This window comes from Photobacterium arenosum, from assembly GCF_014841115.1.
Lineage (GTDB): Bacteria > Pseudomonadota > Gammaproteobacteria > Enterobacterales > Vibrionaceae > Photobacterium > Photobacterium arenosum.
The window spans coordinates 1-57671 of record NZ_JACYTP010000014.1 but is presented as its reverse complement, the minus strand read 5'-3'; the positions used below and the strand labels follow the sequence as shown (position 1 = coordinate 57671).

Sequence of the window (57671 nt, the reverse complement as noted above, 5' to 3'; positions counted from 1 at the left end):
GACGACCATCGTAGGCAAAATCCAGTCGCCCATACAAACTGGGTGCTTTTTGTTTCCACGAGCTGGCAATCAGATCCCACATGTTTTCCGGGATCTGAAACTTTTTCAGTAAGGCTTCATCGCGGATGACTTTATCGACGGCTTCCAGGCTCATTTGATGGAGCTCGGCGGTAGGTGCTTCCAGTTCACTTTCAATCTGCTGCAAACTGAACTGAAAGTAGCGGTCTTCGACCCAATACGGTTCGCCTTCCAGGGTATGAAAACGAAATCCAAATTCATCTGCCAGCATTTTCCAGTTGGGGCGGGGGGTAATAGGAACCTGAATCATAGTGCTGCTCGAATGGTCAATCAGGCCGACATTATCATGGGGGACGGATGAGAAAGTAAAGATTCCCTGTGTATGAAAAGGCCGACTTGGATCATGATCGCATAACATTGATGGGAATATACGTTTCGTATACACTTCGCTTATTCAATGTATATCATTCAGGGCACCCTATGGGGATTGTAAAAATATCGGATGAACTTCATGAGGAAATCCGCAAAGCCAGCAGCACGATGTCGCGTTCCATTAATGCTCAGGCCGAGTTTTGGATAAAGATGGGTCTGCTGGCCGAAATGAACCCGACACTGACGTATAACGAACTGATTCGCAAACTGTTACTCAGTGACGCGGGATCAGTACAGGAATTAATGAGTGAACAAAATTAATATTAAAACCGCGCAAGAAATTGAATTGATGCGGGAATCTGGCCGTTTGTTAGCCTCGGTATTTTCGATGCTGGATAACTTCGTGGCTGCCGGTGTATCGACCATGGCGATTAACGATAAGGTCGACGCTTTTATTACCGACGTATTGTCTGCCCGGCCAGCCAGTAAAGGCCAGTATGATTATCCGTATGTCCTGAATGCGTCGATCAATGAAGTTATCTGTCACGGTATGCCGGATGAAAACCGTGTGCTGAAAGATGGCGATATTATCAATCTCGACATCACACTGGAGAAAAATGGCTTCATTGCCGATTCCAGTAAAATGTATTGCATAGGTAAAGTTCAGCTACGTGCGTCCCGGCTGGTAAAAGCAACCTACGAAGCCATGTGGCAGGGTATCGCGCAGGTGAAGCCAGGGGCGACACTGGGTGATATCGGTTATGCGATTCAAAAACATGCGGAAAGTCATGGCTATTCTGTGGTCCGGGAATATTGCGGTCATGGCATAGGCCGGGAAATGCATGAAGAACCCCAGGTGCTACACCATGGGCTGAAAGGACGCGGGTTGCGACTGCAGCCGGGCATGACATTCACCATTGAACCCATGATCAATGAAGGCACATACAAAACCAAAACCAAGAAAGACGGCTGGACCGTGGTGACGAAAGATAAAAAACTGTCGGCGCAATGGGAGCATACAATACTGGTGACAGAAACCGGTTATGAAGTACTGACGCTGAGAGAAGAAGAAAAGCACTGACGGGTATTGCCAACGCAATAGAGACCCCATTACGTCTGACTGGCTGTTTGATGGCATTGGAATCCTTGCCAGATAGCCGACTCTTCATGGTTACATCAATATCGGAATAACTAGCATGGTAGCAATCACCACGGAACGTCTGACGATCAGGCCGCTAACGGCGGCAGATGTCGATTTCATTTTTGAACTGTATAACACCCCGGGCTTTAAACGTTTTGTCGGCGATAAACAGCTCCATACTCGTGAGGATGCGTTGAATTATCTCGAAGCATCGCTTATCAGTATGTACCAGACAAAAGGGCTGGGACTCCAGCGCGTTGCATTGAAAAGCGATGATACACCTATTGGCATCTGCGGCCTGATCAAGCGTGATTCTCTGGAAGACATTGATTTAGGGTACGGCTATTTACCCGGTTTTGAGGGAAAGGGATATGCTTTTGAAGCCGCCCGGAGCACACTGTGCTTTGCTCGCGATGAGCTCTCTTTGACCCGCTTGGTTGCTATAACCGATTCAGAGAACCGCAGATGCATTGATTTGCTGACCAGGTTGGGTTTCCATTACGAGACGAACCATGAAACCTTGCCTGACGGCGGGTTGCTTGTGCTGTATGGCATTGAGCTGTGAATAAATAAAGGAGTACACAGTGTCTGAATCAATGACAGAGAAAGAAAAGATGCTCGCGGGTTTGGCATACAGTGGCAGAGATGCTGAGCTGGTCAATGACCGTAAAGAAGCCAAAGTCATGTGTCACCGTTTTAATCTGGCCGATCCGCGCGATTCGCAAGCCAGAATGGCGATTCTGGCAGAAAGGGTACAATTTTCCGGCGATGCCCATATGGAACCGTCTTTTTACTGCGACTATGGTTATAACATTGTGCTGGGCGCTAATTTTTATTCGAACCATAACCTGACCATACTGGATGTCTGCAAAGTGACTATCGGTGAGAATGCGTTTATTGGCCCTAACGTCATGATTTCCGCAGCCTCTCACCCTATCGATCCCGTTGAGCGGCTGCATGGGGAAGACGGTGCGCCAGTGTGGATAGGTGACAATGTCTGGCTGGGAGGCAATGTGGCCGTTTTGCCTGGCGTGCGTATTGGGCATAACTGTGTGATTGGCGCTGGCAGTGTTGTCACCAGAGATATTCCGGATAACAGCGTTGCAGTGGGTAACCCATGCCGTGTTGTCAGAGAGATCACACCGTCTGAGCCATCAGCTGTGATGGCCGGCGGCTAATCAGGGAGAAATATTGTGCCGCAAGCGATTCTGACTCATCTGATGTTTGAAGGGGATGCCGAAGAGGCGATGAATTTCTATATCAGCCTGTTTGCCGGATCTGAAATTCGTCACATTGAGCGTTACCCGGATGGCGAGTCGAAAGGCATGGTCAGGCAGGCCCGTTTTGTGCTTGCAGGCCGGGAATTCATCGCTATCGATTCGTTCATTTCGCACCATTTTACGTTTACGCCTGCGATGTCTGTCTTTGTTGACTGTGAATCGGCAACCGAGTTTGAGCGGGTTTACGCCTCGCTCACCGAAGGCGGTAATGCCCTGATGCCTGCCGATAATTACGGTTTCAGCCAGCGTTTCGGCTGGGTGACGGATCGTTTTGGGGTGTCCTGGCAGATTAACCTGCCTTGAGCCGGATGGAACCGGAAAATGGAAAAAGCCGCTGAATGTCAGCGGCTTTGCAGAATGAAACACAGAGTAGCCTGCGATTAAGGCGTGGCAATCTTAAACCAGAACGGGAATTCGTCCATCATGCCCATCAGCTGACCAAAGGCCTGAACATTGCCTTGGGTTGTGACCTTACCGTCTTGCAATAGTTGCTGGAAGCTTTGCTGTTTAATCAGCATGTTGTCCATATCGCTGCGGTTAATGGTGATGGTGACATCGGCGTTATCGCTTTGCTGGCCTTTGATGTTGTTCAGGTGGCTGTTTTCCAGCTCCAGCAGATAGCGTTCCTCACGATCCGGGAACACAAAGTTAAGTGTGAGTTTTTTCCCTTCCGCTTTTTCTGCGTTCAGGCGCACACCCAGATAGTCGAAAATCAGATCTGTACTCATTGCGCTGACAAAGTCGGGGCCAACACGGGTGGCCCGCGCATTGGTTGGCATACCATTACGTAATTCGTAAGCACCGACCAGATAGGTGTTTCGCCAGCCAGCTGATTCAGACTGGTAGCCCAGTTGCTCAAAAATATCAGCCTGAAGCAGGCGAGCCTGCTGGTTGTCAGGATCGGCATAAATAACCTTGTTCAGAACTTCTGCCGCCCAGCGGTATTCACCTTTATCAAAGCTGGCTTTTGCCCGTTGGATGATGGCATCGGCACCGCCCATCGCCTCGACATATTTGGGTGCAGAGTCAGCCGGACTGAGCGGGTTCAGGCTTGCCGGGTTCATGTCGAAGAAACCCAGATATTTGTTGATAACGGCCCGGACATTGTGTGAATACGAGCCGTGGTAGCCACGGTTGTACCATTCGTTGGCGAGAGAGTCCGGTACTTCAAATTCGTTATGGATCTCGTTGATGGTGACGCCTTTGTTGGCCAGGTTCAGGGCATGGTCATGAATGTAACCGTACATGTCACGTTGCTTTTTGAGTACGTGCATCAGGTAGCCATTGCCCCACCGCGGCCAGCTATGTGAAGCAAACATCACGTCTGCCTCTTTGGCCACACCATGGATCAGGCTGTTAATGTACTTACTCCAGCCTTGAGCATCCCGCACCTCGGCGCCACGCAGGGTATAGACATTGTGCATGGTGCCAATGACGTTTTCGGCTGTCCATAATGCTTTAAACTGCGGAAAATACGTGTTCATTTCCGATGGCGATTCAGTGTTCGGGGTGTTCATGAATACCATCTTAATGCCGTCTATGGTGACGGTTTCTGTGTCTTCAGTCACTTCCCGGGTTGGCTTGATCAGACCAATCACGCCCAGGGATGCCCCCTTACCAATGGCAGCATCAACGACACCTTTCGGGCCGATAGGCAGTGCGTTGGCATATTGGTAAGTTGCGCGGCGTGTCATGGCATTACCGGCCAGCACATTTTCTTTAATCGCGTGCTCCATGAAATGACGGGGGGCAATGATCTCGACTTCACCGCTGTCGACTTGCTCTTGAGAGACCACACCTTTCACCCCACCAAAATGATCAATGTGCGCATGGCTATAAACCACGGCATGAATTGGGTAGTTGCCGAGCTCTTTTGTTACCAGTTCGAATGCCGCTTTGGCTGTCGGTGGCGTCAGCAGCGGATCGAACACAATCCAGCCGGTATCGCCTTTAATGAAAGTAATGTTGGAAATATCGTAACCACGCACCTGATAAATACGATCCGTGACTTGATACAAGCCGTAGGCCATGTTCAGTTTGGCCTGACGCTCCAGGCTGGGGTTAATCGTGTCGATTGATTTATCACCCATCAGAAAATCATAGTTGCCCAATTCCCAGACAGCGGTGCCGTTCTCATCCTTGATGGTGACTGCCTCCGGGCGCTTTATCAGGCCTTTCTCAACCAGTTCAAAATCTTTGGTATCGGAAAAGGGCAGTCTGTCTCTCTGCTGCTTTTGATAAGCTTTTGTAAAGGGAGTGGCATCTTTCGCTTCTGTGTTGAGATCGGCGGCAAAAACGGATTGAGAAAAGACAGCCACAATCATACTGGCGACTAAAGTTCTATGGCGCATAGATCGTCCTTGTTAAATGTCGTAGAGGTAAGGCGTTCAGGGCGCGATTGTTTCTACCCTGACAGGCCATGCAGGCTCATTCAGTCAATTAGCTTATAGGACGACTGTCTTATCGAGTTCTCAGTTCACGCCATTTTATGTTGCGCGGGTGCTGGTTGTTAATAAAATGTGTCATTGATGTGGGGGGTGTCAAATGTCAGCTTCAGTGTGCGACTTTGTTCTTCGCTGGCTTTTGGCAATACCTGGGTTTGTCGGTGAAAGTGTGCGTCTGCCAGAAAAGCTGACTGAGTGGTCAGTCCACAATAGCAGCATTTTATGGCTAAATGACATGGCTTGTGACAGGACGCTTTCGATGTGAACAGTGAGGCGATATACGCATATGAATGCTTATTACTCAACCCTGAGTGGCTGGTTGATCCCTTTTAGCCGCATGATGGCTGCGAACCAGATAAACGAGCAACAGGCATTGTCGGCTTGCGGGATTTCACCCAGTGAAGTGTTGCATCAGGAAAGCCGCATTGGCATAGAAAAAATCACCAAGCTATTGCAGTACTGCAATCAGCGGTTACCACGCCAGGATGTCAGCGTGCAGGTGGCCCGCAATTTTCATCCCAGTGTGTTCTACGCGCTTGGCTACGCCATGATGTCATCCAGTACACTGAAAGACGCGCTGGAACGTATCGCCCGCTATAAAAGAGTGGTGTCCAATACCTGTTCGATTGAGTTGATTGAGTCTGCAGAGCAGGTCGTATTCCGAATGAATATCGTCTGCCACGCGGGTAGCCATACCCCGGTTATACCGGACATAGTTGCTGAAACCTTTTTAGCAACCATGGTGCAATTTGCCAGGGATATGGTTCCCGGCGATTTGCACCCGGTCAGAGTGTGTCTGATGGCGGCCGATCAGGGGCAGACTTTTCTGAGTGAATTCATGGGCTGTGAGATCCTCTACGGCCAGGCAATGAATGCGGTGGTTTTTGACAGTGAGCAGGCTTCACGGCGGCTCATTACCGGTAATTCCTTGCTGGCACAAACCCATGAAAAAATGCTGGACGAATTTCTGACGCGGATGGATAAAAATGATCTGATTCAGATTATTCGCAATAAGCTTTGCCAGTTATTACCTATGGGCGTTCCCACTCAAACCGAGATCGCGGAATCTATGGGGATCAGCCTGCGTAGTCTGCAACGAAAGTTACAGGATAAAGGGACATCGTTTACCGATATTCTGGAAAGTACCCGCAAAAAGCTGGCGCTGGAGTATATTGAGCAACCGCATCTGTCATTGGGTGAGATTGGTTATCTGGTGGGGTATTCCAGCGTGGGGAACTTTAACCGGGCCTTTAAGCGCTGGACGGAAGAAACGCCGGGCCGCTACCGCAATCAACTCTCTGAGCAAATCCGGTAGCGTATTCATCGCCTCGCTGCAGGAACAACCGGCTGAGTTTCGCAGCCGGTTTTTAAATGCGGATGTGTTGCGCATTAAGCAGTGATGCTGTCTGTTTGATGTTGCTGCTGGTGGCTGGCTGGTCTGTTGAGTATAAGCTCAGCGGCTTTTTCTGCAATCGCGATAGTCGGCGCATTGGTATTGCCGCTGATCAGGGTTGGCATCACAGAAGCGTCCACCACGCGCAAGCCTTTCACGCCATACACTTTGAGTTCGGTATCTACTATGGCCATCGCGTCATGACCCATTTTGCAGGTACCAACCGGGTGATAGACCAAACCTATGTGCTGTTTGATCTTGTCAAAGATTGCCTCATCGGTGTCTGCTTCAATGCCCGGATTCAGTTCTTCAGCCCGGTAGCCATCGAAAGCCGGCGCCGCCAGAATTTTACGTAACTGCCGAATGCCGTCGACCAGCACTTTTTTATCTTCCTCATGGGCGAAAAAGTTAAAATCAATGTCTGGTGCCATAGCAGGGTCTGCCGAACGGAGTTTTACCGTCCCGCTGCTTTTCGGGCGCAGTACACAGACGTGGCAGGAATAGCCATGCTGAGCCATTAGTTTCAAATCGCGGCCGCTGTCGTCAAACAGCAACGGCAACATATGCAGCTGGATATCAGGGCGATCCAAATCCTCCCGGGATTTGATAAATCCGCCCGCTTCAGTGATGGAATTGGACAGCTTGCCTTCCTTTTTCAGCACATATTTCAGTGTATCGGGAGTCATACGCAACAGGCCGCCGAGTGAAGCGGTGAAGCCGTCTTTTTTCTTACTTTTAACCAGTACGCAGGCATCGACATGCTCTTGCAGGTTTTCGCCGACGCCCGGTAAGTGGTGCTGGCAGTCAATGCCATGCGCTGCGAGGTGATCCTGGTTGCCGATACCCGACAGCATCAGCAGCTGTGGTGAATTGATGGCACCGCCACTGAGGATAACTTCCTGATCAGCATGGAAAGTGAGATCCTGCCCTTTATAGGCGAAGCTGACACCAATGGCCTTTTTATCTTCAATAACGACTTTTTTTACTGTCGCTTCCGTCAGTACGGTCAGGTTTTTCCGTTCCATGGCCGGGTGCAGATAACCACGGGCAGCACCGCAGCGCTGGCCATTTTTAATCGTGCATTGGTAATAACCCACGCCTTCCTGAGCAGCGCCGTTGAAATCTGGATTGAATTTGAATCCGGCCTGCTGGCTGGCCTGAATAAAAGCTTCTGTGAGCGGATACTGGGCCTGACGGTCACTGACATGCAGTGGGCCACTGTCACCATGAAAGGCATCGGCTCCGCGCTCATTGCATTCGGATTTCTTGAAGTAAGGCAGCAGATCATCAAAGCCCCAGCCGGAATTGCCCAGTGCAGACCAATGGTCGTAATCCTCTTTTTGACCACGGACATAGAGCATACCGTTCACGGAAGAACTGCCGCCCAGCACTTTGCCTCGCGGTACGAAAACCGGTTGTCCGTTACGCAGTGCAGGATTGGACGTTGCGTTGTAGGCCCAGTTATATTTCCTGGAAAACATGAAATACGCGAAGGCACCAGGGGTACTGACAACGGGCGTTTTGTCCGATGGACCGGCTTCCAGCACCAGCACTGAGTATTTTCCATTGGCTGTTAAGCGGTTTGCCAGTACGCAGCCAGCAGAACCGGCACCGACAACAATATAATCATAACGAGATTTCATAGTGCCTCCTTGCAAGCAACTGCTGATATTTTATCAAACTGTTAACATTTTGCTTTTTGCTGAGGACGCCAAATCATTATCATCTGGTCGTTTTTATAAATTATGTCAAATTAATGAAAATTTATTACTTAAAAATCATTACTTTATAAGCAATCGCTTGCCTCTGGTACAGGATCACATTTCATAACATTTCCTGGCAATCAAAAGTGCAACATAGTGCATTAGCGATTAGGATCTTACTATCTGGTAAGCGGATTACCCTGTGGATAAGGATGTCACTGTGCTGAAAGCTGTCTCTGGGCTGATTGCTCTTTCGATGTGGATAATGCTCGCTGTTACCCCTGCGATGTTTGGTTTGTTACTCGCCGGGCCGGTTTGTTTGGTGATGGGGGAAGTCAATGGGGCAGTGGTGATGAGTTTCACTGCCATTGGCTTGATTGTCGGTGCGGTATGGGCGGAGAGAATCCGTTCTGGTGAAGGCCTGTCAGTATTTTGGAGTAAGCTGGTGGCTAGCCCTGAGTTGGATAGGTATTAATGGGTTCGTCTATGACGGGGTTATCAGCCGGAATGGATTTTGGTTGTGTAGCGAGGGTGAGAAATTGCCATGACAGCTTGGTTCCAGGTTGGAATGGTTAGTGGGGCTGGATGTATAGAATGACAGTCATTTATTTTTAAAATTAGCCTTTGCATTAAATAATGCGATAGATCGCAATATAGCCGAGTTATTATAAAATCAGTTGCATATATTAATCGTCTTTGCGCATACTGACTTTGGTTTTAATCAAAAACCTGAATTTTAACAGTTGGTAATTATAAGGATTAATGATGTCTTACGATTATGAAATAATCACTATTACTAATACTGATAGTGGCGATAATACTAAAAATCCGGTTTATGTGAAACTTCAGTCAACATCAGAAACAGGGCCTGAGAAAAAGTTATCCAGCGAGAACTTTAATCAAGGTGAATTGTTTTCAATAGTTTTGAATGGGCTAACGACAGGGAATGCGCCGTTAACGAACGAAGTCTTTCGGTTAGATGGTAAAGATGCATGGTCATTAAACAGTACTTGGGTCACACGTATTAATGATGGTCAATGTTTTGCTGGAGGTGGCGCATGGTTGGACAATCATGCTTCTAAAACTGTCGGGCTTTCGCAGTATAATGGCGGGGATTCAACGCACCGGGATAAGGCAGATTCGAGTTTTATACTGACAATTAAAACTTCAAATGATGACCATGCAGGATCAAATAATGCTGTTTACATCAAGTTATTTGATTCTTATGGTAATGCATCGACATTTACACATATTGATCAGCCTTTAAATGACTGGCAAACAGGAAAAACGGACACAGTTGAAGTAAAAGTGTCTGTTCCTTTAATCGGGCCGATCACCAGACTGATGCTGAATAAACCGGGCACACAAGGATGGAAGCCAGAGTCTATTTCAGTGAGGTCGAAAATTTATTCAGAACTGAGTACACATTTCACGGTAAATTCTTGGTTGGATGGCGAGAAACGCTGGTGGTTTGGCGCTGCGGATTAAAAAACATTCACCTCCAGTATATTGATAACAAAGCGCCCGGTTGATAGCCGGGCGTTTGCGTCCACTGAGACAGGTTGCCGATTCAGAGTGAATTACGCCAATTTCGCCTCAAAGTGTTTCCCCAATAAGGCGTGGTAGAAGTCCTGATCGGACAGCACGCCCACCAATTTATTTTTGTTACCCTCATTCTGCTCGGTCAGTAGCACAGGTTGTCCGGTACGGTAGCGGATTTCCAGCGCATCGCGCATTGAGATATCCGGACTGGCAGTGACAATATCAGTCTGAGACAGGCGGTCGAGATCGTCACCCTGGTGCCAGCTTTGCAGCGCCAGATCCTGATCCTGACGACGTGCCGCCAGTACTTCACCATCATCATTGGTATTGAGCCGGGTGCCTTCGTGACGGTTGAGGATCAGCATGTCTTCCAGGTTTTCCAGCGCGCTGGCCGGTGTCATCAGCGAGCGGCCACGCAGTACGTTAAGCGGGTTAGTGTGGGCGACGAAATCTTTGACATACTGAGTGTTAGGCTTCAGAACAATCTCTTCCGGCTTGCCGTGCTGGATCAGTTCACCGGATTCCATGATCGCGATGTTATTGCCGATTTTCAGCGCTTCATCCAGATCGTGGCTGACAAAGACAATGGTCTTATTCAGTTTGCGTTGCAGATCGAGCAACTCGTCTTGCAACTGACTGCGGATCAGCGGGTCCAGCGCCGAAAACGGTTCGTCCATCAGCAGAATATCGCTGTCCATGGTAAAGGCACGGGCCAGGCCGACACGTTGCTGCATCCCGCCTGACAGTTCGTGCGGCAGCTTGTCTTTCCATTCAGCCAGCCCTACCATTTCCAGTTTTTCCATCGCCCGGCGGCGGCGTTCAGATTTACTGATGCCCTGCATTTCCAGACCAAATGCTGCGTTATCCAGCACAGATAACCAGGGCATCAGGGCAAATTTCTGAAACACCATGGAAATACGCTCGGTACGCATGTGGCGCAGGCTAGTGGCATCGCAGCTGGCCAGATCGACCATGCCATCGCCGTCCTGTACTTCCAGCTTACCGCGCGAAACCGGGTTCAGGCCGTTGATGGCCCGTAGCAGACTGGATTTACCTGAGCCGGACAGGCCCATCAGGACACAAATCTCGCCTTGCTGTACGTTAAGACTGACGTTATTCACGCCGACCACATCGCCGGTTTCATCAATAATTTCCTGACGGCTTTTGCCCTTATCCAGCAGTGCCAGTGACTGCTCGGTATTTTTACCGAAGATGACGTCTAAGTTTTCAATTCGAATGGCAGTCATGTTCAGCCCTCCTGATTTTTGCTGGCCGGGGTTTTACACAGGCGGTCGAGAATAATAGCGACCAGTACAATCGCCAGACCTGCTTCAAAGCCCTGCGAAATGTTCACGGTATTCAGTGCGCGGATCACGGGTTTACCCAGACCATCGGCACCCACCAGCGCGGCAATCACCACCATAGACAGAGACAGCATGATACATTGGGTAATACCCGCCATGATGTTTGGCATTGCCGCCGGCAGTTCTACTTTGAACAGCAGCTTGGAACGTGTCGCACCGAAGGCCTGACCTGCTTCGAGCAGTTCTTCCGGTACGCGGCTGATCCCCAGGTAGGTCAGTCGAATCGGAGCAGCAATGGCAAAAATAATGGTGGAAATTAAGCCCGGCACCACACCCAGACCGAACAGCACCAGGGTTGGGATCAGATATACAAAAGTCGGGATAGTCTGCATCAGATCAAGAATCGGCCGCATCAGGGTATAAAGCCACGGCCGGTGCGCTGCCATAATGCCGATGGGCACGCCAACCAGCACTGAAATTGAAGTGGCGGTCAGCACCAGTACAAAGGTTTCCAGCATTTCCTGCCAGTAGCCCAGATTGAGGATCAACAAGAGCGCGACCACCACAAAAGCGACCAGCGAAATACTGCGGTGCAGCGCCCAGGCCAGCAGCGCGGTGATCAGAATCGGCGCGGCAGGCGGCATCCATTTAAACACATCCACCAGCATCATGATCAGAGATTCCAGGCTGTAGGAGATGGCGTCGAAAAAGCCGGCCGCATTAAAAGTCAGCCAGTCGACCAGATTTGCCATCCATTCGCCCAGTGGGATCTTATGATCGGTAATAAAATTCACATTAACTCCTTAAAAGGGGTACAACAAAAGCGGCCGCAGGCGCCAGGTTCAGCACCTGCGGCAAATTATTAAATGTCCAGGTAATTCTTCACGGCGTCAGTGCCCTTGCTGCCGTCGAGAGCAGTCACGTCTTTCAGCCATTTATCCAGCACGGCCGGGTTGTCTTTCAGCCAGGCTTTCGCCGCTGCTGCTGGTTTTTTCTGATCGTTGAGAATGTCACCCATCAGGGTGTTTTCCATCTCCAGGCTGAATGTCAGGTTTTGCAGCAACTGGCCAACGTTCGGACAGGTTTGCAGGTAGTCTTTGCGAACATTGGTAAACACGCTGGCGCCGCCGTAGTTAGGGCCGAAGAAATCATCCCCGCCGTCCAGGTATTTCAGTTCGAAATTGTTGTTCATCGGGTGCGGCGCCCAGCCCAGGAAAACCACCCACTGATCACGGTTTACAGCACGTTTCACCTGAGAAACCATGCCCGCTTCACTGGATTCCACCAGACGGAAGTCTTCCAGACCAAAAGCGTTCTGGTCGATCATGTCCTGAATCAGGCGGTTGCCGTCGTTACCCGGTTCAATGCCGTAGATCCGGCCGCGGAATTTGTCTTCGAACTTCGCCAGATCGGCAAAGCTGTGCACGCCGGCATCGTAAACGTATTTCGGCACGGCCAGGGTGTATTTAGCGCCTTCGAGGTTGGCGCGAACAGTTTCAACGGTGCCATTGTCGCGGTATTTGGCAATGTCACCTTCCATGGTTGGCATCCAGTTGCCGAGGAAGATATCTATGTCACCATTGGCCATGGAAGAATATGTCACAGGTACAGACAGCAGCTGTGTTTTGGTGCTGTAACCCAGACCTTTCAGTACTTCGCTGGTCACGGCAGTGGTGGCAGTGATGTCGGTCCAGCCCACATCAGAGAAGCGCACCGTGTCGCACTGCGCAGCCATAACAGGCTGGGTACCGGCAGCAAAAAGTGTCGCAAATGCAGTGTACTTGATGGTTTTCTTGATTGTCGTCATGACGTGTCCTTTATCCATTTCGTTGCTGTTATTTAGCCTCGTGTTCGGCTGAGGCGTGAGTGGCAGGCCCGCCTGCTGACTGAAAACAGGCATGCAGTGGCCCTGTGGTGGTGGGTTTCACCACCACTAAAAGGTGCTGTTGTTCAACGTTGAGCGTCAGTTCGCGTCAGCAGCTTCAGGTTCTTTGCTGCGTTGCTGATCCTGCCAGTTGTCCGCAATCCAGACCGGCACATGCGCCGCGGGCAGGGCAGGTTTGCCCAGAATCTTATCGGCGGCTTTTTCTGCCACCATGATGGTTGGCGCGTTGAGGTTGCCGTTGGGAATAGTCGGGAAGACAGAGGAGTCGACCACTCGCAAACTGTCGATGCCACGCACCTGGCAGTCACTGTTCAATACCGCCATGGCATCCTCATCGCTGCCCATTTTGCAGGTGCAGGACGGGTGATAGGCACTTTCGACATTTTCACGAACCCAGGCATCAATGGCTTCATCACTCTGGATATTTTCGCCAGGCTGGATCTCCTGTCCTCGGTACGCCGACATTGCCGGTTGGGTCAGAATTTCACGGGTCAGGCGGATAGTATCGCGCCAGTCTTGCTTGTCCTGCTCGGTACTGATGTAGTTGAACTCAATACCCGGCTTGGCTTTCGGATCAGCAGACGTCACCCAGATTCGGCCGCGGCTCTGCGGTTTATTCGGGCCGACATGGACCTGAAAACCATGACCGTCGAAAGCGGCCTGACCGTCGTAACGCATCGCGGCTGGCAGGAAATGGTACTGCACATTGGGCCATTTCAGACCGGCACGCGAACGGATAAAAGCGCAGGACTCAAAGTGGTTAGTGGCACCCAGTCCGTCTTTGAACAGGATCCAGCGGGTACCGATCATGCCTTTGCTGATCAGGCCCAGCTTGCTGTTCAGGGTCACCGGCTCTTTACATGCGTACTGGAAATAGACTTCCAGGTGATCCTGCAGGTTTTCACCCACGCCCGGCAGGTCGTGTTTCACCTCAATACCTGCCTCTTCCAGCACGGCTTTCGGACCAATGCCCGACAGCTGCAGCAATTGCGGTGAGCCGACCGAACCGGCCGACAGAATCACTTCTTTTCTCGCCGTCGCTGTTTGCACCATACCGCTGCGTTCAAACTCAATACCGGTGGCTGTTTTGCCTTCCAGTACCACTTTGCGGCTTAACACACCCGTCAGTACGGTCAGATTGCCGCGTTTCATTGCCCGGCGCAGGTAAGCGTTTGAGGTAGAGGCCCGCACCCCCTGATCCACCGTCATGTGCATCGGGCCGAAACCTTCCTGCTGATAACCGTTGTAATCGTCCGTTGCCGGATAACCTGCTTGCTGACCGGCATCAATAAAGGCCTGATACAACGGATTGAGCGCCATATCATTACCGTTACAGGTGGCGACCGGGCCGTCTCCGCCGCGGTAGGCATCTTCACCGTCTTTCCATTTTTCAGCACGGCGGAAGTAGGGCAGACACTCACGGTAGCTCCAGCCTGCCGCGCCGTGTGCTTCCCATTCGTCGAAGTCGCAGGCGTGACCACGGACATACACCATGCCGTTGATCGATGAGCTGCCACCCAGCACTTTACCGCGCGGGCAGTGCAGCTGACGGCCATCCAGGCCAAATTCCGGCTGAGTCTCGAACTGCCAGGCATATTTATCGCTGTTCATCGGGTACGACAGCGCCGTTGGCATCTGAATAAAAATACTCTTGTCGCTGCCACCGGCTTCCAGCAGCAGCACCTGATACTTGCCGCTTTCGGTCAGGCGGTCTGCCAGCACACAACCTGCTGAACCGGCACCGACAATGATGTAATCAAATTCTTGCTTCATGGCGTTCCCTTTACGTCTGTTCACTTTGGCTTGGCGTGTTTTTTCCACATACGTGGTTACTGGTAAGGGCATTCAAGATCACCCAGTTCAATCAGCACACTCTTGGTCTGGGTGTAATGATTCAGGGTGTCCGGACCGTTTTCGCGCCCGACACCAGAGTGCTTGTAACCGCCGACCGGCATTTCTGCCGGAGAACCGCCCCAGGTGTTGATCCAGCAGATACCGGCTTCAATGCGAGCGATCAGACGATGAGCGCGCGACAGATTCTGGGTAAAAATACCGGCTGCCAGGCCATAATCTGTATCGTTGGCACGGCGAATCACTTCGTCTTCATCACTGAAACGCAGCACAGACATTACAGGGCCAAAAATTTCTTCTTTGACCTGGGGCATGTCGTCGGTGCAGTCGGCGAAGATCGTCGGTGCAACAAAGTGACCTTTGTCCAGACCATTTGCTGTGACGCGTTCACCCCCCGCCAGCAGGCGGGCGCCGGACTGCTTGCCAGCTTCAATAAAGCCCAGCACTTTTTCCAGATGATCAGCAGAAATCAGGGCGCCAATCTGGGTATTGATATCGCTCGGGTCGCCGACTTTCAGCTTGGCGGTGCGCGCTGCCAGACGAGTCAGGAACTCGTCGTAAACCGCATCGTGAACAAACACTCGGGTGCCGTGCGTACACACTTCGCCCTGGGTGTAGAAGTTCGCCATCATGGCGGCTGACACAGCGTTATCCAGTTGGGCATCGTCAAACACGATCAGCGGTGATTTACCGCCCAGTTCCATAGTGACGTCTTTCAGGGTGCCGGCGGCATCGGCCATGACTTTTTTGCCCGTGCCACATTCACCGGTGAAGGACACTTTGGCGATTTCCGGGTGGCGTGACAGCATCTGGCCGACGCGATAATCACCCTGAACCACGTTGAACACACCGTCAGGGACACCGGCCAGGGTATAGATTTCAGCCAGCTTGAGTGCCGTCAGCGGGGTTTCTTCAGACGGCTTGAAAATCATGGCGTTACCTGCCGCCAGCGCAGGGGCAGACTTCCACATAGCAATCTGGATAGGATAGTTCCAGGCACCGATACCGGCACAAATGCCCAGCGGTTCGCGCCGGGTATAGAAGAACTGGCCGTGACCGAGATCCTGCTGCTGTCCGGCTAAGCTGGCTGCCAGACCGGCGTAGTATTCGATCACATCGGCACCTGTCGCAATATCAACTTCCAGCGCTTCCTGCAACGGTTTACCTGTGTCCTGAACTTCCAGTGCCGCCAGTTCGTCGTTACGTTCACGCAGCAGCGCGACCGCTTTCATCAGAATACGACCCCGTTCGGCACCACTCATGGCAGACCACTTGGCAAAGCCAGCTTTGGCAGATTCAATTGCACGCGCCATATCGGCTTCAGAGGCCTGGCCGATTTCAGCGATCACTTCACCGGTGGCCGGATTTCGGGTTGTGAAGTGTTCACCAGAAGAGGCTTGAATGGCTTGGCCGTGAATGTACAGGGATGTCTTGGTCATACTGTTTCTCTGCTCCTGAGTCGTGGCTGATGGGGTGCATCAGTCCCGAACAATGATGAGTGTCTGCTTGCTGGCACACTGTGATTAAAGATACGGTGCCAGTTGCTTTTCGAGGTAATCGGTAATAATGGACTGCGCCTGAGTCGGGCTGATACCGCCCGGTGTTAATGCTCCCCGCAACCAGATACCGTCAATCAATGCTGCTGTGCCCTGGGCGACAAACAAGGCTTTGTCAGCAGGCAGCACTTGCTTTAATTCATGGCGAAGGTGAGACAGCAGGCGTTTTTCGTTAACCCGCTGCAGGCGGTGAAGTTGCGGGTCGTGCATGGCCTGCGCCCAGAAGGACAGCCAGGTTTTGACGACTTTGTTGTCGACCTGATAGCTGTCGAAATTACCGGCGACAATGGCTTTGATCCGGCCCGGGACATCTTTCTTGTCAACGCTCGCCAGGTGTTCCATCACGGTATGCGAAAGCTGGCGCAGTACCGAACGCATGGTTTCTTCCAGCAGACCGTGTTTACCGCCAAAGTAGTGGTTGATGATACCCGGTGACACACCGGCTTTTCTGCTGATCAGCGCCACACTGGCCCCTGCCAGCCCCACTTCATCTATGGCTGCCATAGTGGCTTCCACCAGTTGTGGTTTTCGGATTTCCGGCATTCCTACTTTGGGCATGATCAGTCACCAATATTTTTAATTGAACGATTAATTAAAAATAAAATGACACATCGAATGATCTAAGTCAAAAAAAATGTTTAGTGTTGTAATGTTTAGTTGTGTGATTGTTTTGAAGGGTTGCTTGCTAGCGGGTGACTGTAAGAATGAAGGTTTATGGCTGTTATGCAGTAAAGCGGACACTTAAAAGATTGTCCGTTTTGTTCTGTTTTAAGGGTGAAATATGAGCAGAAATCGCCTTAAATTATTAGACTTCTGAGTTATGTGGTTGCCATGGCAGCCTGCCAGAACTCAGCGGTTTTGAACCGCTGTGACGAGAAATTGAATATCATGCATTGGACACCTCCAGTAGCGAACCTTGGCCGATGAGCCAATGGTGGTGAAGACCGCAGATGTTGTTGAGAGGATTGTGGTGAATAATCCGCTGTATCTGGTTGGGGGGCACAGGCTGCGATGGTATTCAGGATTTTCTGTTCCATTTTTTCGCCAAGATGGGCGGTTGCTTCATCCAGGATCAGGATTGGCTTGCCTGTCCCGTCTGAGAAAGAAAAGCACTTGGACAGCATTGTCAAAAAAGTGATGTCTGACTGCAAAATACTTCAAGTACCGCAAAAACTACGGGACTTTGCGTCTTACTATTCAGAAACCCTTCTGCCACCTCAACTGCTACTGTTTTCATTAGGCGGGACCTACACCGCCAGATCCTCGATGAATAACAACAAATGCAGTGGTTAGGCAGAGGTGTAACCATGAAGTACTCACATGTCTTTTTGCTGGCTGTGGCAATAACAGCACTCGCGGGATGTAATGATGACGATGAACCGACAACAGGGGATAACTCACCCCCTGTTGTGGCTCCCGGTGACTCAGGCGGCGACGGTACACCTGGCAGTCCTGATGATGGCCCGGGCGATGGCCAGTCTCCGGGCGATGGTGATCCTGATCCGGAACCCAGGGTGGATATCGATGGACTGCCATTACCCGATACCCAGTCCAGTCCGGATTATGAAACGTATGTGGCTGGCCAGCCTGGTTACTACACCAGTTTGTCCAGTACCGAATTTAATAACATTCGCTTTACCAGCGTGGCGACGGAAGACAATACGCCCAATGATAACGAATTGAACAATCCGGTAGCGAAACTGGGTCGGATTCTGTTTTATGATGTCCGTTTATCGGCCAATAACACTGTCTCATGTGCTTCCTGCCATCAACAGGAGCATGGTTTCACCGACCCGGCGCAACTGAGCACAGGGTTTGATGGCGGGCACACAGGGCGCCATTCTATGGGGCTGACCAATTCCCGCTATTACGATCCCGGCCGTTTCTTCTGGGATGAACGGGCTGCAACGCTTGAGGAGCAGTCGGTAATGCCGATTCAGGATCCGGTAGAGATGGGCATGAACTTGTTTGATCTCGAAACCAAGCTGGGGCAGACCAGTTTTTATGGTCAGTTGTTTACCGAGGCTTTCGGCGATGAAGCCATCACCAGCCAGCGGATAGCCCTTGCGATGTCCCAGTTTATGCGGGCCATGGTGAGTTATGAGTCCAGGTTTGATCAGGCGGTTCAGGCAGAACTGAACAATGATCCAACGCCTGTGCTATCTGCTCAGGAACTCAGAGGGCTGGACTTGTTTGATTCTCTGAACTGCATTGATTGCCACACTACCACCGCCTTTGTGCTGGACAGAAATCACAACAATGGCTCAGTCAGCAATAATGACCCGGATCAGGGCGTAGGCGGCAATCTGGCCGGATTCTTCAAAACGGGTTCCCTGCGCAATATCTCTGTTGGTGCCCCCTACTTCCACGATGGGCACTTGCCTGATTTGATGTCTGTGATAGAGTTCTACAACAGTGGTATCAATAACCACGCTAACCTCAGCCCCGATTTGAGAGACCGCACCGGACGGCCCGTCAGAATGGGATTAAGCCAGGCGGACAAAGAAGCGTTGGTGGCTTTCCTTGAAACCCTGACCGATGACAGCTTCCTGAGTAATCCTATATTCAGTGATCCTTTCCCGCCAGAGGAAGCAGGGACGAGCGAATGAGCAGAGCCATAGGGTTATACTCTGTTGAATTATCTCCTCATACGACTTAATCGCTGTAAGTGGTATGGGTTAAGAGTAAGTAGATTCAGATCAAAAGGCCACATTGAGGTGTTTTAAGACACTCAAGTGGCCTTGGTGGGCAGTTCTGGCTCAGCGGTTACTCAGACTTGAAGCAGGGCAAGCCCTGCTCGGCGTACCAGCGCTTTAGTTCGGAAATAACTGCCTCTGGTGAGTCTTCGATGCCAATCATTGTGGGGTGCGTAAGAAGAGCACTGCCTTCAGGGTGTATAATCTCACTGTTGAAATAATACACAACCTCATCAAGCAGATTGTCATCTCGATTTTCAGCATAAATTTTATCCAACAGAATTTGAAATTCTGCCTCAGTATAATCAGTGAATTTATTTAACATTTGATGAGTACCACTTCCCGAACAGGTTCGATAAATATGTGGATCTGTGGCTTATACTGACACTCAGGGCGCGATCATACTTCGCTCAATTCTTGTTCAAGTGGTGAACGAGCTTAAAATCTAGGCCAATTTTTACGAAAATTGCCGAGAAGATGAAAAATTTTGAGTTCAACAAACACACGAAGTGTTCGTTGTCTGAGCGAGTAAGTTAGTATGCTCTCACCCTGTACTGACACTGAACTATGAACAGCTTCTTTGCTAACAGTACCAATAGATGGAAAGAACTATAAATCTCCTTGAAGGGATTTCTCCAGCTGTACTTGATCACAGCTAGGGAAGGACGTGTGATTTAACCAAGAACATTAGTATCGCGAATAAATCGAACAATCACCACCGCCATAGGCGGTGGTTTAGGGGTGACAATCAAAACTTTTAAAAATGCACCTTATGCATCATTTTGTGCATACTCGATGATTCTCTGTACCGTCAGATTCTTTGAGTCTTCAATGAGTTCCTGGACCAAAAAAACCTCCAAGAAATATTCAAACCCTTCCGGTACTTGCCCATTGCTAGGCTCCAAGCAAACAACCGCTTCAGCTTGCGGAATCCAAGCCCCTTTCACGTAAATAGTATGTTCAGGGTTAAAACTATTTATATTACGAATAACGTTTTCTAAGTTCATTTATTTTCCCCAAATTGAATAGCCGCCTTTATTATCAGGGTGTAGAACATTCCACTCTTCACTGCCAATAGTATGCTGGTTTCTTGGAACCAATACCATGTCACCCTCCCCTCGCTCATGATGCCATGTCCAATCTTTCGGTGGTCTGCGCGGAGCTAAGCCGGTAGTAGTTCGTGAAATTTTAATCCCTAGGCGATCCATATGCTGAGCAAATTGCGGGTCACTCTCAATTTTTTTCAACAAGTTCTCGTTGGCTTCTTGAAAATGTCGAGCACGAGACACTCCCGGGTATGATGTTGAAGACAGCTTTGTCTTGTACGCAATTGAATATGCCCTTTCACTGTAAACAAAATAAATTGGAGGAATCCCGGAATCTTTCGGGAACACAATTACTAAGTCTTTCCAAGTAACCTTTTCTGCTTCCGGAAAGATTTCAACCAACGGTATCGATATGTCTTCAGGTATGGGAGTGATATAAATGTCACTTTTTTCATATCCGTCGTCATGATCCGGTGTCAGTTGCCACTCTGGCTTGCCCTCTTCATTCGGCGTCCAGGTAATATGCGGGCCGTTTTCCTCCAGCGCAACGGAGTAGCTGTTGGTCTTTTTATCCAGTCCGACATAACGCACCGGAATGCGGGTGTCATCCATGTGATACGCACGAACCTGCGGATAAGATTCGCCCGGCGCCGGGTCGGTCAGGCGGATGCGGATCCGGCTTTGCACGCTTTCTAAGTTATGCAGCTCTTCTTCGGTGTGCTGGGTGTCGTCATCGTGCCAGATTTTTCGCTGCATCATCAGCACTGAGGTAATCCCGCCGGAGGTCATCAGCCGATAGTCGTCCAGCACACTGCCGAGTTTGCCGGTCAGCCTGGTGAGAGCGTTAGCGGCATCCTTATTGGCCGAACTGAGTGCCTTGTTGCCAACCGCGCCGCCAGCACTGCTCGCAAGTGCTGATTGGGTGGCTTGCTGTGCCTGAATAACTGCGATTGGATTGGCCTGAGCCGAGCTGAAAAACCACGAGAACGGCCCAAAGTTAGTGATCGGCTCTGGCGATGTACCGGCGTCTGTGCATCCTTGCTGGATATCACAGGACTTGGCAAACACCGGCGCTACCACCGACTTGATACGCACGACAGGAATGTCTGCCGCCAGCCCGCTGGGATACATCGGAATGATGCTGGTGTCTTCAATGCACGAACCGTCGTAGTGATAGCAAGTGTTGAGCGGCTGATTAACATCGGCTGGCGGCACCGGCGGCCGTTCTCTGACCGGCTCGGAGGCAGCCACAGCATCCGGTGATTGTACTGTCAGAATATGCCCCGCCTCCAGTAATAAGGGGTTTTCTTCATAGCCTGGATTCAAATCCAGCAGTTCTCGGGCGGTCAGGCCGTATTGCCGGGCAATATCAGACCATGACTCCCGCTGTCCGGTGGCCGGATCACGCTGTACCGTATGAGAGCTTGTTGACTCAGTCTGACGCTGCTCATTGCTACTGTTTTCCCGCACAACAACAGGCTCTTTGATGGCATCCAGCAGCGCACCGAGATCGATTTTGACGCCGTTTTGTACCAGCCAGTCTTCACTCAGATTATCCAGATGCAGGCGGGTGATCCGCTCGCGGCGGTAGACCAGATACTGATTGTCTGCCTGCTGGCCGCCCCGTTTCCACGGCAGCAAAATAGCACTCTGTACGCCATGGTGCAGATCATCGCAAAGCCGGTCGTGGGTTGAATACGTCGCCTGAAATGCCCAGCGTCTGTCTCCGAGGATCTGGTATTCCTGCACCAGCTTATCGTCACAAAAATGGTAGAAGTAACCCTGTGTGGGGTGGCCCAGACGCCCGTCAATTTCCACCGCAGGCATAACAGCCACGAAGGCGTCCTGCGCCTGACCGGCTCCTTTGGGATGAACGGTCACCGGCTCAACCGGAGTCACACCCAGTGATGAGCTGGCGCGGATCACGTACAAATGTTTCGGCTCTTCAACCCTGACCTCTGTGGTGTGGCGATAGCCCTGTTCAATCGGTTTGATTTGCCAGTTTGCCCGCCAGTCTTCTGCTTCGGTGTTGCCTAACGCAAATTCGCAAGTGCTGTGCTGGTGCAATGACTCTGCCGAACAGGACAGATCAAAACTGTACTCGAACTGTGCCACTGGCTCCGGGTCTTCCCCTGCCGACGGCGGAGGTGCAAGGGTGGAGTAATCCTCAAGGGGCGCATAAGACGCCCTGGGATATCTTTTTTTCACTGAATCGTCATCAGCACTCACAATGCCCCCTTAACAAAAAAGCAGCTATATCAAACATTTTGCGCAAGATTTTATCACTGGGAAGCGGTTGCGGTGTGACGGTTTTTGAGGGTGACTTTCAGTGGAAATAACAAGTTTCAGGTTGCGAATTGCCGGTTTGGGGTGTGGAAATGCAAGGTGAGGTTTGAGAGGGGAGCTACTAACCAGATATAAAAAAACCAGCCCGCAGGCTGGTTTTGTCTGTTTGAGATCAGGAGCGGGTTACTTTGCCATTTCCGCTTCTGGTTGGCTTTCTTCCAGATCACAGGCGATAAAGCCGCCTGTCTGGTGCGCCCATAAATGGGCATAAATGCCGTTTTTGCTCAGCAGTTCCTGATGGCTGCCTTGCTCAACAATCTGGCCCTGGTCGATGACGATCAGGCGATCCATAGCTGCAATGGTTGATAAACGGTGCGCAATCGCGATGACTGTTTTGCCTTGCATCAGTTGGTACAGGCTTTCCTGAATTGCCGCTTCAACTTCTGAGTCCAGCGCTGAGGTCGCTTCGTCCATCACCAGAATCGGTGCGTCTTTCAGCAGCACGCGAGAAATGGCTATACGCTGGCGCTGACCGCCGGACAGTTTCACACCGCGCTCACCGACCTGTGCATCGTAACCGACATTGCCGTGCGGATCGGTCAGTGTTTCAACAAATTCATGGGCGTGTGCCTGACGGGTAGCCGCCCGCAGCTCTTCTTCTGTTGCATCGGGTCTGCCGTAAAGAATGTTTTCGCGAATAGAGCGATGCAGCAATGACGTATCCTGCGTGATCATTCCGATATTGCCGCGCAGTGAATCTTGCGTGACATCAGCGATGTTCTGGCCATCAATGCGGATGGCACCGGATTCCAGGTCGTGGAAGCGCATCAGCAGGTTGACCAGCGTTGATTTACCTGCGCCAGAGCGGCCGACCACACCCACTTTCTCACCGGGTTTGATATGCAGATTCAGCTGTTCGATAACGCCTTTGTCTTTCTCGCCATAGTGGAAGCTGATGTTATCGAATTCAATGCCGCCCTGAGTCACATCAAGTGGCTGCGCATCGGTTTTGTCTTCAATCGATACCGGTTTAGACAGGGTTTTCATGCCATCGACGACAGTACCAATGTTTTCAAACAGCGCACCGATTTCCCACATGATCCATTTAGACATGCCCTGCACGCGCAGCGCAATACTGATAGCTACGGCAATAACACCCACAGTAACGGCACTGTTCATCCACAGACCAATTGAGACAGTGGCAATCACGAACAGCAGCAGGTAGTTAATGGCATCGACACTCAAAATGAATTTGGTTGCCAGGCGCATCTGACGGTACACAGTATCCAGAAACCCCTGCATGCTTTCTTCGGCATATTCGGTTTCACGGTTGGTGTGCGAGAACAGTTTCACCGTGGTGATATTGGTATAGCTGTCGACAATACGGCCGGTCATCATAGAACGGGCGTCGGCCTGTTCGGTGGCGATTTTTTTCATTTTCGGTACGAAGTAGAACTGAATACCGATATAGGCCATCAACCATACCAGGATAGGCAACATCAAAATGATATCGGCATTTCCCATCATGACAATCATGGCGGTGAAATACACGCTGATGTAAACCAGCACATCCACCATTTTCATCACGGTTTCCCGGACGGCCAGCGACGTCTGCATGACTTTGGTTGCAAGGCGTCCGGCAAAATCATCCTGATAAAACGAGACGCTCTGGCGCAGCAGATAGCGGTGCGCCAGCCAGCGGATCGACATCGGATAATTCCCCAGCAGGGTCTGGTGCATGATCATTGAGTGAGTGAAAGCAAGGAAGGGGATCACCACCACAATCAGCAGACCCATCATCCAGAGTTTTCCGCTTTCTTCAGCCAGAAAAGTGTCAGGTGAGTGTTGAGCCAGCAGGTCAACCAACTGTCCCATGAAGCCTAATAAAGTAACTTCAACAATGGCAATACAGGCGCTGAGAACAGACATTGCCAATAATGGCCAACCGAAACCACGTGTATAGTAGCGGCAAAATGCCAGCAGGCTGCCCGGGGGCTGCTGAGGCGTTTCGTCCGGGAAAGGCGCCGTCAGTTTCTCAAAGAATTTAAACATAAATTATTGATTCCAATTGTGCATGTGACGCAATAGGCGATAGCCTTAAAGGATGGCCGTAAGCATTACGGCTGAACACTGTTTACTGTTTGAGTGCTCTTTAATGTGTCAGAAATAACGGCAATATTTTATCAGAATCTGACCATAATGACGCATCAATTTTAGATGTCCGGAGTGAATAGGCGAACAGAATGTCTGACAGTCAGGTTCAGTTAAAGATAAACATGCTGAGGTCAGGATTTGAACAATCCCAGGATCAAGCATTGACGGTAAGTTTGCCAGCGGGCAAACACCTTGCTCTTTCCGGCCGTTCGGGCAGCGGAAAATCGAGTCTGTTACAGGTACTGGCTGGTTTACAGCCTGCCAGTTCAGGTCATTTTTTGTGGCAGGGGCAGGAAATCAGCCCCGGCAACTTGCGCTGGTGGCGGCAGCAATTCTGCTATTTACCTCAAGCGCCAGTGATGGGGGGCGAATCGGTGGGGGATGCCTTACGGCTGCCATGGACACTGAAAGCCGTGAAAAGCGATATGCCTGACGATAAGCGTTGTGTGGATGTGCTGCTGTCACTGGAGATTACCCATGGACTGGAAAAAGCGGTCAGTGCGTTGTCCGGAGGTGAAAAGCAACGGGTTGCTGTTGCCCGGGCACTGTTGATGGACCGGCCCATCTGGCTGCTGGACGAGCCGACTTCGGCGCTGGACAGTGCCAGCCGTGATAAGGTGATGGCCCAGCTGGCGTTACAGCCACTCACGTGTGTGTCTGTGTCACATGATCCCCACTGGCTGGCATCGGCTGAGTATCAGATTGAACTGGGAGTCAGTCATGAATAATGCCATTGCGATTTCAAACCTGTCACTGGCCGGTTTCTATCTGTTGTTGCTGGTGCCGCTGGCGCTGTTTTACCGCTGGCAATTGGGACTGAGTAAGCCGACCGTCACTGCCGTGCTTCGCATGACCTTGCAGCTTGCGGTGGTGGGTTTGTACCTGCAAACCCTGTTTGATTTCCAGCATCCCGGTCTGAATCTGTTATGGCTGGGAATCATGGTGACAGTGGCAGGTTTCAGTATCTGTCGTCGCGCGGGGATTGCGCTCGGAAAAGCGACACTGTCCGTGATCACTGGTTTGCTGGTGTGCTTATTTGTGGTGCTGCCACCTATGCTGGTGGGTTTGATCCATGCTGATCCCTGGTGGCAGGCGCAATACCTGATCCCAGTCGCCGGAATGATTCTGGGCAATGCCCTGACCGCTAATGTACTGGCGCTGGAGCGCTGGTATGCCAGCCTGAAAGAAAAAAATAACGAGTATCAGTTTTATCTGGCAATGGGCGCGCCGCACCCGATCCAACCGTTTCAGCGAGAGGCGGTCAAAGCGGCGTTAATGCCGCAGTTAGCCAGTATGAGCACTCTGGGGATAGTGGCCTTGCCGGGTATGATGACAGGTCAGATCCTCGGCGGCACGGAACCTGTTCTGGCGGTGAAGTATCAACTGGCGATCATGATCGCTATTCTTGTTGCCGTCTCTGTGAGTGTCGCGGCCACCTTAGGCATGATGAGCCGGTTTGCCTTTAACCGCTATGGACAGTTAGTGCTCTAGGGGCACAGAGTCAATCTGTGCTCTCAGCCATTGCACAAAACAGTCAATGGCCGCGGAATGGCGGTGGCTGATCAGGTAATAACCCGCATTGGCCTGCAGGGGAGCAAACGGTGACACCAGCCGGCCTTTGTTGACGTCATCACCTATCAATGCCTGCCGCGCCATGGCGACCCCCAGTCCGGCTTCGGCTGCTGCCATTGCCATGTCTGTCCGGTTAAAAAAGTGGCCTCGCCGACTGTCGGCCTGTATGTGCATGCTGTTAAACCAGTAGCGCCACTCGGTATCCCGCTCCGCCTGACGCCACGGCATCGCATCATGCAGTAACGTCACCTGGTGCCAGGCTTGCGGATGCAACCAGTCGAACTTTGCCTGATAGTCGGGACTCATGACAGGCAGCAGGGATTCCGCCATCAACAGACTGGTTTTGCCGTCATCTTTAATTTCGTCGTCACGGCGGTAATCAATCACTAAATCGCAATCTGTGTCCCGGCTGTCGACCAGGGCACCATCGGCGTATGTCTGGATATTGATGTCAGGGTAGTGCTGATAGAAATCATGCAATCTGGGCACCAGCCATTTGAAGGCAAATGAAGGGGTAAGTCTGAGGCGAATTTCACCTTCGGGCTGGGGATCAGTCTGAAGCTCCCGAATAACCTCAGCAATGTCAGTCAGGCTCCGGCTGACAACCTGATGCAGCCGCTGGCCCTGCTCGGTCAGGATGATGCCTCTGGCATGACGTTGGAACACCGGGAAGCCAAGTTGTTGTTCAAGCTGCCGTATTTGCTGGCTGACCGCACCTGTCGTGATATGTAACCGACTGGCAGCACCGGTAAAGCTGGTGGTTCTGGCGGCGACATCGAAAGTAGCCAGCACCGCCAGCAGGTTGCCTTTTATGACTGACATGTTTTCTTAATCTCTTCGGGTCGCGCTGACATTGCCAGTCAGCTAGGCTTTCAGTATAAGCTTATAGAATAACTATACGCTGATGTTAATAATTATCGATTGTTAAGGTGATGTAAATCGCGCAATCTGCGCTTTTATTAAGGTGTGGAGAGCGTATTTGCGTTTTCTTACCGAAACCCAGCCACAGCGAAGAGAGAGACGTATGGAAGTCATTGTATTAGGAAGCGGTGTTGTCGGGCTGACGTCAGCCTGGTATCTGGCGCAGAAGGGGCATCAGGTGACGGTTATTGACCGCCAGTCCCGCAGTGCAGAAGAAACCAGTTTTGCTAATGCCGGGCAGATTTCCTACGGCTACTCTTCACCGTGGGCAGCGCCTGGCATTCCGGCGAAAGCCATTAAGTGGCTGGTACAGAAACATGCGCCGCTGAAAATCAAACCGTCGTTATCGCCGGATTTGTACAGCTGGATGGGTAAGATGCTGGCCAACTGCAACTATGTCAGTTATCAGCGCAATAAAGCCCGCATGTTACGCGTCTCAAATTACAGCCGGGAAAGTTTGATTGAGTTGCGCCAGCAACACGATCTGCACTACGAAGGCCGTCAGAAAGGCACATTGCAATTGTTACGTACTCAAGCTCAGCTTGATGCGGTCGGTAAAGATATTCAGGTATTGGATGAAAGCGGTATACGGTTTGAACTTCTGGACGCCGCTGGATGTATCGCAGCAGAACCGGCGCTGGCTAAAGTGCGGGAGAAAGTAGCGGGTGGCTTGCGATTGCCGGATGATGAGACTGGCGACTGCTATAAATTCTGCCAGCAACTGACCGCTCTGGCTGAGCAGGCCGGTGTCACTTTTGTGTTTGATACCCCAATTAAAGGACTGCGACATGAAGCGGGGCGCATTGTGGCTGTTGATACCGATAAAGGTGAGTTCAAAGCCGATGCTTATGTGGTGGCGCTGGGCAGTTACTCAACAGCCATGCTGGACACCTTAGGTATGCAACTGCCGGTTTACCCGGTCAAAGGGTACTCGCTGACCATGCCGCTGAAAGACAGCGACGGCGCCCCTGTGTCGACCGTGATAGATGAAACCTATAAAGTCGCTATGACACGGTTCGATAACCGTATCCGTGTGGCCGGTACGGCTGAGCTGGCGGGCTTTAATCTGCATCTGACCGAGCAGCGAAAAGAAACCATCGCTATGGTTGTCAATGATCTGTTCCCTGACGGCGGCGATCTGAACCAGGCCGAGTATTGGACTGGCTTGCGTCCGATGACACCGGATGGTACACCGGTCATAGGTAAAACGCCTTTTGATAATCTTTACACCAATACCGGGCACGGCACGCTGGGTTGGACCATGGCCTGCGGGTCTGGTCGTTTACTGGCCGATATTGTCAGTGGTAATGACACGGATATCGACACAGACGGCTTATCTATCCACCGGTATCTGTAACCGGCACGTAAATGCTATCTCCCGGTCAGGCTGCGTCCGCCTGATCGGGGCTACTCCCTCAATCTACATATCTTCGCGTTATTCACGCCTTACTGCCCGCACTTGGGTGATTCAACGTCAGTATTCAATACCTACCAGGCATTTCACTGCGCCTATGCTAAAGCTTTGATATGACATCGGTTGTACTGTATCTTTACGGGCTTTATACCATGATGCGCAGGGTATCCTGACGCCATCTGGTTATCTGCAGTTAACAAATAAAGACAGCGCGCCGCTCTATTTTAAGGAAAGAGAGTGGCTTACTGTGAATCAGGGAAATCTGGATAATGCATAAACGATATGTGATGTCAGCCGTGGCAATGATGTTGACCATGTCTGGCTGTTCTTCAATCAGTGAAGAAGAATGCCGGCTGGGTGATTGGCATCAGATGGGCTTGGCCGATGGCCAGAAAGGGAAAAAGAATTACTCGGCCATTTACAGTGAAGAATGTGCGGAATATGGTGTATCTGTTGATCTGAAATCTTACCAGCAAGGCCGACGTGAAGGATTAACCTCATACTGTACTTACGAAAATGGCACTCTGGTTGGTCAGTCCAATGCAAGCTATGACAATGTCTGTCCGGCAGACTTAGCCAGAGATTTTCTGTCAGGTTACACGCCTTACCATAATCTGGCCCAAGCGCAATCCAGGTTGGACTCGGCAGAAAGCAGTGTGAATAACTACAAAGCGAGGCTGGAAGAGGACACGCTGTCCAGTGATGACAGAAAAACATTTAAAGCGGAGCTGAAATCGGCCAAGTCGCGGATGGAGCGTGCGGAGTTTGATGTTAACCGTTTTGAATATGAACTTGCCGTTCATAAGATTGACAGAGAAATGACTCAGATTCATAGTCAACTGACCTCGGAAACACTGCCTCAAACGCAAAAGACAGCGCTGAATCAACGCCTTGCCAGTCTGAACAATCAGCGTAAATATTACGAGACCTTATCGACAACAGAAAATACGATTCAGAATATCAAAAATATTGCTGATTTATTTTAAATGTGACTGAGTGGTGATCTGAAACTTCCTTAGTGTTTATTATCATCAAATTTAGCATTAATGAATTTAATGTCTGTCTTTGGGTAAAAACACAGTTTAAATTAATAGTATTATCATTAGATAAAGAATCTTGTTGAAGTCAGGGTGTGATCTTGAGTTAAAACTTTAATTCTTGTTGCATAGCATGTGTGCGCATAGTTTGAAGTCTGCCTAGATTTAACAAAACAACTCCAATTTAACATTTTTGTAACCTTGTGTTTCGTCAACAATGTGTTGGCTAACAACACACAAGGAGTCACACATGCAAGTATGCATAACAACAAAAAAGACGCTTCTCGCCACTCTCATCAGCTCAACCATGTTGACCGGTTGTTATTGGGATGACCCGAAAGAAGCCGCGGCTTACGTCAGTAGCGAAATTGAACATGAAGATGTGGTAGAGCATTTGGTGGAGTTGGAAGCGCGTGCCACGCCGACATCGGATGGCAGCTCTGTGACCCGTGCTGCCGGCTCAGACGGATACCAGTATTCTGTTGATTACATCATCGAAGTGATGAAAGAACACGGCTATAAAGTGTCTACACAGGAGTTTGATTTCCGCGCCTGGGAAGAGCTGGCCGGAACAACGCTCAATGTTGACGGCGCTGATCTGATTAGCACTCGTGAGGCTGGAGAAGGTGTTGAAGCAGACTATGCCGTGATGTCCTATTCGGGTGATTCAAATGGTCAGTTGGCTGGTGACATCGTATTTGTCACGCCGGATTTTAACTTTGACAGTCCGAATTACGATGATACCGATGGTTGTGAAGCCACTGATTTTGACGGTAAAGCGATCACCGGGAAAGTGGCGGCCATCCAGCGCGGTGGCTGTAACTTCACAACGAAAGTGGTGAACGCACAAAATGCCGGTGCCAAAGCGGTGATCGTCTTTAACCAAGGGAACGATGAAGGCCGTAAGGGTGTGGTTAACGGTACGCTGGGCAGCGATACAGCGGCGACAGTACCTGCTTTCGGCGCCCGGTATGAAATAGCTAAACAGTGGTTCGATGCCAGCCAGACTCAGCCCGTCCCTGTGGTACTTGCGGTCGATGTCAAAGACGAAATGGTCGTAACCCAGAACGTGATTGCGGAAACCAGACGCGGTAATCCGAATCAGGTGGTGATGCTGGGGGCGCATCTGGACTCAGTACCGGAAGGGCCTGGTATCAATGATAACGGTTCAGGTACGGCCGGTTTGCTGGAGTATGCAATTACGCTGGCTGACACCAGAGCGCCAGTGAAAAACAAAGTCCGGTTCGCTTGGTGGGCAGCAGAGGAAGCAGGCTTAGTGGGTTCAGAGTATTACACTAACACATTGTTTGCCCCTATCTATGATCAGGCTCAGAACGAGATTCTGGCAGAACTGGGACTGGACGATCCCAGCCAGTTGACAGAAGAACAGGTTGAGCTGGTTGAAGCCCGCTACACTAAGCTGAATAAAGTGAAGCTGTACCTGAACTTTGACATGATCGGTTCGCCAAACTATATCTTCGGTGTCATGGATGGCGACCTGTCGGATACCAAAGACAGCCCGGACAATGCCTATACCGGTGATTTCAAACCGCCATACGGTACTTCCGACATTGAATCGACATTCAATGAGTTCTTTACGGCAAAATCTGAGTTCACTGTGCCTCAGGCGCTGTCTAAACGTTCTGATTATGCAGGTTTCGCTGATTGGGGTGTGGCGTTCGGTGGCCTGTTCACCGGTGCTGAGAAAGTGAAAACGGCTGAAGAAGTGGATCAGTTTGGCGGTGAAATTGATGTGGCTTACGACAGATGTTATCACCAGGCCTGTGATGATCTGAATAACGTCAGCCAGAAAGCCTTGTTCGTTAATACTCAGGCCCTGGCCTATGTGACGACTTACTATGCGTTCAGTAAGCCATTATTCCCTGAAGTTGCTGAACCGGCAGTGAAAACCATGTCGCGTATGCCAAGCGACATGAAACCAACGCAAAAACTGCGTATTGGTGAGAAGCTGAAAGCTGCAGAGAGTCATTCGGATCACGGTCACTTCCACGGTGACTTTGATCAGGATCGCCAGTAATGACCAGCGATTAACGCTAAACATAAACAGCCACGCAAATGCGTGGCTGTTCTTTTATATACGGCAGTATTACTCGGCTGTAATAATATCCATCACCAGCTTGCCGTCTTCGCGGATCGGGCCGTCTTCTTTCGCGCCCAGTGTGTATTCAAACACGCCGTTTTTCATCCCGCCATCTTCACCGTGGAGCATTAGCATCTCGCCAGTGTCGACAGGTTCCGTGAGGATGCGACTACATCCTGTTTTGTCATGTGATTGATTTGAAAAGCAGCCAGCCATTTTTCTGTTAACAATCCCAGGATGGTTCAGGATTTTGCCGTGATTCGATGACAGGAAAAGTGAGCGTTTTGAGGTTTTCAGTGACTTTTTGTTATTGGAGCCATCTGATTCTGTAGTATTAGTCAAACGGTTGAATAATAGATGTATTTTATATGTGCAAGTGACCATATGATGAGGAGCATGATGATTTTAGGACGGGGTCAGACAACCTGTTCTGATCACATGTACAAATCGTACTTGTAATTTGTCACTGTGAATGGGTGTTAAATGTCCAATAAATATCAATTTTTCTGTGTGCCGAATACCGCTCGAAAAGCGTTTACCTACCTGAATATGTCCTCCCCTACGTTTGCTGAAGAGAAACAGGCATTACTGCTTCAGGGATTAGAGGTAGAAGATGATGTGATTTATGCCTCCAGCGCGGAAGACGCCGTCGATAAGTTTCGCTCCAACTATGTACATCACCTGGAAGAGTACAATGCATCAACAAACCTTTTTTACACTTTGCTCCATGCCTTTCGATGGCTGAAAGCTAAGCTGGCGGGCAAAAGTTAGTTGTCATTATGTCAGTGGGGAAACGCTGAGCATAGCGTGAGTGTACTCAGGTGATGGGACAATAAAAGCTGTTGATGTGAGCCTGCGAAATGGCTCTTGTCGATTACGGGTGAGAAAAAAAACCGCTGAATTAACAGCGGCCTTTTTTAGCTTGTCCTGGCGGGCAGAAACTGCCGTTGCCGCCATGATGGTGATCATCATAGTCACCATTGGTGGTGGCTTTGATGTTCACACCGTCTACTTCGCCTTCAACATGTGTCAGCTGACAACCGGTCAGAGACAGGCTGATGGTCAGTAAACCGAGCAGAGTTAATGATTTCATTGTTAACGCCATAAAATGGGAAAAGCGGGCACTGTAAATGATTTTCGCAAGGCCTGTGTTAGCCTGATGTCAATGATTGCTGAGCCTGTCAAAATCCGCCTCTGGCAGGATAATCTGACAATATTGTGAAAAATTAGTTTTCATTCTGGTAAAAAGTTCTGCAAAGCCATTGTAAACTGATAGTAACCTTTGAAATAGTGACCTTCTTCGTTGGCTACCTGTCAGGAGGCAAACATGAAACGGGTCTTTTATATCAGTGATGACCTGGATGAACTTGAGCTGGTTGAACATGAGTTGGAACTGAGTGGTTTTACTTCTCCGCAAATCCATGTTCTCAGTAACAAAGATGCTGATGTGTCGAGCCACAAGCATTTGCATCCGGTGCAATCTGTGATGCGTAATGACGTTGTGCACTCAACTGAAATTGGCGCTGTGATCGGGGCGATTGCCGCAGCCGGCGTATTAATTGCGGCCTATGCCTCCGGGGTGACAGATGCGGTTGGCTGGGCACCTTTCATTTTACTGGCGATTGCGATTCTGGGATTCATTACCTGGGAAGGGGGATTGTTTGGATTCCAGGAACTGCATTATCAGTTCCGCCGGTTTAAAAACGTCCTGAAATCCGGCAAGCATGTATTAATGGTGGATGTTGAGCCGGAGCAGGAACTGCAGCTGGCCAGTATTACGCTGGCGCACGACAAACTCAAACCTGCCGGAACCGGGAAGTCTCCTCCGCACTGGGTTGTCGCCATGCAGCAAAAATGGCAGCGTATGATGAAAACTCTGCCTTAATCGCTTGGTTCTGGCGCTGACAAGGTGTCTGCCGGGTCATTATCCGCCCGGCAGACTGAAAAACCATTCTCTGAGAGCAAAGATATAGCTTGCTTCGCTCGCCATCAGACCTACCAGGACGAGCAGGACTAACGGCGGAAGGAAAATGGTATACACCAAAGCGAGCCTTTCCCAGCGCATGTGCATGAACACGGCGGCAATCAGCCCGGCTTTCAGTGCCATAAACAGCAGAATAAGGCTCCACCGTAACATGCCCTGCAAATGGAAATAGTCGACCAGATACGAGAGGGTACTGAGCACAAAGAGCAGTCCCCATACTTTAAGATACAGGCTGATTGGATGCTGCTGCTTCACTGAATCATGAGTGAGTTCAGAATTTGCCATCATGGCCTCCTTGACGGTTTGCCTGAGTTACCACAGATAAAAAAAGGCGAATATAAATACCCACACCAAATCAACGAAATGCCAGTACAGTCCGGTGATTTCAACAATTTCGTATTTTCCCCCCTGTATTCCCGTGGCATGTGGATCCACCTGTTTTTTGTCATATTTTCCCAGAGCGACCCGAATGGCGACTATCGTCAGATACAGCACGCCCACACTGACATGCAAACCGTGAAAACCGGTGATCATGAAAAATGCCGCACCAAACTGCGATGCGCCTTCTTCATTTCCCCACGGGCGAACTCCTTCGGCAATGAGTTTGCTCCATTCGAACGCCTGCATACTGACAAAGGCCAATCCCAAAAGCGCGGTTAACAGCATCAGTAAGGCAGTGGACCAGCGCTTTCCCTGATAGCCGCAGTTGACGGCCATCGCCATGGTTCCGCTGCTGGTGATCAGCACAAAGGTCATAATGGCAATCAGGATCAGGGGGATGGAATGACCGGCAATCGTTAAGGCAAAGACCTCGCTGGTTGGTGGCCAGATGTCAGTCGTGGTCATGCGGACCGACATATAGCCCACCAGAAAACAGCCGAACACAAAGGTGTCGCTGAGCAGAAAAATCCACATCATGGTTTTGTTTGCCGAGACGTGAAATGCCGCACGATCGCCGGCATAGTCGTTGACGACCCCTGTCCAACCTGTTTGGCTGCCCAGGGTTGGCGTCCGGGATGGTTGGGTTTCACTCATAATCAAGACCTCTCGTTCTGCCGGCTGTGCGGATCAGGTTAATCGCAGTAAGCCCAGCAGAAACAGCCAGATGAATAACAGGAAATGCCAGTACCGTGCGCAGAGCTGGAGCCATAAATGCAGGTTGTCCCTTTGCCCCCGCCAGACCTGATACACCACTACACCCAGGGCCAGAACCCCACCGATTATGTGCAGTGCATGCAGGCCGGTCAGGAGATAAAAAAAGCTGTTAGCCGGGTTGGCCAGCACGCCCTGGTTGATCTTGACCAGCGCCTGCCAGGCCCATAACTGTGCGAGAATAAAGCCGAGCGTAAAACAGACCGCCATTATCAGCTCGGTCTGGCAGGCGGCAAGGGCAGGCAGCAAACGGGCTTTACGGCCGGCAAGGTGCATGGCCACACAGCCCAGTACCAGCAGCGATGTGCTCAGCATCAGTTGCCACGGTTCATTGAGCGCTTGCCAGTCACTCAGCGTGTGGCGGATGTAATAGGCCACGGTAAACAAGAAAAACAAGGCGCCAATAACCCCCATGAGTACCCACAAACCGGTCGAGGCAATCGCATAGGTGCTGGCAGGCTGGTAGTGGGCATTCGGGGCCGGACTCAGGTTGCCCGACGCCAGTGTCGAGAGTGCAGGCTTACGGCTCATGTTTCGGACTCCTCAGGCTCGCTGTCGGGCATATCCGTCGCGATATCGTCGGGCGGCTGGTTCTGCGGCAGATAATCTTCTTTGGCGCCGGGCACGCTGAAATCATAGGCCCAGCGATACACCACAGGGAGCTCATCGCCCCAGTTGCCATGTTTAGGTGGCGTATCAGGGGTTTGCCACTCCAGTGAGGTGGCACGCCAGGGATTGCCGCCCACAGCTTGTTCATGACGCCAGCTCCAGTACATGTTGAAGATAAACAGCAGTTGCGCCGCCCCGACAATCAGGGCCGCGATGGTAATGAAGGCATTGAGGTGCTGCGCCGATTCGGGAATAAAACTGTAGTCTTCCCAGGCGAAATAGCGCCTTGGCATCCCCATAACACCGAGATAGTGCATAGGAAAATAAATGGCGTAAGTCCCCAGAAACGTAAACCAGAAATGGATATGGCCCATGGTGTTGTTCAGCATTCTGCCGGTGACTTTGGGATACCAGTGATAGAGCCCGCCGAAAATCGCCAGGATCGGTGATACGCCCATCACCATGTGGAAATGGGCCACCACAAAATAGGTGTCCGACAAGGGAATATCGACCACCACATTGCCCAGAAACAAACCGGTTAAGCCACCGATGACAAAGGTGCTGATGAAGGCCAGAGCGAACAGCATAGGCAGCGTGAGATGAATGTCACCTTTCCAGAGCGTAAACAGCCAGTTGTAGACTTTAATCGCGGTCGGAACAGCGATCACCAGCGTGGTGATGGCAAAGAAAAAGCCGAAGTACGGGTTCATACCGCTGACATACATATGGTGCGCCCAAACGACAAAGCTCAGTACCCCTATGGCCAGAATCGCCCATACCATCATCTTGTAACCGAAGATGTTTTTGCGGGCATGAATGCTGATTAAGTCCGACACTATGCCAAAGGCAGGCAAGGCGACTATGTAGACTTCAGGATGACCAAAGAACCAGAACAGGTGCTGGAACAGGATAGGGCTGCCGCCGCCGTGCTCGGTAAGCTGTCCCATGGATATCACGGCAGGCATAAAGAAACTGGTGCCGAGCAGTTTATCGAACAGCATCATCACCGCACTGACAAACAGGGCAGGGAAGGCCAGCAAAGCCATGGCTGAGGCGGTAAAAATACCCCAGACGGTCAGAGGCATGCGCAGCAGCGTCATGCCCCGGGTCCGCGCCTGCAGCACAGTGGTGACATAATTCAGCCCGCCCATGGTGGCGGCGACGATAAACACCGCCAGCGATATCAGCATCAGCACAATGCCCCAGTCGGTGCCGGGTGTGCCGGGCAAAATGGCCTGCGGCGGATAAAGGGTCCAGCCGGCGCCGGTTGGCCCGCCGGTGACAAAGAAACTGGCCAGTAAGATCAGTGAAGCCAGCAGATAAAACCAGTAACTGAGCATATTCAGAAAAGGGAAAACCATGTCTCTGGCACCCACCATTAACGGAATCAGATAGTTACCGAATCCGCCCAGAAACAGCGCCGTCAGCAGGTAAACCACCATAATCATGCCGTGCATGGTCATAGACTGGTAATAGGTATTGGCATCAATGAAATCGAAGGTGCCGGGAAAGCCCAGCTGCAGGCGCATAATCCAGGACATGACCAAGGCAATCAGGCCCATAAAAATGGCGGTCAGAGAATACTGAATGGCAATGACCTTATGATCCTGGCTCCAGATATACTTGCTCCAGAACGATTGCGAATACCCGGAGCTGTGTTGGTGAGTCTGTGCTGTCATATCTCCTCCCGTCGCGAGCACTATTGCGCCAGAGACTGGATATAAGCGATCAGGGCATCGATTTCCTGATCATTCAAAGTATACGCAGGCATGACCGCAGGGTAGCCTTTTACCAGTTCGGCTTTGGCATCCAATATGGCCCGTTTCAGATAAGCTTCATCGGCCTGAAGCTGTGTATCATCCGACAGGGTTCTTGTATTGCCGTACAGCCCTTGCCAGGTCGGTCCGATGCCGGTCTTGCCGTCGCTGCTGTGGCAGGCGATACAGCCGTTGACTTGCGATAACGTCTCGCCCATCGCAATCAGATCGGCTTGTGAGAGTGCCTCGCCACTCGCGGTCGTGTCTGCGGGGCGCTGGGTTTGGGCAAACGTCGGCTGTGCGGCCAGCCAGCGACCAAACTCTGCTTCGTCTTCAACCACAACACGCCCGCGCATATTGAAATGCCCGACACCACAGAGTTCGGCACAAAGAATGTCAAACTGTCCGCGCTCAGTGGGCCTGACCCAGAAATGGGTGACGGTGCCGGGAACCAGATCCATTTTTGCCCGGAACTGGGGCACGTTGAAATCATGGAGGACGTCTTTGGATCGCAGCAGCACTTTGTAGGGCGCGTAAAGGGGCAAGTGCAGCTCGGGCAACAGAATTATCCGATCATCTGCCCCGGCAGGATCATCCGGGTCAATGCCTAACGGGTTGGTACTGGACACAAACCGGGTGTCACTTTTGCCCAGCTGAGCGTCATCACCGGGAAAACGGAATCGCCAGCGCCACTGCTCACCGACGACTTCGACAATCCGTGCCTCATCAGGCACGCTGACAAATTGCCCGTACACCACCAAGCCCGGGGCCAGTAAAGCGATAATGCCGACAGAGGTAATGCCGATCAGCCAGGCTTCCAGCTTTTTGCTGTCGGGCTGAAACTGGGACTGGCGGCCGGGTTTATGTCTGAAGCGAATGACCAGCCAGGCAAGCACCAGGTTCAGAACGATAAAAAACGCTCCGGTAATGATGAGAGTCAGGTGCAGCGCATTATCTATCTCCCCCCAATTTGACGCAGCAGGCGTCAGCCACCAGGGGCTGTAAATATGGAAGGCAATGGAAGCAACGACAATAATGATCAGGGCAATGGCTATTGCCATATATCACCTTTTACCGAAATTGGTCGCATCCATGAGAGGAACAAAAATCGGTAACCCGAACCCTGAAAGTCAAACAGTATTGTTGCCCGCGCAGTGAAGGCTTTATACACAGCTGTCAGCCAGAAAAATGACAAAGTGGCTGTGTTTGATAGTCATATTGATTAAAAGCTTAGTGGACATCATCATGCTGTGCGAGTGATCTGAGGGCTTTCTCTGCAGACGGTTCGTAAATGAGAAAGCTGGGTTTCACCGAAAAATGTCTTACTATGAGAGAGGTTATTCAGGCACAATCGCCTGATAGTCAATAAGATAAGCTTTCCCAAAAATGAGGAGGGGATGTGGCTGGTGCAAGTTTGTTAACCTTGCTGGATGATATTGCAACCGTACTCGATGACGTTGCCGTAATGAGTAAGGTCGCGGCCCGGAAAACCGCCGGGGTGCTGGGGGACGATCTGGCCCTGAATGCCCAGCAGGTGGCCGGGGTAAGAGCAGAACGAGAAATCCCGGTTGTGTGGGCGGTGGCAAAAGGTTCGTTTAAAAATAAGTTGATCCTGGTGCCGGCGGCCCTGTTAATCAGTGCTGTTGCACCCTGGCTCATCGTGCCATTGCTGCTGACTGGCGGTTTGTTTTTGTGTTTTGAAGGTGCAGAAAAAGTCATTCACAAACTCACTCATGATGATGCAGAAGAAGAGCTGAAAGATCACGATCAACTGCCCGATGGCATGGATATTGATGAATACGAGCAGAACAAGATAAAAGGAGCAATCAGAACCGATTTTATTCTGTCAGCCGAAATTATCGTGATTGCATTAGGCACCGTTCAGGGCATGTCTTTGATGACGCAATTGCTGGTAGTCAGCCTGATTGCCCTGACCATGACAGTGGGCGTTTATGGCTTAGTGGCAGGGATTGTCAAACTTGATGATGCTGGCTTTTATCTGGTGAAGCAGCATCAGGAGAAGAGCCTGTTGCACCGTTTTGGTCAGCTGTTGATCGCCGCCGCGCCTAAGCTGATGAAGTTACTGGCCGTTGTTGGCACCATTGCCATGTTTTTGGTCGGTGGCGGTATCGTGGTTCACAGTATTCCCGATTCGCATCACTGGCTGGTGGTTTTAACTGAGCGGTTGCAAGCTCTGCCCGGTGCATCATGGCTGGTGCCCATGATGACCAACCTGATAGTCGGTATCGTTGCGGGTCTGCTGGTACTGGCTGTCATTTCGGCCTGGCAGCGTTTGCGCGGTAATCAGGCAGCATAAATCATTGACTTAAGGTATGCTGATGTCAGCTTGAGATGTAAGTATAAGAATGAATATGACGAAAAAGCCAAGACGCAGACCTTTTGTGATGCTGAACCGCCTGCCTTTGCTGGCGGTTCTGTTTTTCCCCGGTATCACAGCTGCCAGCAGTGAGCCGGGAACCGCAACAGTACAGGGAGCGGTATTATCCCAGAACACTGCCTCAGTGCTGGCAGATGCATTCGAACAATCAGCCCAACTGTGGCGGCGAGATGCTATCGCTTATGCCCGGTTGCCCAGCCGTGATGATATCGGCCAGATACTCACTACCTACGGGTTAGATGCGGCAGGAAAACCGGTTCCTGTCTCACAGCAAGACATTGTTCAGGAAAGTGTTGTTGTCCGTGATATGCAGCCATTGGTCGGGGCGGTTTATCACGAATATCTGATGACCAAAACCGCCTGGTTCGAACAATACGGCATGATGCCAGATACGCTGTCATTCCACAGTTATCAGTCGTTGCGTCAGGTACAGGTATTGACCGTGGATGCACAGCTGGTGTCAGCACTTGGCAGCCTGGACGGTAAATCTGTCGAGATAAAAACCAGTGATTTCCCGGCATTAATTGATGCAGACCAAGATGCAGAGACTGCTCTTTCCACCGTTACCCTGATGTTAGGCGATCGGGTGACAGATGCTGGCGAAGTGATAGCGATAGACACACTGCAACAGCTCTATAGCCTTCAGGGCGATCTCCCTCAAATCTGACAGGAACCAGCCGCAGGGTTGGTTTTTTCATCTTTATCTCCCGCCGATACCGCAGCAATGTCACTGTGGTATTTTTTGACTGATCATTTTGAGAATAATTGTTATTATTCTTCCCATTACTTTCCAGAGTGTCGCAGCGACGCTGGTGTGATTACACCAAACGGTAGAAAGGAATGTGCCCCAAAAAGATAATTCAAATTGAATGATAATAGTTATTATTTATTCTAGTATTATTGGCCTAGTAAGAATTTGCGTTTGCTCAAAGTGCAGCAAGCGAGTCCATGATAGTTTGGTGAATGGATGACAACAGCGTTGAATACAAAACAGAGCTCTGAAGCTGACCGCTTTCCCAGCACCATTGCGCGTGCCGTTCAGCCGGAAAATTTGATTCGGTTGTTCAATGATGCGGAGCGTTTGATACCCATAATGAAAGGTGTTTCCGCGCCTGACACCTTGTTTTGTATTAAGCGTGATGGCAACAACGATCAGTTGCTGGCCAGCCTGTATCAGTACTGGCAGCAGAACTATCCGGAAGCTGGGCAGCCTTACTGGACGACACGTAGTTGGTCTATGCTGACCTGGCAGCCGCTCTATCTGGCTTTTGTCTGTGTTTACAGTGTGCAGTCGGTGCCGCCACTGAGCCGTATCGTTCAGCAATATAACAATGCAGGGTGGGTGGCTGGCTACAGTTTCAGCCAGAATAGCCAATGGTGCGAAGGCAATACCCAGCAGCTGATTCAGTGCGCGGGCCGTGAGCTGGTCGATCTGTATGACGATCTGCGAGAGCAGATGGAACACCATACTCGTATTCGTCCTGGTTTTACCCGCCAGTTACTGGCGGATGCCGTCCTGGCGGTGCTGCTGCGTTACCACAATGCATTACCTGAGAAGATGCCGGCGGACGATGTACCCCAGCATGCCGCTTGGTGGCTGGAAAGTCTTGGCTTGCCCGCCAAGCATATTGAGACCCTGTACCGCTCCGAAGCCGACGGTCAGTGGCAACAACTGCGAGTCAGTTGCTGTATGCATTACCGGCGTGATGATGGCAGCTATTGCGAAAACTGCCCGAAGAATAAACTCTAGGCCTGGTTGTGCCGCACGCGATGCGTTGATCACAATCTTGCAGTGTAAGTCATAAGAAAAACTATGTTTGAACTCAACAACATCCGTGTACACCGTGGTGGGCGCGATATTTTGCGTATCGATCAGCTCACTATCGACAGCGGGGCTTTTACCATGGTGCTGGGCCACAATGGTTCAGGTAAATCAACACTGGTGAACTTGCTTGCCGGACAAACGGCGCCCGATGAAGGCGACATTCTGCTCAACCAACAGCCACTGACTGCGCTGTCTGCCAAAGCGCTGGCACGTGAAGTGGCTTTCCTGCCACAAAAGCTGCCGGACGTTGCCGGCTTGACGGTCAGAGAACTGGTGAAACTGGGGCGCTTTCCCTGGCGCGGCACATTCGGTCGCTGGCAAAAAGATGATGTCGCCATCATTGAAGCAGCCATGCGCAAGACTGGCACCTTACGCTTTGCCGACAATCTGGCCGACCAGCTCTCTGGTGGGGAACGCCAGCGCGCCTGGGTGTCTATGCTGCTGGCCCAGCAGTCACCTGTCCTGATCCTCGATGAGCCGACCTCGGCACTGGATATTCATCATCAGTATCAACTGATGTCTTTGCTGGCAGAGCTGAACCGAGACACGGGCTGTGGCGTAATCGTCATCTTGCACGATCTGAATCTGGCGTTGCGTTTTGCCACGCACGTGGTGGCCCTGAAGCAAGGGCGCATTGCCTTCACCGGCCCGAAAGACGTGTTACTGGATGAACCAAGACTGTCTGCATTGTATGAGACGGACATTAAACTCATTGATCACCCTGTCAATTCAGATCACCTGACTGGCCAGAAAGTTGCTGTGGTGTGTGAATAACAGTGGCACGAAAAACAGAGAAGTTGTCGTTTTATGTTGAATAAATGGTTGAAAAATATGGGCCCAGTGGCGCGAATGAGCAAATGGACTGCCGTGGCAGCCTTGCTGTTCTCCGGTCAGGTGTTTGCAGAGATAACGGTGACCGACAGCCGAGGTGAGCACACACTGACCGAGCAGCCCCAGCGTGTGGTTGTTCTCAACTGGGATCTGGCTGAACAAGTACTGGAACTGGATGTCACTCCTGTTGGTATGCCAAATATCAGTGGTTATCAGGAATGGGTTGTTCAGCCTGCTGTACCCGCCGGTGTGGCGGATATCGGCACCCGCACCGAACCGAATCTGGAGAAAATTGCGGAACTGAAACCGGATCTGATCCTGGCTGCCTCACCGCAAAAAGATTTGATCCCCCGCCTTGAAGCTCTGGCACCTGTGTTGTACTACGAAACCTACAGCCAGTCGCTCAGCAGTGCAGAAGCTGCCATTGCGAACTTCCGCCAACTGGCCACAGTCTTTGATCAGGAAGCGCTGGCTGAGCAGAAACTCACGGCCATGTCTGAACGTTTTACTGAACTGAAAAATCAGCTTAATCAGGCGTTTAATGGTGAGTCACCCAGTGTGGTCGCGATGCGATTTGCCAATCAGACCTCTGTGTATATCTATGGCCAGAATTCCACCACTAATTATGCGCTTGAGCAGTTGGGATTGACACCGGCCATGCCTTTGCCTGCCACCGAGTGGGGCATTGTGCAGAAGCGGCTGACCGACCTGCAAAAAGCGGGTAGCAGCTATGTGCTCTACTTCCGGCCTTTCAATGAAGAGAAGCAGTTGCAGCGTTCGGTTATCTGGAATGCCATGCCTTTTGTCCGGGCTAAGCACGTAAACAGCGTCACGTCTGTCTGGAACTATGGCGGGGCCATGTCAATCCGTTATATAGCCGAAGCCATGGCCGACAGCCTGTTTGAAATTGCGCCTGATCAGGATGTGGTTTCCTCCGTTAAGGGCGGGCAGGACTGATTCATGACCCGCTCTTTGTCTTTCTTTCCCATACTGCTGCTGGCCTTGTTGTCAGCCGTTGTTGCCAGTCTTCAGATTGGCTCTGATCTTTCTCTTTCCCGTCAGCTTGCCATAGTCACCGGCACCCAGGCTGAAGAATTTGCCGACATCATGTTTAGCTATGCCCAGCTGCCGCGCCTGGTGATGGCGTTGATGGTGGGCGCTATGCTGGGGCTGGTTGGCAGCCTGATGCAACAACTGACACAAAACGCGCTGACCTCACCGTTGACACTGGGCACCTCTTCCGGCGCCTGGCTGGCGCTGATCATAGTCAACGTCTGGTTCCCTGAGCTGGTGGGTGATCACAGTGCCCTGGCCGCTATGGCGGGTGCCATGCTGTCTCTGTTTCTGGTGATTTTCATTGCCGGGCCGAAAAATATGACGGGGTTGCCCCTAGTGCTGTCGGGCATGGTGGTGAATATTCTGCTTGGCTCAGTGGCAAGCGCTATCATTTTGCTGAACGCGGAATATGCTAAGAACGTCTTTATCTGGGGCGCCGGCGATCTGACTCAGAACGGCTGGGAATCTGTGCAGTGGTTGTTGCCCCGCTTGTCAGTGTCACTCCTGCTGCTGGTGTTTGCGCCGCGCATTCTGACCCTGATGCGTTTGGGTCATCAGGGTGCTGCAGCACGCGGTCTGAATGTCGTTCCTGCTTTTATCGTGCTGATGGCTGTCGGCTTGTGGCTGGTGGCCGCGTCTATAACAGTGGTCGGTGTGATAAGCTTTATCGGACTGCTGACGCCAAATATTGCGCGGGCACTGGGTGCCAGAACCCCGAGGTTTGAGCTCACCATGAGTGCTTTGCTCGGGGCGCTGCTCTTAGTGGTGACAGATGCCGCCGCCCAGCTGCTCAGCCAACTGACAGTTGACGCTATTCCGAGTGGCACCACGGCAGCAGCCATCGGTGCGCCGGCCCTGTTGTGGTTCAGTCGGCGTAAGATGAAAGCGCAGGATCAGGTGTCGATAAAACTGCCTCCGAGCCGGGATCGTCTTTCTGCTTTGAGCCTGCCAGCATTGATGCTGATTGTCGCTGGTATACTGTGTCTGACGGCTGTGTTTGTGACTGACGGCCACAGCTGGCATGTCGCGCTGCCAACGGCTTATCAGTGGGAACTCCGCTGGCCGAGGATGCTGACCGCTCTCAGCGCCGGAGTCGGGCTAGCCATTGCGGGCACTGTGCTGCAGCGGTTGATCTACAACCCGCTTGCCAGTCCGGATATTCTGGGGATCTCTGCCGGCGCAACCTTTGCTTTGGTGGGGGCCAGTGTTTTCCTGGGCATGAACATTTTTGCGGTGGGCTCTGTGCTGGCATTTGCTGGCAGTATGCTAGTGCTGGTCGTGTTACTGGTGCTGGGACGCCGTCATCAGTTTGCCCCTTCCAGCCTGATTCTGATCGGTATTGCCCTGACTGCCCTGATCGACGCCTTAGTGCAATTTGCTCTGGCGAAAGGCACGCAGGACAGCTACAGCATACTGACCTGGCTGGCAGGCTCAACCTATCGGGTGACGGAAGGCAAAGCGGTATTTCTGTTCGTTGGGGTGGCCGCCTTGTTCGTGTTCACACTTTCCACCTCGCGCTGGCTGACTCTGATTTCTGCCGGCAGACAGTTTGCGGCTGCTCGTGGTTTGAATGTCCCTGTCAGCAGCGCTTTGTTACTGGGGACTGTGGCTTTATTGTGTGCTCTGGTGACAGCCACTATGGGGCCGGTCGCTTTTGTCGGTTTGCTGGCACCACATATGGCCGTGATGCTGGGTGCCAAGCAGGCCAAAGAGCAGCTCTTAGTGGCGTCACTGGTTGGTGCTGTGGTAATGCTGATTGCTGACTGGGTGGGGCAAACGGTGTTGTTCCCGGCTCAAATCGCGGCCGGCACTCTGGTGTCTGTGATAGGCGGCAGTTATTTTCTGTTTCTGCTGATTCGCGGCAGAAGCCGTTAGCAATACAGCGCCTCGATTGAGCAGATAAAAAAGCCGGGTTAGCAGCAATGCAACCCGGCTTTTTGTTGTTACCCTTAAACCACCGCCTATGGCGGTGGTGATTGTTTAAAGCCGCCTTCTCAGAAGGCGGATTATGGGATTAACCTTCTATTTCCGCGTTGTGGTAAACGTTCTGCACATCGTCGCAGTCGTTCAGCATGTCGAGGAATTTGTCAAACGTGGCTACATCGTCGCCGGTGACCGGATGCATTGCCTGAGGAACAAAAGTGATTTCTTCCACTTCCATCACCAGATCAGGCATGGCGTCAGACAGGGCATTTTTCACTTTGAAGAATTCAGTGTGCGGTGCGAAAACAGTGATCATGCCGTCTTCCGCTTCGATGTCGGTCACATCTGCATCACCCATGATCAGGGCTTCCATTACGGCTTCTTCGTCATCGCCTTTGAACTGGAATACCGCCTGATGATCGAACATGTGAGCAACAGCACCTGGCGCACCGATTTTCGCGTTGTTCTTCACAAAACACTGGCGAACATCCATGTAGGTACGGTTGTTGTTGTCGGTCAGACAGTCAACGATTACAGAGCAGCCGCCAGGTCCGAAACCTTCGTAGCGTGCCGTTGAAAAATCTTCACCGCCGCCACCGCTTGCTTTATCAATAGCTTTTTCGATCACGTGACTAGGCACCTGATCTTTCTTTGCTTTTTCCATCAGACGGCGCAGAGACAGGTTGCTGTCCGGATCTGTACCGCCGTTTTTGGCGCTCATGTAGATCTCTTTACCGTACTTGGAATAGACCTTGATTTTAGCGCCTTGTGTTTTAGCCATTGAGGCTTTACGAACTTCGAAACTGCGTCCCATGGGGAATCACTCTCTGTAATTGATACTTTCGATATGTAGGGGCTGATTTTATCAGCACGGTCTGTATTTAGGCTAGTGCCTAGTTTCGCATTTACCAGCCGAAACGACAATTTGCCATAATCTGACCTGTGAACACCGGCTATTTTAGCTTGGTTTCCGCCCTTTTAAGGCGAAGAGACTATAAAAATAACCGTTTTGGTGATTAAAAATAGTCCAGATACATGAAAAACACGGTTTATGGCTCAAAAAATAGACATTTGAATATCTTGGTACTTTACAGTGTGAATTGAGCTGGTATGATTCACCGCACTTACGGAGAGATGGCTGAGTGGTTGAAAGCACCGGTCTTGAAAACCGGCATACGTTAATAGCGTATCTAGGGTTCAAATCCCTATCTCTCCGCCACATTCCAAAAAGTTGCTGTTTAACAGCGGTTTTAAAAGAATTGGAGCGGTAGTTCAGTTGGTTAGAATACCGGCCTGTCACGCCGGGGGTCGCGGGTTCGAGTCCCGTCCGCTCCGCCACTACACGAAACCCTAGCCGAAAGGCTGGGGTTTTTTGTATTTAAGCGCCCCCGAAAGTGCTGCGCACTTTGGGTCGCGGGCCGGAATGCCGGACCATCGATTCCCTGTCGTGTGCGACCCCAGCCGTCCGCCAGCACACCAAGCCTCAGCAGCAATGCCGAGGCTTTTTGTTATATGTTGGGTTTTTATCCGTTCTGTGGTCGGATAGCTGAAAACCGGGATGGTGATTTGTGCTGTGGGCAAGCCTCTTCTGTGTCGAAGAGGCTTGTTGGATGTGGAGGAGGTGGTGGCGAAACGATCTCGCGAAATGATTTACAGCTTGAAGCGGCCAACCAGTTGATCAAGTTGCTTCGACAAGGCCTGAAGCTCGCCGCTGGATGCAGTGAGTTCGTTGGCGATGTCGGCGGTCTCTGAGGTTAAATGGTTGATGTCTTCAATATTGCGGTTGATTTCATGTACCACGGAGGATTGCTCTTCCGTTGCGGTGGCCACCTGAATGTTTTGCTCGCTGATTTGATCGATATAGGTCGCGATCTGAGCGAGTGACCCGGTCGCCTGGTTCGCTTGTTCTGCGACATCAGAACCTTGCTGGCGTCCCTGAGAGATAGCGTTGACGGCTCTGGTCGATTCATTCTGCAGTCTGTTGATCACTTCCTGTATCTCTTCGGTGGAACCGGCAGAGCGTGAAGCCAGGGTTCTGACTTCATCGGCAACGACCGCAAAGCCGCGACCCTGTTCACCGGCGCGGGCAGCTTCAATGGCGGCATTCAGTGCCAGCAAATTAGTCTGCTCTGAAATGCTGCGGATAGTATCCAGAATGGCACTGATATCGGTGACCTGGTGCGCGAGCGCTTCAATCACACCGGTAATGTCACCCAAGTCATTGCTCAGCTCGCTCATTTTCTCTCTGGATTGCTCAACCACCTGGCTGCCATCCTGAGCCTGTGTGGTGGCTTCTTTTGCGATATGCGCCGCCTGAGCGGCGTTATTGGCAATTTCATTGACTGTCGCCCCCAGCTCATTAATGGCCGTCGCCACCTGTATGGTTCGGTCTCGCTGCGTTAAGCAGTTGCTTTGTGTTGTCTGTGCAGTTGATGCCACGGCTTGGGCTGTTTTGGCTAAGTTTCTTGAGCTTTGCGCCACTTCTTCCACAGAGCGGTGAATCTTGGCGAAGAAATTATTCAGCGTCTGGCTGATCGCGTTCAGCTCATCGTTACCGTCCAGTTCAATTCTGGTGCTGAGCGCCATGTCCTGTTCAGCCGTTTTAATGGTTTGCTGAAGAATCGCTACCCTTGAGCGCAGGTTCTGAATAATGATGAAAGACACCAGGAAAGAGACGATCAGCGCAACAATGATAATCATCACCAGATTGCGTTGCCCGTCATTGAAACTGCTCTGGGCTTCATTGTTGAAGGTTTCGGCCTGAGTTAACAGGGTATCCAGCAGCGTATTGGTGTCTTGACGCATGACGCCATAATCGACGGCGTACTGGGTGTAATAGCGGTAGGCATCGGACAGATTACCTTTTTCCAGCGCAGCCAGCATGGGGTTGAGATCTGAGGCGATCGTGGCTTCAAAGCGTTGTTGTAATTTCTGCGCTTCCCGGCGTAATTCAGGGTTAATCTGCGCGGCTACCGATTGCTCAATTGCAGCACGCATTTCCGGAATGTCTTCGGTGCGTGTTTCATTGATCCTGGTCTGTACGCCTTTGGCGTCTTTCAGGCCATCAATTTCCTGAAATAACATCATGTCGATCCCCACGCGCATTCTTGGAATGCGTGAAGCGACTTCAGCCATAGCGCGCATTGGCGTGGCAGTATTCATGTAAAGCCGTTCTGACTTTAGCCCTATTTGAGACATGGTCGAATAACTGATTATGCCGACAAGTAATAACATGATGCACGGAAGCAATACCGCGAGTATCAGCTTTGTTCTTAAGGTCAGTGTATTTATTAGCATTGTTATCTCTTATTAACATATCCATAGAATGAAAAGGGGCGGAATAACACTGAGACGTGGGGGAGTTTGCCGGTGTTAGCCTGCCTTTGTAACCCGATGTGAGCGGCTTATTGTGTCTTTATTGCCCTGACTGATTTGAATCTGATTTGAATACAGACACGGCTATTATGTCATCGCACATCATTCGTTTATTTATTCATTTCATCAATGTCATTTTGGTTAATTATCTGAGTAAATAAATGAAGTTGGGCTGGAAGTAACACCTTTGGCTATGCACCATCGTTCGAAAGCGGGTATCGGTGCCTTTTTCAAACAGCAGCGACCAGTCAGGTATGACGGAATGTTGCACAAAGACGGGCTTTGTTCAGCCCCCTGACTGCAGGGGGCCGGGTGTTCAGGTTCAGCATGCGGGTGGTAATGACTGCGTATTCTGATCAAATAAATGGCAATACTCAGCGCGCAGGGAAACGGCCATACTGGCGCCGTTCTTCAGGTCATGTTGCAATGCTTTTTCACCATCCATCATCAGGCTCAGTTTGTCTATGTCGCCGGAATAGCAGTGAATATACGACAGCGCACCAAGGTATTCCGCCACATTGATCTGCATATTTAACACTGTGCTGCCATCATCCATCGAATCCGGTGTTGCAACCAGCAAGTGCTCAGGGCGTATACCCAATGTGATGTGATCGCCCGGTCTCACTGTGCTGCCGTCCCTGTTGATAGTGATCTGGTGCTGATCGGCTACAGATACAGTGGTGCTGCAAGCATCAGCGCTGATAACTGTAACCGGAATGAAGTTCATTTTGGGCGAGCCGATAAAGCCTGCCACAAACTGGTTTGCCGGATGGTAGTAGAGATCCAGCGGCGCGCCCACCTGTTCAATACGGCCATCACGCAGCACTACAATTTTGTCGGCCAGCGTCATGGCTTCCACCTGATCATGGGTCACATACACCATGCTGGCAGACAGTGAGCGATGCAGCTCGGCAATCTGGATTCGCATGTCGACCCGCAACTCGGCATCCAGATTGGACAGCGGCTCATCAAACAGGAAAAGCTTAGGGTTGCGGACTATGGCCCGGCCGATTGCCACACGCTGTCGCTGCCCGCCCGACAGCGCCTTGGGCAGTCTGTCGAACAGGTGATCGAGTTTAAGCATCTTACCGGCCAGCTCGACTTTTTCTTTTACTTTGTCTTTGGGTTGCTTATCAATATTGAGCGCAAACGCCATGTTTTCCCATACTGTCATCTGCGGGTACAGGGCATAAGACTGAAACACCATGGCGATGCCTCTGTCGGCCGGGGCTTCTCGGGTGACGTCTTCCCCATCAATAAAAATAGTGCCGGAAGAGGGCTCCTCAAGGCCTGAAATCATTCGCAGCAACGTGGATTTCCCGCAACCGGACGGGCCGACAAAGGTGACAAATTCCCTGTCATTGATTTCCAGATCGATACCTTTCAGTACTTCGGTCTGGCCGTAGTGTTTTTTGATGTTTCTCAGTTGAATGTGAGCCATGGCTATTCCTTAATTCCACCTTGGGTCAGACCTTGAATAAAGGCTTTTGATGCGAGTAAGAATGCGATCAGTGTGGGTGCCATCATGATGATCAGTCCGGCAAACATCATGTGCCACTGGATGGCAAATTCGTTTTGAAACTCCTGCAGTCCCAGCGTTAGCGGATATAAACTGCGATCTTGCAAAAACAGCAGCGGGAAGAGGTACTCGTTCCAGGCACTGACAAAAGACAACAGGGCAACCGTGGCGATGGCAGGCTTGACCAGAGGAAGCACTATCTTCCAGTAAATCTGAAAGGGCAAAGCGCCATCGACCCGCGCCGCCTGCTCAATTTCCGGTGAAAGGTGTTTAAAGAAGGTACTGAGAATAAACACCGCCACAGGCATCATGCTGGCCGCCTGCACCAGAATAATTCCCAGCAGTGAGTTGAGCAGATCCAGGCTTTGCACTACCACAAAAAGCGGCGCGATTGCCAGACGCAGCGGCACGATCACCCCGATCATAAAAAGAATGAAAATGGTGCGGTTGCCCCGAAACTCAACCCGGGCCAACACAAAGGCCGCCATGGTACTGAACAAAACAGCAACCGCGACGGTGCCAACGCTGATAATCAGCGAATTCATAAAGTAACCACTGAAATTGGCCATTTCCCAGGCCGCGGCATAGTTATCAAACTGCCAGCTGTCCGGCAGAGAAAAGGGCGCACGAATCACCTGGCCCAGGCTGCCTTTCATGGAGTTGATAAACGCCAGGCCAAAGGGGATAGCGACCACCAGAGCCCAGGCCAGTAACAGAAACTGCACCAGTACCTGCTCCATTGGGCGAAGTTTGAAAATCCTTTCCATAAGCTGTCCTATCGGTTACGCATATTGCGAAGCGCGAGATAAATGGTGGCCGGTAAAATCAGCACTGATATCACCATGCCGATAGCGGCAGCCATGCCAAGGTCGGCAGTGCCGGAGCCGCCGCTGGTGCCAAATGCGGTACGGTACTGAAAGGTGCCTAAAATATCGGTGGAATAATAAGGACCGGCATCCGGGCCCATCAGAATCAGCACGTACTCGGCATTATTGAAGACATCGACCATGGTCAGAATGGTAATCAGCACGAAGGCGGGTGCCAGCACGGGAAAAACCACATGACGGATACATTGCCAGCGGTTGGCGCCGTCCAGTACTGCCGCTTCGAGCAAATCAGCCCGTACGCCCAGAATGGCCGACAGAATCAGCATGATGGAGAAGCCAAGCTTCTGCCAGGACTGAAACAGGGCAATGGTTGGCAGCGCGGTATCGGCTTCTCCCAGAAACATCAGCGGCGAGCTGATCAGATCCCAGTGCATCATCAGCTGATTTAACGGGCCGCGCACGTCAACGATTAACTGACCAAGAAAAGCAACGGCCACGGCCGCCAGCGGATAAGGCATGAAAAACAGCAGTTTATATGCTGATTTACCGGCGGTGTTCCAGCTCAGCAACAGCGCGAAGGTGGTGCCTAATCCCAGAAAAAGACTGATACAAATGGCAAAAAATACAAACGTCTGCTGAAACGCATTCCAGAGCTGGTTGCTCATGTACTCATCGGCGAGCAACTTGGTGAAGTTGTCGAAGCCGACAAAAGTTGCCGGCCCGATTCCCGGCCAGTCGAAGAAGGACAGCACCAGTGTGCCGATTAAAGGTAACAGGTTGAATATCCCGTATAACAGACAGCCGGGGATCAGCAGCAGGGCGTACTGGAGTTTCTCTTTTTGCCGGAAACTCAAACCTTGCGCTTTCTCAACATCGCCGCGCAGCAGCTCAGCGGGCAGATCGTCTGAATAGTCATCAGGGCTAGGGGCGTGTGGCATAACGACTCCGTTTGGGGAAATGGCCTGCCAGAGCAGGCCAACAGAAAATGGTTACAGGTTCTTCGCTTTAAAACCGTTTTCGATTTCCTGCGTCAGACCCTTGGCATCGACTTTGCCAGCCAGAAATTTCTGGTAAGCCGGGCCGACGATTTCCTCATACTGCACGTTAAAAGGCCCCTTCCAGGTCAGGTAGGGTTGCGCGTGCTGTGAAACAAAGCTGGCCGCTTCCGCCTGATATTTCCCCTGGTAGGTAATGCCTTCGGCGTAAGTCGACAGCTCGCCAACATGATCTGCAAATAGCTGGGCGAATGCTTTGGTGGCGGTGAAGGCCAGCAATTTATCGGCAGCTTCGCGTTTACTTCCTTTGGCATTGACCAGGTAAGCACCGTCTGCAAAGGCATAGACTTTTCCGCCGTGCCCCGGAATTGGCATCAGGCCAAGTTCTACACTGGGATCGGTCTGCGCGATAGTCGAGAGTGGCGAGGTGGACCACAAACCATCAATGATCATGGCAGAATCACCCAGCGCGATATTCGCCCGCATTCCGTTATAGTCCTGTGCCGCTGCCGATGGATTAATGTACGGCTGCCAGCTGGCGAATGTGTCGGCTACCTGCTGATAACCCTCAGCGGTAAAGGGAGACTGACGGCTGGCGACCTGTTTCATGCCTTCACCGGACAGACCGGCTTCCAGTCCGGCGCTCATCATTGCCAGTGCCCAGCCAGCGCGGCCCGGTACTTCCAGCGGGATCACCCGGTTCTCTTTCAGGGTTTTCATCACAGCCACGAACTGCTCAGCTGTTTTGGGCTCGTCGAGATTCAGCCTGTTGAAAATGGCCTTGTTATAAATGATCTGAACGGTCTGCACCGCAAAGGGCACGCCATAGATTTTACCGTCGGAACCGGTAGCTGCAACCAGAGTGGCTGGCGAAATACCGCTGATATCGACCGTGGCGGGCAGCGGCGCTATCACGCCGGCATTGGCGTACTGATCAATAAATGAAGCGCCGGGACGCCCCTGAAACAGGTCAGGCCCGTTGTCACTCTGCAAGCCCAGTCGTAAACGGGAGTTGTAATCGACGCCCTTGAAAACTTCCACCTTGATGTTGACGTCATCCATGGCTTTCGAGACCGCCTCCCATAACGGGCGCTCCTGTTTGCGCCAGGTCCAGAGGGTGAGGGTTTCTTCCGCGAATGCAGGCATGGGGGTGGCCACCAACAAGCCCAGCAGGGCAGAGATTGCGGTAATTCCTGACTTACGTTTCATATCGCCTTCCTTATGATATTTAGTTTCGGTTGGAAACTAAGTAAAAATGTAGAGAAATTAGCCGCGGATGCAAGGATCAAAATCACAATTATGTTAACAAGCAGATAACAATTATAAGGGTGGACTTGAATGCATGGTTAAGTTAACAGAGTTAGAAATAAGGGAAATTAAGCCTTGAATTCAGCGGAGAGATTGATTAACAATAAATTCAACATACTAAGTTTCTAATGGAAACTAAATGATTAGAAAGGCACCAAACATCAAACAGGTTAACACCTCTCGCGTTATAGACGTGCTGTGGCGATACCAGAACATTTCCCGCATTGATATTGCAGACCGGCTGGGACTGGATAAATCGACGATTACTAAAATCGTCAGTTCGCTGGCAGAGAAACAACTGATTACTGAAGTGTCCAACCGGAACGGCCCCCCCCAGAGCGGACGGCCAAAGGTGTCTTTGCAACTGAACAAGCAACTCGGTGTTCTGGTTGGTGTAGAGCTAACCGACAGCCAGATCAACCTGTCGGTGCTTAACCTTGCCTGTCAGATCCTGTACCGCAAGATAGTGAGCTATCACCCCGGCACGCAACCGCTTGAGCAGTTGGGAGATGTGCTGGCGCCTGTGCTTCGCGAGGTAGAAAGCCGCTGGGGCAAGGTACTGGCAATCGGCCTGGGGATGCCGGGTCTGGTCACACCGGATACCGGGGTCGTCTCGGTTTCCAGCGCCTTTGAGATCTCGCAACCTGTCGCTCTGGCAGAGCGGCTCTCGGCACAACTCGGCTACCCAGTGTACTGCGATAACGACGCCAACTGTGCGGCCTGGGGGCAGATTATGCTGTCGCGGCCACAGGGCAGCGGCAATCTGTTGTACGTGCTGTTCACCTCGCACCACCGCCATGACGACAGCCGGCATCTGGGCATAGGGCTGGGGTTCGTACTGAACGGCCAGCTGTTTTACGGTGATGACTGCCTGTCTGGCCAGTTCGATGTCGAAACCGGGCCGCACCAGAGCCCGGTGAGCGAGCCTGAGATACTGGCCCAGTTTGTTGATAAATTAGCCACCTTAGGCCGGTTGCTTAATGTGCACCAGATCGTTTTTGGTGGCGAAGTTGAGCCCTATGTCAGGGACATTGAACGGCTGATTCACGCCAATTTGGCCGCATTCAAAGGTCATCAGACCTGGCAACCGGCCACAGAGATTTCGACACTGGGTACGCAAGCCGTATCGGCGGGCGCTGCCGCTCTGGCATGGAGTAAAATCACTTCGTCAGACTTGGTGTTGTTCGAGGTACTGGACGCTCAGCGCATTTTATCGTAAGGACGCAATATGACCCCGGATTTCAGCCAGCTCTTTCCGCAGCCAGCAACCCTTAAACTGGATCACAGTGCAGCGCGGACCGACTACAGCGCCTTGCTTGCCGTGATCCCTACTACGGTGGCGCAGGTGATCCCCTCGCCGAGCGTGAGCTATCGGCAGGATGACAGTCTGCCAGGTCAGGGCTTTGTGATTCGGATAGCCGCCAGCGGGATTGAAATCGCCATGGCAGACGAGCCCGGCCGCCTGTATGCGCACTATTGCCTGGCACAGCTCATCGAGCTTTGTCACGGCCAGGTGCCATCACTGACTATTAGCGATCAGCCTGCGTTTGCCAAACGCGGGGTCATTGTCGATATCAGCCGCGACAAAGTACCGACCATGGCGGCCTTGTTTAAGCTGGTGGACTTCTGGTCGGCATTGCGAATCAACCAGTTACAACTGTACACCGAGCACACTTTCGCCTATCCGCAGCATCAGGCCGTATGGCAGGATTATTCGCCGATGACAGCCGAAGAGATCCAGGCGCTGGATCGCTATTGCCGGGAGCGGGGCATTGAGTTGATCCCCAATCAGGCCACCTTCGGGCACATGGAAAAGTGGCTGTGCCATCCGCAATACCGGCACCTCGCTGAGCAGACAACCGGCTTTTATGATCATCGGGGCGACTTCCGGCCAGAATCCTTTGGCCTGAACCCCCTGAGTGACAGCGTCACTGAATTTATTGCTGGCTTACTCGATACCCTGTTGCCGAATTTCTCGTCCGATACCCTGAACCTGAACTTTGATGAAACCATGGATCTCGGGGCTGGGGCCAGTCAGCAGGCCTGTGAGCAGCAGGGCAAAGGACAGGTTTACCTCAATTACCTCAAGAAAGTGCTCGGGCTTGCTCATGCAAGGGGCAAATCCTGCCAGATTTTCAGTGATATGCTGTTTCAATACCCGGACATTTTGCCCCATCTGCCAGGCGATCTGGAGTTGCTGAACTGGGGCTATGAAGAAGATCATCCCTACGATGACGAGCACCGGCAGCTGGCTGAGTTTGGCTACCCGTTTCAGGTGGTGGTATCGACCAACACCTTTGCCTCAGTGGCTGGCCGGGGGCAGGCCGCCAGAGTGCACATGCGCCGGGCCGCTGAATCGGCCCTGAAATACGGCGCCTGCGGTTATCAGGTTTCCGAATGGGGCGATATGGGCCACGCGCAGCAACATTTCACCGCCTTACCCGGTTATGTGTTCGGCGCCGCCATGGCCTGGGATCCGCATCGCCATGCCAGTGTGAACGCCGGGCTGTTAGTTTGCACTCACTTTGGGGAAGCCTACACGCAGGCACAGCCTTTGATTGATCGCCTGCAGGATGCCTATCTCACCAGCGGCGTGGTCACGCCGAACTGCGCCTTCTATGGCCCGTTCGTGTTTGACCAGCGCTCAGGCCGCCATATCCGCCGCGCCGAGATCGCCAGCGCCGAGCAGATTGCCGCGGCAATGGACGACTTATCCAGCCTGAAAGCCGACATCGCCGGACTGCCCGCTTCCGCACTGCAAGCCGAGATGTTATGGACGGCAGACTGCATGCTGCTGGCCAGTCAGATCGCCCTGAGCTACGCCAACGCCGGGCATCGTGATATCACCGCTTTACCGCAGCAAGAAAAAGCCCGCATTCTGGACAAACTCGCCCTGGTTGAAGAGGCCTACGCCGATCTGTGGTTGCTACATTACCGCCCCGGCGGTCTGCGGCAAAGTGCCTCGCGGTTGGGGTATTTACGGGCGTTGTGTCAGGTGGAATTGGAGCCTGAGGTTACCGAGAGATAGAGGGTATGTCGCGCTTGAGTTCGGTGTTTCCTTTAGCCTTGTGTGATGCGCGCCAGACACTCTTTGCTGGCCCAAGGAGTGCCCAGAAATGCCTGCTTGTTCGTTGATGTTGTCCGGGTCGGTTGTAGGCGCTCCCGGCGCCGACAACCTGAAAATTCGTCCTGAATTTTCCCCTGGGGGAGTGACTAATATGTCATTCCCGCGCAGGCGGGAATCCATACAGCGACTGTGGTTTCTGTATTTTTCGAAAAGCGATTCACTGAGTAACTAGACATCAAGGTATGTCGCGCTTGAGTTTCGTGGTTTCTTTAGCCTTGTGTGATACGCGCCAGACACTCTTTGCTGGCCCAAAGAGTACCCAGAAAGGCCGACTTGTTCGTTGGTGTTGTCCGGGTCGGTTGTAGGCGCTCCCGGCGCCGACAACCTGAAAATTCGTCCTGAATTTTCCCCTGGGGGAGTGGGTGACTTTGGGGGCGAAACTCGTTTTGGACAGAAATGTGCCAGTGTTTTTGCTGATTAAGCAAACAACAAATAACTAAACCATCAGTAGAAGTTCAGCTAGAAGGAGATTCCTTACCTTCAGGTATATATTTGACTGCGCTTTTCTCCCTATGGACTATGCAGAGCTGGATTCACACATTTTTGAATGCCAACCGGAAAGCCCTTCAGGCGCTATACACAAACAATGAAAATGGCCATGTTTAACGATAAAAAAGAATAAACATGAACCTTTGGCTATGCTACCGTAAATTCGATATTTAATTTGATGGAGATAGATAATGAGCGGGAGTTGGGGTAACTTCTTTCCGTACTTTGCTGGAGCTTTTAAGCTTATTGTATTAGGTATTGGAGGCTACTTCGCTATTAAGTGGCATTTTGATGAAGAGGCAAGGGTGAGGGAAGAAAAAGGCGTTGTATTTGATAGGTCACGCTACATGAAGAAGATGGCAATGATACTCGTCTTTCTGGTCGCCCTAGTGATTTTAGTGGTTTATGCCACTAACTGGTTCCTCTACTGACGGGGTTTGCTGTACAAAATTTGAATACAGTCGGACTCGTATATGTACATGACACCTGTTCGAAATACATAATGGGGTATAAACGTGCTAGCGATGATTTGGCTGGCACGTCTATGGACAAGAATGAGTTGGTGCTCTGACTCACAAGCGCTTGACTCGGATAAACTGAATTTGGGCAAAGCCTGACTATAGAAGATTTTGCCCAAGCAGTGAATTTTCAATTTATGTGTATTAGTTCTGACTAGATCTGACACTTCAATTTGAAATGAAGAGAGTTACCCACTTTGATTAAAGGTGCTGAATCCGTAATCAAAGACAATAAGAGGTAACTCTCATGCTTCATACTAGC

Annotated in this window: 52 protein-coding genes and 2 tRNA genes (1 of these 54 running past the window's edge); 27 read left to right on the top strand and 27 right to left on the bottom strand. The window is 51.4% G+C overall.

Annotated features, from left to right (window positions below; all coding sequences use genetic code 11):
- Positions 1-328 carry the beginning of a glutathionylspermidine synthase family protein gene (locus IFO68_RS18065; RefSeq protein ID WP_192017214.1) on the bottom strand. 839 nt of this gene lie to the left of the window's left edge, so the window shows 328 of its 1167 coding nt (coding positions 1-328); it begins with the start codon at positions 326-328; its stop codon lies beyond the left edge, outside the window.
- Between the two features lie 170 nt (positions 329-498).
- Here IFO68_RS18065 and IFO68_RS18060 point away from each other — a divergent pair, with 170 nt between their 5' ends.
- The 5 genes from IFO68_RS18060 to IFO68_RS18040 all read left to right on the top strand — a co-directional run bounded on the left by IFO68_RS18060 (position 499) and on the right by IFO68_RS18040 (position 3114).
- Entirely contained in the window at positions 499-711 is a 213-nt protein-coding gene (locus IFO68_RS18060) for a ParD-like family protein (protein ID WP_027251232.1), read from the top strand.
- Between the two features lie 28 nt (positions 712-739).
- Positions 740-1471: a type I methionyl aminopeptidase gene (gene map, locus IFO68_RS18055; RefSeq protein WP_237028891.1), complete on the top strand. Its 732-nt coding sequence runs from the start codon at positions 740-742 to the stop codon at positions 1469-1471.
- A 115-nt stretch (positions 1472-1586) separates the two neighbouring features.
- Entirely contained in the window at positions 1587-2096 is a 510-nt protein-coding gene (locus IFO68_RS18050; protein ID WP_192017212.1) for a GNAT family N-acetyltransferase, read from the top strand.
- Between the two features lie 31 nt (positions 2097-2127).
- A complete protein-coding gene (locus tag IFO68_RS18045) occupies positions 2128-2709 on the top strand; it encodes a sugar O-acetyltransferase (protein WP_192017283.1) in 582 nt (193 codons plus the stop codon).
- A gap of 15 nt (positions 2710-2724) precedes the next feature.
- Complete coding sequence (locus IFO68_RS18040) at positions 2725-3114, top strand: VOC family protein (protein ID WP_303456838.1); 390 nt, start codon at positions 2725-2727, stop codon at positions 3112-3114.
- 77 nt (positions 3115-3191) lie between these two features.
- Here IFO68_RS18040 and IFO68_RS18035 read toward each other — a convergent pair whose 3' ends face one another.
- The gene (locus IFO68_RS18035) at positions 3192-5162 is read right to left on the bottom strand and encodes an alkyl/aryl-sulfatase (protein WP_192017211.1); all 1971 of its coding nucleotides are present in this window, start codon (positions 5160-5162) and stop codon (positions 3192-3194) included.
- A gap of 379 nt (positions 5163-5541) precedes the next feature.
- On the opposite strand from IFO68_RS18035, the gene IFO68_RS18030 reads away from it, so the two are divergent.
- Entirely contained in the window at positions 5542-6570 is a 1029-nt protein-coding gene (locus tag IFO68_RS18030) for an AraC family transcriptional regulator (protein ID WP_192017210.1), read from the top strand.
- Between the two features lie 74 nt (positions 6571-6644).
- Here IFO68_RS18030 and IFO68_RS18025 read toward each other — a convergent pair whose 3' ends face one another.
- Positions 6645-8291, bottom strand: a complete 1647-nt coding sequence (locus IFO68_RS18025; protein ID WP_192017209.1) for a GMC family oxidoreductase — start codon at positions 8289-8291, stop codon at positions 6645-6647.
- Between the two features lie 262 nt (positions 8292-8553).
- Between IFO68_RS18025 and IFO68_RS18020 the strand changes: the two genes are divergently transcribed.
- Both IFO68_RS18020 and IFO68_RS18015 read left to right on the top strand, forming a co-directional pair.
- Positions 8554-8826: a hypothetical protein gene (locus tag IFO68_RS18020; RefSeq protein ID WP_192017208.1), complete on the top strand. Its 273-nt coding sequence runs from the start codon at positions 8554-8556 to the stop codon at positions 8824-8826.
- Between the two features lie 290 nt (positions 8827-9116).
- Positions 9117-9839 carry a PLAT/LH2 domain-containing protein gene (locus IFO68_RS18015; protein ID WP_192017207.1) on the top strand — a complete coding sequence of 241 codons (723 nt, stop codon included), beginning with the start codon at positions 9117-9119 and terminating at the stop codon, positions 9837-9839.
- Between the two features lie 92 nt (positions 9840-9931).
- Here IFO68_RS18015 and choV read toward each other — a convergent pair whose 3' ends face one another.
- From choV to betI, 6 genes are all read right to left on the bottom strand, one after another.
- Positions 9932-11140, bottom strand: coding sequence for a choline ABC transporter ATP-binding protein (gene choV / locus IFO68_RS18010; RefSeq protein WP_192017206.1), 1209 nt, complete (start codon positions 11138-11140; stop codon positions 9932-9934).
- A 2-nt stretch (positions 11141-11142) separates the two neighbouring features.
- A complete protein-coding gene (gene choW, locus IFO68_RS18005; protein ID WP_192017205.1) occupies positions 11143-11991 on the bottom strand; it encodes a choline ABC transporter permease subunit in 849 nt (282 codons plus the stop codon).
- Between the two features lie 68 nt (positions 11992-12059).
- Positions 12060-13004: a choline ABC transporter substrate-binding protein gene (locus IFO68_RS18000; protein WP_192017204.1), complete on the bottom strand. Its 945-nt coding sequence runs from the start codon at positions 13002-13004 to the stop codon at positions 12060-12062.
- 156 nt (positions 13005-13160) lie between these two features.
- Positions 13161-14855 (bottom strand): choline dehydrogenase, encoded by a 1695-nt coding sequence (betA, locus tag IFO68_RS17995; RefSeq protein WP_192017203.1) that lies wholly within the window; start codon positions 14853-14855, stop codon positions 13161-13163.
- 56 nt (positions 14856-14911) lie between these two features.
- Positions 14912-16372: a betaine-aldehyde dehydrogenase gene (gene betB / locus IFO68_RS17990; RefSeq protein ID WP_192017202.1), complete on the bottom strand. Its 1461-nt coding sequence runs from the start codon at positions 16370-16372 to the stop codon at positions 14912-14914.
- An 84-nt stretch (positions 16373-16456) separates the two neighbouring features.
- Positions 16457-17047, bottom strand: a complete 591-nt coding sequence (betI, locus tag IFO68_RS17985) for a transcriptional regulator BetI (protein WP_192017201.1) — start codon at positions 17045-17047, stop codon at positions 16457-16459.
- 749 nt (positions 17048-17796) lie between these two features.
- Between betI and IFO68_RS17980 the strand changes: the two genes are divergently transcribed.
- On the top strand, positions 17797-19098 hold the full coding sequence (locus tag IFO68_RS17980) for a cytochrome c peroxidase (protein WP_192017200.1): 1302 nt from the start codon (positions 17797-17799) through the stop codon (positions 19096-19098).
- A gap of 157 nt (positions 19099-19255) precedes the next feature.
- On the opposite strand, the gene IFO68_RS17975 is transcribed toward IFO68_RS17980, so the two are convergent.
- From IFO68_RS17975 to IFO68_RS17960, 4 genes are all read right to left on the bottom strand, one after another.
- Positions 19256-19510 (bottom strand): bacteriocin immunity protein, encoded by a 255-nt coding sequence (locus tag IFO68_RS17975; RefSeq protein WP_192017199.1) that lies wholly within the window; start codon positions 19508-19510, stop codon positions 19256-19258.
- A 445-nt stretch (positions 19511-19955) separates the two neighbouring features.
- Positions 19956-20192, bottom strand: coding sequence for a hypothetical protein (locus IFO68_RS17970; RefSeq protein WP_192017198.1), 237 nt, complete (start codon positions 20190-20192; stop codon positions 19956-19958).
- A complete protein-coding gene (locus tag IFO68_RS22100) occupies positions 20193-22460 on the bottom strand; it encodes an S-type pyocin domain-containing protein (RefSeq protein ID WP_336510286.1) in 2268 nt (755 codons plus the stop codon).
- Between the two features lie 240 nt (positions 22461-22700).
- Positions 22701-24569 carry an ABC transporter ATP-binding protein gene (locus IFO68_RS17960; RefSeq protein ID WP_192017197.1) on the bottom strand — a complete coding sequence of 623 codons (1869 nt, stop codon included), beginning with the start codon at positions 24567-24569 and terminating at the stop codon, positions 22701-22703.
- Positions 24570-24832: 263 nt separating this feature from the next.
- Here IFO68_RS17960 and IFO68_RS17955 point away from each other — a divergent pair, with 263 nt between their 5' ends.
- Together IFO68_RS17955 and IFO68_RS17950 are read left to right on the top strand one after the other, a co-directional pair.
- The gene (locus IFO68_RS17955) at positions 24833-25399 is read left to right on the top strand and encodes an ABC transporter ATP-binding protein (protein WP_330872802.1); all 567 of its coding nucleotides are present in this window, start codon (positions 24833-24835) and stop codon (positions 25397-25399) included.
- Positions 25392-26162 (top strand): ABC transporter permease, encoded by a 771-nt coding sequence (locus IFO68_RS17950; protein WP_192017195.1) that lies wholly within the window; start codon positions 25392-25394, stop codon positions 26160-26162. The genes IFO68_RS17955 and IFO68_RS17950 overlap by 8 nt, the downstream gene beginning before the upstream one ends.
- Here the strand turns inward: IFO68_RS17950 and IFO68_RS17945 are convergent.
- Positions 26151-27065 carry a LysR substrate-binding domain-containing protein gene (locus tag IFO68_RS17945; protein WP_192017194.1) on the bottom strand — a complete coding sequence of 305 codons (915 nt, stop codon included), beginning with the start codon at positions 27063-27065 and terminating at the stop codon, positions 26151-26153. The genes IFO68_RS17950 and IFO68_RS17945 overlap by 12 nt on opposite strands.
- A 202-nt stretch (positions 27066-27267) precedes the next feature.
- Here IFO68_RS17945 and IFO68_RS17940 point away from each other — a divergent pair, with 202 nt between their 5' ends.
- From IFO68_RS17940 to IFO68_RS17930, 3 genes are all read left to right on the top strand, one after another.
- The gene (locus tag IFO68_RS17940; RefSeq protein ID WP_192017193.1) at positions 27268-28521 is read left to right on the top strand and encodes a D-amino acid dehydrogenase; all 1254 of its coding nucleotides are present in this window, start codon (positions 27268-27270) and stop codon (positions 28519-28521) included.
- A gap of 326 nt (positions 28522-28847) precedes the next feature.
- Positions 28848-29564: a DUF2799 domain-containing protein gene (locus IFO68_RS17935; RefSeq protein ID WP_192017192.1), complete on the top strand. Its 717-nt coding sequence runs from the start codon at positions 28848-28850 to the stop codon at positions 29562-29564.
- Between the two features lie 301 nt (positions 29565-29865).
- Positions 29866-31653: a M28 family metallopeptidase gene (locus IFO68_RS17930; protein ID WP_192017191.1), complete on the top strand. Its 1788-nt coding sequence runs from the start codon at positions 29866-29868 to the stop codon at positions 31651-31653.
- 69 nt (positions 31654-31722) lie between these two features.
- Here IFO68_RS17930 and IFO68_RS22030 read toward each other — a convergent pair whose 3' ends face one another.
- The gene (locus IFO68_RS22030; protein WP_272872737.1) at positions 31723-31845 is read right to left on the bottom strand and encodes a hypothetical protein; all 123 of its coding nucleotides are present in this window, start codon (positions 31843-31845) and stop codon (positions 31723-31725) included.
- Between the two features lie 354 nt (positions 31846-32199).
- On the opposite strand from IFO68_RS22030, the gene IFO68_RS17925 reads away from it, so the two are divergent.
- Positions 32200-32487 carry a hypothetical protein gene (locus IFO68_RS17925; RefSeq protein ID WP_192017190.1) on the top strand — a complete coding sequence of 96 codons (288 nt, stop codon included), beginning with the start codon at positions 32200-32202 and terminating at the stop codon, positions 32485-32487.
- Positions 32488-32617: 130 nt separating this feature from the next.
- On the opposite strand, the gene IFO68_RS17920 is transcribed toward IFO68_RS17925, so the two are convergent.
- Positions 32618-32809, bottom strand: a complete 192-nt coding sequence (locus IFO68_RS17920) for a hypothetical protein (protein WP_192017189.1) — start codon at positions 32807-32809, stop codon at positions 32618-32620.
- A gap of 234 nt (positions 32810-33043) precedes the next feature.
- Between IFO68_RS17920 and IFO68_RS17915 the strand changes: the two genes are divergently transcribed.
- Positions 33044-33601 carry an NAD/FAD-utilizing enzyme gene (locus IFO68_RS17915; protein WP_192017188.1) on the top strand — a complete coding sequence of 186 codons (558 nt, stop codon included), beginning with the start codon at positions 33044-33046 and terminating at the stop codon, positions 33599-33601.
- 39 nt (positions 33602-33640) lie between these two features.
- Here IFO68_RS17915 and IFO68_RS17910 read toward each other — a convergent pair whose 3' ends face one another.
- Genes IFO68_RS17910 through IFO68_RS17890 form a run of 5 tightly spaced genes read right to left on the bottom strand, consistent with a single transcriptional unit; the run spans position 33641 to position 38279 of the window.
- Positions 33641-33988: a cytochrome C oxidase subunit IV family protein gene (locus tag IFO68_RS17910; protein ID WP_192017187.1), complete on the bottom strand. Its 348-nt coding sequence runs from the start codon at positions 33986-33988 to the stop codon at positions 33641-33643.
- Positions 33989-34012: 24 nt separating this feature from the next.
- Positions 34013-34735: a cytochrome c oxidase subunit 3 gene (locus tag IFO68_RS17905; protein WP_192017186.1), complete on the bottom strand. Its 723-nt coding sequence runs from the start codon at positions 34733-34735 to the stop codon at positions 34013-34015.
- 33 nt (positions 34736-34768) lie between these two features.
- A complete protein-coding gene (locus IFO68_RS17900; RefSeq protein WP_192017185.1) occupies positions 34769-35383 on the bottom strand; it encodes a cytochrome c oxidase subunit 3 in 615 nt (204 codons plus the stop codon).
- Positions 35380-37140, bottom strand: coding sequence for a cytochrome c oxidase subunit I (gene ctaD / locus IFO68_RS17895; protein WP_192017184.1), 1761 nt, complete (start codon positions 37138-37140; stop codon positions 35380-35382). The genes IFO68_RS17900 and ctaD overlap by 4 nt, the downstream gene beginning before the upstream one ends.
- A 20-nt stretch (positions 37141-37160) precedes the next feature.
- The gene (locus tag IFO68_RS17890) at positions 37161-38279 is read right to left on the bottom strand and encodes a cytochrome c oxidase subunit II (protein ID WP_192017183.1); all 1119 of its coding nucleotides are present in this window, start codon (positions 38277-38279) and stop codon (positions 37161-37163) included.
- 338 nt (positions 38280-38617) lie between these two features.
- Here IFO68_RS17890 and IFO68_RS17885 point away from each other — a divergent pair, with 338 nt between their 5' ends.
- The 6 genes from IFO68_RS17885 to fhuB all read left to right on the top strand — a co-directional run bounded on the left by IFO68_RS17885 (position 38618) and on the right by fhuB (position 45203).
- Positions 38618-39535: a DUF808 domain-containing protein gene (locus IFO68_RS17885; RefSeq protein WP_192017182.1), complete on the top strand. Its 918-nt coding sequence runs from the start codon at positions 38618-38620 to the stop codon at positions 39533-39535.
- A 55-nt stretch (positions 39536-39590) separates the two neighbouring features.
- Positions 39591-40283 carry a hypothetical protein gene (locus IFO68_RS17880; RefSeq protein ID WP_192017181.1) on the top strand — a complete coding sequence of 231 codons (693 nt, stop codon included), beginning with the start codon at positions 39591-39593 and terminating at the stop codon, positions 40281-40283.
- A gap of 300 nt (positions 40284-40583) precedes the next feature.
- Positions 40584-41366 carry a siderophore ferric iron reductase gene (locus tag IFO68_RS17875; protein WP_192017180.1) on the top strand — a complete coding sequence of 261 codons (783 nt, stop codon included), beginning with the start codon at positions 40584-40586 and terminating at the stop codon, positions 41364-41366.
- Between the two features lie 63 nt (positions 41367-41429).
- Positions 41430-42215: an ABC transporter ATP-binding protein gene (locus IFO68_RS17870; RefSeq protein ID WP_192017179.1), complete on the top strand. Its 786-nt coding sequence runs from the start codon at positions 41430-41432 to the stop codon at positions 42213-42215.
- Between the two features lie 75 nt (positions 42216-42290).
- Positions 42291-43229, top strand: coding sequence for an iron-siderophore ABC transporter substrate-binding protein (locus IFO68_RS17865; RefSeq protein ID WP_192017178.1), 939 nt, complete (start codon positions 42291-42293; stop codon positions 43227-43229).
- A 3-nt stretch (positions 43230-43232) separates the two neighbouring features.
- Complete coding sequence (gene fhuB / locus IFO68_RS17860; RefSeq protein WP_192017177.1) at positions 43233-45203, top strand: Fe(3+)-hydroxamate ABC transporter permease FhuB; 1971 nt, start codon at positions 43233-43235, stop codon at positions 45201-45203.
- A 139-nt stretch (positions 45204-45342) separates the two neighbouring features.
- On the opposite strand, the gene IFO68_RS17855 is transcribed toward fhuB, so the two are convergent.
- Positions 45343-46065 carry a YebC/PmpR family DNA-binding transcriptional regulator gene (locus tag IFO68_RS17855; protein ID WP_192017176.1) on the bottom strand — a complete coding sequence of 241 codons (723 nt, stop codon included), beginning with the start codon at positions 46063-46065 and terminating at the stop codon, positions 45343-45345.
- 314 nt (positions 46066-46379) lie between these two features.
- Here IFO68_RS17855 and IFO68_RS17850 point away from each other — a divergent pair.
- Positions 46380-46470 (top strand) — tRNA-Ser (locus tag IFO68_RS17850).
- Positions 46471-46512: 42 nt separating this feature from the next.
- Positions 46513-46589, top strand: a tRNA-Asp gene (locus IFO68_RS17845).
- A 312-nt stretch (positions 46590-46901) separates the two neighbouring features.
- Here IFO68_RS17845 and IFO68_RS17840 read toward each other — a convergent pair.
- From IFO68_RS17840 to IFO68_RS17820, 5 genes are all read right to left on the bottom strand, one after another.
- Entirely contained in the window at positions 46902-48548 is a 1647-nt protein-coding gene (locus IFO68_RS17840; RefSeq protein ID WP_192017175.1) for a methyl-accepting chemotaxis protein, read from the bottom strand.
- A gap of 400 nt (positions 48549-48948) precedes the next feature.
- Entirely contained in the window at positions 48949-50067 is a 1119-nt protein-coding gene (locus tag IFO68_RS17835; RefSeq protein ID WP_192017174.1) for an ABC transporter ATP-binding protein, read from the bottom strand.
- 2 nt (positions 50068-50069) lie between these two features.
- Positions 50070-50912 (bottom strand): carbohydrate ABC transporter permease, encoded by an 843-nt coding sequence (locus IFO68_RS17830; protein ID WP_192017173.1) that lies wholly within the window; start codon positions 50910-50912, stop codon positions 50070-50072.
- A gap of 8 nt (positions 50913-50920) precedes the next feature.
- The gene (locus IFO68_RS17825; RefSeq protein ID WP_192017172.1) at positions 50921-51910 is read right to left on the bottom strand and encodes a carbohydrate ABC transporter permease; all 990 of its coding nucleotides are present in this window, start codon (positions 51908-51910) and stop codon (positions 50921-50923) included.
- A gap of 51 nt (positions 51911-51961) precedes the next feature.
- Positions 51962-53176 (bottom strand): ABC transporter substrate-binding protein, encoded by a 1215-nt coding sequence (locus IFO68_RS17820; protein ID WP_192017171.1) that lies wholly within the window; start codon positions 53174-53176, stop codon positions 51962-51964.
- Positions 53177-53414: 238 nt separating this feature from the next.
- Here IFO68_RS17820 and IFO68_RS17815 point away from each other — a divergent pair, with 238 nt between their 5' ends.
- From IFO68_RS17815 to IFO68_RS17805, 3 genes are all read left to right on the top strand, one after another.
- Positions 53415-54494: an ROK family transcriptional regulator gene (locus IFO68_RS17815; RefSeq protein ID WP_192017170.1), complete on the top strand. Its 1080-nt coding sequence runs from the start codon at positions 53415-53417 to the stop codon at positions 54492-54494.
- 9 nt (positions 54495-54503) lie between these two features.
- Positions 54504-56303: a family 20 glycosylhydrolase gene (locus IFO68_RS17810; RefSeq protein WP_192017169.1), complete on the top strand. Its 1800-nt coding sequence runs from the start codon at positions 54504-54506 to the stop codon at positions 56301-56303.
- 779 nt (positions 56304-57082) lie between these two features.
- Entirely contained in the window at positions 57083-57322 is a 240-nt protein-coding gene (locus tag IFO68_RS17805) for a hypothetical protein (RefSeq protein ID WP_192017168.1), read from the top strand.
- The last annotated feature ends 349 nt before the right edge of the window (positions 57323-57671 follow it).

What these genes read in the sequence shown, in the direction of transcription:
- IFO68_RS18060 (WP_027251232.1), top strand. Translation starts at nt 499, where the DNA reads ATGGGGATTGTAAAAATATCGGATGAACTTCATGAGGAAATCCGCAAA.
- map (WP_237028891.1), top strand. Translation starts at nt 740, where the DNA reads ATGCGGGAATCTGGCCGTTTGTTAGCCTCGGTATTTTCGATGCTGGAT.
- IFO68_RS18050 (WP_192017212.1), top strand. Translation starts at nt 1,587, where the DNA reads ATGGTAGCAATCACCACGGAACGTCTGACGATCAGGCCGCTAACGGCG.
- IFO68_RS18045 (WP_192017283.1), top strand. Translation starts at nt 2,128, where the DNA reads ATGACAGAGAAAGAAAAGATGCTCGCGGGTTTGGCATACAGTGGCAGA.
- IFO68_RS18035 (WP_192017211.1), bottom strand. Translation starts at nt 5,162, where the DNA reads ATGCGCCATAGAACTTTAGTCGCCAGTATGATTGTGGCTGTCTTTTCT.
- IFO68_RS18030 (WP_192017210.1), top strand. Translation starts at nt 5,542, where the DNA reads ATGAATGCTTATTACTCAACCCTGAGTGGCTGGTTGATCCCTTTTAGC.
- IFO68_RS18025 (WP_192017209.1), bottom strand. Translation starts at nt 8,291, where the DNA reads ATGAAATCTCGTTATGATTATATTGTTGTCGGTGCCGGTTCTGCTGGC.
- IFO68_RS18015 (WP_192017207.1), top strand. Translation starts at nt 9,117, where the DNA reads ATGTCTTACGATTATGAAATAATCACTATTACTAATACTGATAGTGGC.
- choV (WP_192017206.1), bottom strand. Translation starts at nt 11,140, where the DNA reads ATGACTGCCATTCGAATTGAAAACTTAGACGTCATCTTCGGTAAAAAT.
- IFO68_RS18000 (WP_192017204.1), bottom strand. Translation starts at nt 13,004, where the DNA reads ATGACGACAATCAAGAAAACCATCAAGTACACTGCATTTGCGACACTT.
- betA (WP_192017203.1), bottom strand. Translation starts at nt 14,855, where the DNA reads ATGAAGCAAGAATTTGATTACATCATTGTCGGTGCCGGTTCAGCAGGT.
- betB (WP_192017202.1), bottom strand. Translation starts at nt 16,372, where the DNA reads ATGACCAAGACATCCCTGTACATTCACGGCCAAGCCATTCAAGCCTCT.
- betI (WP_192017201.1), bottom strand. Translation starts at nt 17,047, where the DNA reads ATGCCCAAAGTAGGAATGCCGGAAATCCGAAAACCACAACTGGTGGAA.
- IFO68_RS17980 (WP_192017200.1), top strand. Translation starts at nt 17,797, where the DNA reads ATGAAGTACTCACATGTCTTTTTGCTGGCTGTGGCAATAACAGCACTC.
- IFO68_RS17975 (WP_192017199.1), bottom strand. Translation starts at nt 19,510, where the DNA reads ATGTTAAATAAATTCACTGATTATACTGAGGCAGAATTTCAAATTCTG.
- IFO68_RS17970 (WP_192017198.1), bottom strand. Translation starts at nt 20,192, where the DNA reads ATGAACTTAGAAAACGTTATTCGTAATATAAATAGTTTTAACCCTGAA.
- IFO68_RS17960 (WP_192017197.1), bottom strand. Translation starts at nt 24,569, where the DNA reads ATGTTTAAATTCTTTGAGAAACTGACGGCGCCTTTCCCGGACGAAACG.
- IFO68_RS17950 (WP_192017195.1), top strand. Translation starts at nt 25,392, where the DNA reads ATGAATAATGCCATTGCGATTTCAAACCTGTCACTGGCCGGTTTCTAT.
- IFO68_RS17945 (WP_192017194.1), bottom strand. Translation starts at nt 27,065, where the DNA reads ATGTCAGTCATAAAAGGCAACCTGCTGGCGGTGCTGGCTACTTTCGAT.
- IFO68_RS17940 (WP_192017193.1), top strand. Translation starts at nt 27,268, where the DNA reads ATGGAAGTCATTGTATTAGGAAGCGGTGTTGTCGGGCTGACGTCAGCC.
- IFO68_RS17935 (WP_192017192.1), top strand. Translation starts at nt 28,848, where the DNA reads ATGCATAAACGATATGTGATGTCAGCCGTGGCAATGATGTTGACCATG.
- IFO68_RS17930 (WP_192017191.1), top strand. Translation starts at nt 29,866, where the DNA reads ATGCAAGTATGCATAACAACAAAAAAGACGCTTCTCGCCACTCTCATC.
- IFO68_RS22030 (WP_272872737.1), bottom strand. Translation starts at nt 31,845, where the DNA reads ATGCTCCACGGTGAAGATGGCGGGATGAAAAACGGCGTGTTTGAATAC.
- IFO68_RS17925 (WP_192017190.1), top strand. Translation starts at nt 32,200, where the DNA reads ATGTCCAATAAATATCAATTTTTCTGTGTGCCGAATACCGCTCGAAAA.
- IFO68_RS17920 (WP_192017189.1), bottom strand. Translation starts at nt 32,809, where the DNA reads ATGAAATCATTAACTCTGCTCGGTTTACTGACCATCAGCCTGTCTCTG.
- IFO68_RS17915 (WP_192017188.1), top strand. Translation starts at nt 33,044, where the DNA reads ATGAAACGGGTCTTTTATATCAGTGATGACCTGGATGAACTTGAGCTG.
- IFO68_RS17910 (WP_192017187.1), bottom strand. Translation starts at nt 33,988, where the DNA reads ATGATGGCAAATTCTGAACTCACTCATGATTCAGTGAAGCAGCAGCAT.
- IFO68_RS17905 (WP_192017186.1), bottom strand. Translation starts at nt 34,735, where the DNA reads ATGAGTGAAACCCAACCATCCCGGACGCCAACCCTGGGCAGCCAAACA.
- IFO68_RS17900 (WP_192017185.1), bottom strand. Translation starts at nt 35,383, where the DNA reads ATGAGCCGTAAGCCTGCACTCTCGACACTGGCGTCGGGCAACCTGAGT.
- ctaD (WP_192017184.1), bottom strand. Translation starts at nt 37,140, where the DNA reads ATGACAGCACAGACTCACCAACACAGCTCCGGGTATTCGCAATCGTTC.
- IFO68_RS17890 (WP_192017183.1), bottom strand. Translation starts at nt 38,279, where the DNA reads ATGGCAATAGCCATTGCCCTGATCATTATTGTCGTTGCTTCCATTGCC.
- IFO68_RS17880 (WP_192017181.1), top strand. Translation starts at nt 39,591, where the DNA reads ATGACGAAAAAGCCAAGACGCAGACCTTTTGTGATGCTGAACCGCCTG.
- IFO68_RS17875 (WP_192017180.1), top strand. Translation starts at nt 40,584, where the DNA reads ATGACAACAGCGTTGAATACAAAACAGAGCTCTGAAGCTGACCGCTTT.
- IFO68_RS17870 (WP_192017179.1), top strand. Translation starts at nt 41,430, where the DNA reads ATGTTTGAACTCAACAACATCCGTGTACACCGTGGTGGGCGCGATATT.
- IFO68_RS17865 (WP_192017178.1), top strand. Translation starts at nt 42,291, where the DNA reads ATGAGCAAATGGACTGCCGTGGCAGCCTTGCTGTTCTCCGGTCAGGTG.
- fhuB (WP_192017177.1), top strand. Translation starts at nt 43,233, where the DNA reads ATGACCCGCTCTTTGTCTTTCTTTCCCATACTGCTGCTGGCCTTGTTG.
- IFO68_RS17855 (WP_192017176.1), bottom strand. Translation starts at nt 46,065, where the DNA reads ATGGGACGCAGTTTCGAAGTTCGTAAAGCCTCAATGGCTAAAACACAA.
- IFO68_RS17840 (WP_192017175.1), bottom strand. Translation starts at nt 48,548, where the DNA reads ATGCTAATAAATACACTGACCTTAAGAACAAAGCTGATACTCGCGGTA.
- IFO68_RS17835 (WP_192017174.1), bottom strand. Translation starts at nt 50,067, where the DNA reads ATGGCTCACATTCAACTGAGAAACATCAAAAAACACTACGGCCAGACC.
- IFO68_RS17830 (WP_192017173.1), bottom strand. Translation starts at nt 50,912, where the DNA reads ATGGAAAGGATTTTCAAACTTCGCCCAATGGAGCAGGTACTGGTGCAG.
- IFO68_RS17825 (WP_192017172.1), bottom strand. Translation starts at nt 51,910, where the DNA reads ATGCCACACGCCCCTAGCCCTGATGACTATTCAGACGATCTGCCCGCT.
- IFO68_RS17820 (WP_192017171.1), bottom strand. Translation starts at nt 53,176, where the DNA reads ATGAAACGTAAGTCAGGAATTACCGCAATCTCTGCCCTGCTGGGCTTG.
- IFO68_RS17815 (WP_192017170.1), top strand. Translation starts at nt 53,415, where the DNA reads ATGATTAGAAAGGCACCAAACATCAAACAGGTTAACACCTCTCGCGTT.
- IFO68_RS17810 (WP_192017169.1), top strand. Translation starts at nt 54,504, where the DNA reads ATGACCCCGGATTTCAGCCAGCTCTTTCCGCAGCCAGCAACCCTTAAA.
- IFO68_RS17805 (WP_192017168.1), top strand. Translation starts at nt 57,083, where the DNA reads ATGAGCGGGAGTTGGGGTAACTTCTTTCCGTACTTTGCTGGAGCTTTT.